Source organism: Paractinoplanes lichenicola (assembly GCF_016785085.1).
Taxonomy (GTDB): domain Bacteria; phylum Actinomycetota; class Actinomycetes; order Mycobacteriales; family Micromonosporaceae; genus Actinoplanes; species Actinoplanes lichenicola.
The window spans coordinates 168950-224887 of record NZ_JAENHO010000002.1 but is presented as its reverse complement, the minus strand read 5'-3'; the positions used below and the strand labels follow the sequence as shown (position 1 = coordinate 224887).

The window sequence follows — 55938 nt, the reverse complement described above, 5'->3', positions numbered from 1 at the left end:
TGCACGATCGACTTCATCGTCTCGGAGGGCGGCGGCCCCGACTCCGACTTGCGGGTGGCCCAGGCCGGGAACGGGAACTCCACGCAGAGCGGGACCGGGATGTCGGGCTGGTTGACGAACATCGTGCCGGGCCGGGCCAGCAGCGCGCGCTGCCGCATGGCCGGGGGCAGGAAGCCGTATTCGGGCCGGGCGGCCTCGGCCGGGTCGAGCCGGCCGACCACGCGGATGGCCGAGTTCGTCACGATCCGCCGCTCGACCTCGCTCGCCGTCTGCTGGGCGCCGATCAGGATGACCCCGAGCGAACGGCCGCGCTCGGCGATGTCGAGCAGCACCTCCTTGATCGGCGAGGTGCCCTCGCGCGGCGCGTACTTGTTGAGCTCGTCGAGCACCACGAAGAGCAGCGGGCGGCCGGTGCCGGCCTTCTCCTTCTCCTCGAACTCGGTCTTGAGCGTCACGCCGACCACGAACCGCTGCGCGCGGTCGGGCAGGTTGTGCAGGTCGACCACGGTGACCTGGGCCGAGTCGGCGGTCTTGATCTGGTGCGGGCGGCGCTGGGCGAGGTCGCCGCGGATCAGCCGGGCCAGGTCGCGCTTGCTGCCGATCAGGCGCCGGGCGAAGGCGTTGACCGTGCCCATGTTGACCGCGCTGCCGGCCCACGTCGAGCGGGTCTCGTCGTCGGTGAGCTGCTCGACGATGTGATCGACCAGATCCCCGTACGACCCCAGGCGCTTGCCGTCGATGCTGATGCCGCCCTCGGCCGGGACGGAGTGGCGGTGCAGGTGAGCCGTGACGGAGTGCACGACCATCGTGTATTGCTGGCGCTCGTCGTCGGCGTCGGCGAAGACGTAGGGCAGCAGGCGCAGCGAGGCGAACTCCTCGAGCGTCCAGTAGAACGTGTCGACACCGGTCAGGCGGCTGCTGACATCGGGGGCGCCCGACGAGTCACCGGCCCGGGGCGGCGCATAGACCCGTACGTCGGAGAAGGGCGTGGCCGGCAGCTCGAGCAGCTTGTAGGCCGCGCGGGTGCTCTCGTCGAGCTTGGTGTTCGGGTGGTCGAGGAAGAGCAGATCCTCGCCCTTGACGTTGAAGATCAGCGCGCGGGCGTTGGTGCCGTCGGCGCCGAGCGCACCCGAGCGGAACACCGAGTAGAGCAGGAACGTCGCGAAGCTGGTCTTGGTGGCCACGCCGGAGATGCCGGAGATCGAGACGTGGGCGCCGCGGGTGCCGTCGAGGAAGTCGGCGTTGAGGAACACGGGCACGCCGTCGCGGCCGGTGCCCATCGGGATCCGCCGTTCCATCCGGTCGAAGTGCAGCGCGGCGTCGCGGGCCTCGCCGGTCGCGCGGTGCACGATCGCGCCGGGCGCGGGCGGGACGTAGAGCTCGGGGTCGACGCGGGTGGTGGTGATCTCGGCGGCCTCCTGCACCAGGGCCGGCAGCGTGCCGTCGGCGATGGCGAAGACGTCCGAGTCGAACTGGGCGCCCTCGTGCCGCGCCCGCACCTGGGTCACCACCCCGGCGATCGTCACCGGTTCGCGGTCCGGAAGGTCACGCTTAGTCACCACTACGTCGTCGAGCTGGAGATAGCTGCCCGGGGTCACGGCCGTCCAGAACTGGAGCGGGGTCGCATCGGCCGTACCAAGCACCCGCCCGACGGGGGAAGAATCGTCAGACACGCCGCTCATCGTGCACCAGGGGTACGACAGAACGCGCACCAGGCGTGGGTTGGCACGAGTTGTCCACAAGAACTAGTGCTCATACACAGAGTTATCCACAAGATCTTGACGTACGGGTGGAGGCGCGCCCGGGAACGAACCGATGTGAGCCGATCGGTCAAAGACGGGGTGACGGAACTCCCACCGACCGGAAAGGGCGCGCATGAGACCGACGGCCACGCGGGCCGAGCTCACCGACGGCGACCTGATCCAGCTCTCCGCCAGCCGGCCCGAGGCGTTCGGATCGGTCTTCGACCGGCATGCCACCACCATCCACCGCTATCTGTCGCGCCGGGCCGGCACCACGCTCGCCGACGACCTGACCGCCGAGACCTTCCTCACCGCCTTCCGGAGCCGAGCCGGGTACGACACCGGCCGGCCGGACGCGCTGCCCTGGCTCTACGGCATCGCGGCCAACCTGCTGCGCGGCCACCAGCGGGCCGAGACCCGGCAGTATCACGCGCTGGCCCGTACGGGCATCGATCTGGCCCTGGCCGGTCACGACGACCGCGTGTCGGCCCGGGTCGACGCCTCCGAGCAGGTGCGCGCCCTGGCCGGAGCGCTCGCGCGGCTCAACGCGGGCGAGCGCGACGTGCTGACCCTGATCAGCCAGGCCCAGCTCAGCTATCCGGAGGTCGCCGAGGCGCTGGGCATCCCGCTCGGCACCGTCCGCTCCCGGCTGCACAGCGCCCGCAAACGCCTGCGCGCCGCCCTTCCTCACCTGAACGAAACGAACGGGATCGACGATGAATGACCTCGACCTGATGGAGAAGTTCCGCGCCGACGTGCCCCCGCCCGCGCCCGACGTCCTGGCCAGTGCCCGGGCCGCCATGTTCCGGGCCGAGCCACCCCGGCCCCGTACGAGATGGGTCTGGCGACTGGCGCCCGCGGCGGCGCTGGCCGTGGCCGTCGGAGTGGCCGGCGTGCTCACGCTCCCCTCCGAGCCGGCCGGACAACCCGGTCAAGGCCCGGCCCCGGCCACCGCCTCCGACGCCGTGCGAGTGCTGCGCCTGGCCGCCGCCGAGGCCCGCCGCGAACCGGTGCTGAAGGCCCGGCCCGACCAGTTCGTCTACGTCGAGTCGCGCTACGCCGGCACCGGGCGCCGGGCCGGGGTCGGGGCGGACGGGGAGACGGCACCGTCGGAGCGGCGCCGCCAGGTCTGGCAATCGGTCGACGGCACCCGGACCGGCCTGCTGCGCGAGAAGGACGGCGACACCCCGCTGGACGCGGGCTTCCCCGCCTATCGGGACAAGCTGCCGACCGACGCCAAGGCGATGCGCGCGTTCCTCTACCAGGACGCCAAGCCCAACCCGAAGGGCATCCCGGTCGACCAGATCGCGTTCACCAAGGTCAGCGAGACCCTGCGCGAGCAGTATCTGCCGCCGGCCGCGCTGGCCGCGCTCTTCGAGGCCGCGGCCACGATCCCGGGCACCAAGACGGTGCCGCGGACCGACTTCGCCGGGCGGCGCGGCGTCGCGGTCTCCCGGGCCGACGCCTTCTTCCGGCAGGACCTGATCTTCGACGAGAAGACGTACAAGTTCCTCGGCGAGCGCAGCGTGGTCGTGGGCGAGCTGCCCGACGTGAAGAAGGGCGCCGTCATCAACTTCACGGCCCAGCTGCGGATCGCGATCGTCGACCGGGCCGGTCAGCTGCCCTGACGGACGTACCGGAGAAAGAGCATGTCCTCGAGCGTCAGCACGTGACGCAGGGACATGCCGCGGGGGGTGGTGGTGGCGCCGGTCGAGATGCGGCCGGGGCCACCACCGACGAGCAGCGGCGACACCGTCAGGCAGAGCTCGTCGACCAGGTCCTCCGAGATCATCGACCCGAACAGGCTGGGGCCGCCCTCGCAGAGCAACTGCGTGGCGCCGCGCGCGTGCAATTCCCGTACGGCCTGGGCCAGGTCTGTCACGGCGACGACCTCGGCGGCGTCACCCAGGCTGCGGGCCGGCCCCGTGGTGATCACGATCGGGCGGATCGGGGCGTCGGAGAAGACGAGCTGGTCGAGGTCGAAGGTCAGCGAGCGCGAGACGATCACCATGAGCGGGAACTCGGGCAGGCCGTTAGCCACCCGCCAGGCCCGCGCGTCCTCGGTCAGCCGCAGCGCGTCGTAGTTCTCGGCCCGGACCGTGCCCGCGGCGACGATCAAGGCGTCGCAGACCATCCGGAGCGAGTCGAAGATCTCTTTGTCGCCGGGCCCGTGCAGCCCGCCCGAGAGCCCGTCGACGGTCACCGCCCCGTCGGCGCTGGCGATGAAGTTCATCCGCAGCGTCGGCCCCGGATTACGCGGATAGAGCTCGACCAGCCCGTCCCGGTTCGACGGCCACGCGGGGAACGTCGTCATGGGCCGGGCGGCCCGGTCACCGGCGGGATCGGCTCGGGCGCGCGGTGCTGGCAGTCGCACCACGAGCCGCCGCGGCAGTCGTCATGTCGCCTGTCCCGGCAGGCCTGACAGATCACGACCCGACCCTACCCCGGGATTTTTGTCGCCGGAGGACACGGCTCCGCAACCCGGGCGAAACGCCGAATTGGCAGGCTGGTCGCCTACGGGGATGGCATAACCGTGCCGTCTTGCCGACGGGAGGAGTCGCATGTTGCTGCGGGTTCGAGTCACACTGCCCGATCGCCCCGGCGCCCTCGGTCAGGTGGCTCGCACGCTGGGCGTCGCCGGGGCCGACATCGTGCAGGTGGTGGTGCTGGAACGCCTCGGCGGCCGGGCCGTCGACGACTTCACGGTCGTCTGGCCGGGCGCCTCCCGCGTGGAGCGGCTGCTGGCCGGTCTCGCCGCCATTCCCGGCGTGCAGGTCGACGGCGTGTGGAAGGCGATCGGCGCCCCCGTCTCGGGCGGTCACGACGCCGAGCTGCTGGCCCAGGTGGCCGCGAACCCGGCCGACGGGCTGGCCACGCTGGTCGACGCCGTGCCCGGCCTGCTGGCCGCCGACTGGGCCGCCGCGGCGTTCGTGCCGGCCGACTGGGCCGCCCGCTCCGGCGCGCCCCGGCCGCTGCCCGCCGAGCCCGGCCTCAGCTTCGGCGCCGAGCCGACGATCGCGTACGCGAGCTGGCGCGCCCCGGCCCCGCTGCAGCTGCCCGAGATCACCCCGCTGCGGGCCCGGCCGCTCACCGCGCCCGACAACACGCGGTACGCGATCGCCCCGTTCGGCCGGGCCGGGCTGGTGCTCGTCGTGGCCCGTACGGACGAGGAGGACCTGCCCGCCGCCGCCTTCCACATCACCGAGGTGGACCGGGTGGCCCAGCTGGTGCGCGCGGCCGCGGTCATCCTGGGCGACCGGCTCGACGCCGCCGTGCCGTCGGCCCTGTGACCGGACTCTCCCCGAATTCCCAGCTCAAGCAATGTCCGGTTAACAGCCGCGGAGGAGAATTGACCCCGGAACAGAGCTGAACGTGACTCGCCGAAAGGGGTGCCGGACATGGCGCTGTGGCGGATCCGGGCAACGGTTGACGACCGGCCGGGCTATCTCTCCGTCCTGACCGCGAGCCTCGCGCTGCGGTCGGTCAACATCCTCGCCGTCCAGGTGCACACCACCGAGGCCGGCGCGGTCGACGACTTCCTGGTCGACGCGCCCGACTCGATGAGCGAGGCCGAACTGCTCGCCGCGATCGCCAAGGGCCGCGGCCGGGATGCCTATGTGTCCCGGGCCGAGGCCCAGGGCCTGGTCGACCAGCCCACACGGGCGCTGGCGCTGGCCGGGCGGCTCGTGCACGAGTCCGACGCGCTGGGCGAGGCGCTGGTCGCCCTGCTCGACGCGACCGAGGTGCGCTGGCGGCCGGAGCCGCTCGCCGGCCGCCCCGGCTACGAAGCGGCCCGGATGACCCTGGCCGACCCGGCCGGCGGCTCGTTCGAGGTGCTGCGGCGGCTGCCGGCGTTCACCCCGGCGGAATACGCACGGGCCCAGGCCCTGGTCGAGCTGTCCGGCTCGATGCTGCGCCGGCAGGACGAGCAGATCACGCTGCTGCTGCCCGACGGCGCCGAGCTGGTGATCCGGGCCGCCACGAGTCACGACCTGGACGCCGTACGGGGTCTGCACGAGCGCTGCTCCGCGGCCTCCCTGCAGCGCCGTTACCTGGGTGGGGGCGCCCCGGGCGAGGCCCGGCTGGCCCGCCTGCTCGAGCCGACCGGCACCGGGCGCACGCTGATCGCGCTGGCCGGCGAGCGAGTGGTGGCGATGGGCAACCTGCTCGCCGAGGGTGACCTGGCCGAGGTCGCGATGCTGGTCGAGGACGACTGGCAGCGCCGCGGCATCGGCACGGCCCTGCTGCGCCGGCTGCTCGCGCACGCCGAGCGGGCCCAGATCGCGGCCCTGCTCGCGCACACGGCGGCCGACAACGTGGCGATGCTGCGCACGCTGCGGCGGCTGGGCGCGGGCACGGCCGACCGCGACGGCGCGATGGCCACCGTGACGCTGCCCGTGCCCGGCGCGCGACCGGTGGGCGAGGAGACTCCGGCGACCTTCTAGGCCGTACGGGTGCCGTGCTCGACACACGACGCGGTCCAGCCGGTCGGCACGACCTGCACCTTCATGCGCCGGCGGCACTCGGGGCAGAAGCGCGGCGGCTCCAGCTCACGAGCCGCCGCGCACGCCGTGTGATCCCCCTCGGCGGCCTGGTTGCCGCAGCGGTCACAAAACATCTCAGATCGTCGCCGAGAGTGCCTTGACCGGCATTTTCAGATCCTGCAGCAGCTCCAGGTCGCTGGTGGCGGGGCGGCCCAGCGTCGTCAGGTAGTTGCCGACGATCACCGCGTTGATGCCGCCCAGCAGCCCGTCGCGCGTGCCCAGGTCGCCCAGGGTGATCTCGCGGCCGCCGGCGAAGCGCAGGATCGTGCGCGGCATGGCCAGCCGGAAGGCCGCGATGGCCCGCAACGCGTCCTTGCCCTCGACCACCGGCTGGTCGCCCAGCGGCGTGCCCGGGCGCGGGTTGAGGAAATTCATCGGGACCTCGTGCGGGTCGAGCTCGGCCAGCTGGGCCGCGAACTCGGCCCGCTGCTCCAGCGTCTCGCCCAGGCCCAGGATGCCGCCGCAGCAGACCTCCATGCCCGAGTCGCGCACCATCTTGAGCGTGCCCCAGCGCTCCTCCCATGTGTGCGTGGTCACCACGTGGGGGAAGTGCGACTGGCAGGTCTCGAGGTTGTGGTTGTAGCGATGCACGCCCATGTCGACCAGGTCGTCGACCTGCTCCTGGGTGAGCATGCCGAGGCTGGCCGCGACCTGGATGTCGACCTCGGCCTTGATCGCCTTGACGCCCTCGCGCATCTGCGTCATCAGGCGCTGGTCGGGCCCGCGCACGGCGGCCACGATGCAGAACTCCGTGGCGCCGGTGGCCGCGGTCTGCTTGGCCGCCTCGACCAGCGACGGGATGTCGAGCCAGACCGAGCGTACGGGCGAGGCGAACAGACCCGACTGCGAGCAGAAGTGGCAGTCCTCCGGGCAGCCGCCGGTCTTGAGCGAGACGATGCCCTCGACCTCGACCTCGGGGCCGCACCACTTCATGCGGACGTCGTGGGCGAGCTGCAGCAGCTCGGGCAGCGCGTCGTCGGGGAGCCGCAGCACTTCGAGAATCTGCGCCTCGTCGAGGCCGACACCGTCGTTGAGCACTTGAGAGCGGGCCCGGTCGAGGATCTCTGACATGTCCGCACCATAACAACAAGCACTTGGGTCCAGCCGGACTGTCGGAGGCGGGTGGTAGTTTCCCCTTCTCGTGATCCGTGGAGGTGTTTTGGCGGGCTGGTTGGACGCCCTGGAGAGCCTGGCCTCGAGCAGGGCCAAGGCAGGGCTGACCCGTCGGCTGCGGCCGCGACCGGCCGGCGACCCCGTCGTCGATCTGGCCGGCAACGACTATCTCGGCCTGGCCACCCATCCGGCGGTGATCGAGGCCTCGGCTCAGAGCCTCCAGGCGTACGGGTTGGGGGCCACCGGTTCCCGCCTGGTCCGCGGCTCGTCGGTGGCGCACGCCGAGCTCGAGTCCGACCTGGCCGCCTGGCTGGGCGCGGAGTCGGCGCTGGTGTTCTCGTCGGGCTATCTGGCCAACCTGGCCGCCGTGCGCAGCCTCACATCCGTGTGTGACCTGATCGTCTCCGACGCGTACAACCACGCCTCGCTGATCGACGGCTGCAAGATCTCAGGCACCCGTACGGTCGTCGCCCCCCACAACTCGCCGGCCGCGGTCGCCGCCCTGCTCGATGAGCATCCTGGCCGCGCCCTGGTGGTGACCGAGTCGGTGTTCTCGGTCGACGGCGACCTCGCGCCCCTGGCCGAGCTGCACGAGGTGACCTCGGCCCGCGGCGCCCTGCTGCTGATCGACGACGCCCACGCGCTCGGTCTGCTGGGCCCGGCCGGCGCCGGCGGCGTGGTCGCGGCCGGGCTGGCGGGCCGCTCCGATGTGGTCGTCACCGCGACGCTGTCCAAGTCGCTGGGCGGCGCCGGCGGCGTGGTCGCCGGGCCCGCGGCGTTCACCCGCCACCTGATCGACACCGGCCGCACGTTCATCTACGACACCGCGCTGCCGCCCGCCGTGGCCGCCGGGGTGCACGAGGCGCTGCGCCTCGCCCGGGCCGCCGACGACCGGCGCGCGCTGCTCACTTCCCGAGCGGCCCAGACGGTCGCCCGGCTGAGCGCGGCCGGCTTCGAGGTGTCCCCGCCCGCCGCCGGCGTGCTCTCGGTGCTTGCTCCCGGCCCCGAGGCCGCCCTGGGCTGGGCCGACGACTGCCGCGACCGCGGCGTGGCCGTCGGCTGCTTCCGCCCGCCGTCCACCCCCGACGGCTCCTCCCGGCTGCGCCTGACCCTCAACGCCGGGGTCTCCGACGCCGATTTCGCCCGTGCCCTCGACGTCATCGTGGAGTGCTCGCCGTGACCCCCACCTCGATCAGCCTGACCGCCCTGCTGACCCGCCTGCCGGCCGCCACCGTGGTCTGGACAGCGCGGGGCGGCGGCTTCACACCCCCGACCCGGGCCGTCGATCCCGAGCGTGTGCTCGCACCGGTCGAACTGGACGCGCTGACCGTCCCGGCCTCGGTCGCCACCCCGCTGCCCGCCCAGCGCGCCGCCGAGACCACCCCGCCGGCCGGCACCGCCCCGGCGGTCGAGCCCGAGCCGGTCGTGCCCGTCTCGCCCGCGCCCGGCGTGCCGTCCACACCGGAGCCCCCGCTCCCCACGCCGATCTCACCGGCCCCCTCACCCGGCCATCCGCTGCCCGACGTGCCGCTGCCCGACGTGCCGGTGCCGGTCTCGCCGGCGCCCGCCGCCCCCGGGCTCGACGACCTGCCCAGTGCCGAGGCGATCGGTGCCGAGGTCTCGGCCGAGCTGGCCGCCCAGGCTCAGCCCTCCCCCCGCCGCTCCGCGAAGGGCGAGTGGCGCGGCATCGTGCTGGTCACCGGCACCGACACCGAGGTCGGCAAGACCATAGTCACGGCCGCCGTGGCCGCCGCCGCCCAGGCCTCGGGCCTCACGGTGGCCGTCATCAAGCCCGGCCAGACCGGCATCAACACCGGCGCGCCGACCGACATCGACGTGATCACCCGCCTGGCCGCGCCCGACACCACCCGCACCCTGGCCGAATATCCCGAGCCCATGGCCCCCCTGGCTGCCGCCACGGTGGCCGAGATGCCCCCGCTCGAGCTCTACGAGGTGGTCGACGCCATCCGCGCCGAGGCCGACAAGCACGACCTGGTGCTCGTCGAGGGCGCCGGCGGCCTGCTCGTCCCGATGGGCGTGCGCCCCTCCGGCGAGTCCTGGACGGTCGCCGACCTGGCCACCACGCTGGGCCTGAGCACGATCGTGGTGGCCCGGGCCGGCCTGGGCACGCTCAACCACACCGCCCTGACCCTCGAGGCCCTGGCCCGCCGGGGCGTTCCCGCGGGCGTGGTCATCGGCGCCTGGCCCGCCCACCCCGACCTGGTGCACTGGGCCAACCTGAGCGAGCTGGTCCCCCACCTGGTCGGCGCGCTGCCCGAGGGCGCGGGCTCGATGGATCCCGGCGTCTTCCGCCGCTCGGCCCCCGGCTGGCTCACCCCCGGTCTCTACGGCGACCTGGAGAACTGGCGAGTCTGGGCCGAGGAGTCAGGCGACGGCCACCACTAAGGCCGCTGAGCGCGGCGGTCACTCGGCTCGGCCGGGCGGGCGCGGCGTCGGTGGCGCCGGCCGGTCGTCGATCGGGTCGAGCTTGAAGGTCACCTCTTCGCCCTCGTTGAGCGAGACGACGTCGCCGTAGTGGCGGAATTCGATCCCGCCCGACGAGACCTGATAGGTCACCTTCTCGGGCGTCACCGTCACGCTGAGGCCGGCTCCCCGCCAGCGCAGCCGGAACCGCAGCCGGTTCAGCCGCGGCGGGATGCGGGGCGAGAGCGACAACCGCCCGCCCGTGTCCCGCAGCCCGCCGAAGCCCATCACCACCGCGATCCACGCCCCGGCGCAGGCCGCGATGTGCAGCCCGTCGCCGCCGGACTCGCCCCCCGCGCGCAGATCCAGCAGGGCGGCCTCGGCCAGATAGTCGTGGGCGAGCGACAGATGGCCCAGCTCGGCCGCGAGCACCGCCTGCACGGGCGCCGAGAGCGACGAGTCCCGCACCGTACGGGCCTCGTAGTACTCGAAGTTGCGCCGCTTCTCGTCCAGGGTGAACTCGTCGCCGCACAGCACCATCGCGAGCACGAGGTCGGCCTGCTTGACCACCTGCTTGCGATACAGGTTGAGGTAGTGGTGGTGCAGCATCAGCGGATAGTCCTCGTCCGCGAAGGACTTCCACTCGTCGAGCCGCGTGAAGCCCGCCGACTGCTCGTGCACCTGCCGCCGCTCGTCGTACGGGACGGCCAGCCGCTCGGCGATGTGCCCGGACACCTCGTCGAGGGCCGCCGCGCGCAGGTTGCGCCGGGCCATCAGGTTGGTGAAGACGTTGTCGTCCATCAGCGCCGTGTATTCGTCCGGCCCGGTCACCCCGGCGATGTGCGCGACGCCCTCCTCGTCCAGGTAGGCCACCTTGCGCCACAGTTTCGCGGTCTCGGCGATCAGCTCGTCGCCGGCCTCGCGCATGAACACGTCGTCGCCGGAGGCCGCGTGGTAGCGCAGCACCGCGTCCGCGATGTCGGCGTTGATGTGCAGCGCCGCCGTCCCGGCCGGCCAATAGCCGGAGCACTCGGGCCCGCTGATCGTCCGCCACGGGAACGCCGCGCCGTCGAGCTTGAGCTCCCGGGCGCGCTCGCGGGCCTGGTCGAGCGTGCTGTGCCGCCAGCGCAGGGCCTGGCCGACGCAGGCCGGATGCGTGTAGGTGAGCACCGGCAGCACGTACGACTCGTTGTCCCAGAGCGTGTGCCCGTCGTACCCGTTGCCGGTCAGCCCCTTCGACGGGATCGGGTGCGGCCCGGCCTGCGCGCCCGCCTGCAGCACGTGGAACAGCCCGAAGCGCGCACCCTGCTGCACCAGTTCGTCGCCGTCCAGCTCGATGTCCGCGTACGCCCAGAAGTCGTCCAGATAGCGGCGCTGCTCGGCCAGCAGCTCGTCGAAACCGGCGCGGGCGGCGGCGTCCCGGTCGGCGCGCGCCTTGTCGCGCTGGTCGAGCCCGTCCCACCCGTACGCGAAGATCTTGTCGAACGCGATCGAGCCGTGCGCGGTGGTCGTCCAGCGCAGCCGGTCGGGACCGGTGACGATCTCGCCCTCGGGCCCGAGGTGCGTCACGGCCACGGCGACCGTGATGCCGCTGCGGCGGGTGCGATGCACGAGCAGGTCACGGTCGTGGAAGACGGGCACGAAGGCGTCCTCGATCACGGCGCTGGCCCGGGGGTCGTCGCGCGGCGGGGGCTGCGCCTCGTCGACGGCCACGTCGGAGTCGACGCGCAGCTCGGCGTCGGCCTCGACGGAGTAGCGGATCGCGGCCACCGACGGACGCTCGAACGACACCACCCGTACGCTGCGCAACCGCACCTCGACCCCGCCGGGTGACACCCATTCGACCTCGCGGGTGAGCGTGCCCGCGCGCAGATCGAGCACTCGCTCATGCCGGCGCACTTCCCCGGTGCGCAGATCGAACGTCTCGCCGCCGACGGTCAGGTTGATCGGCTTGCCGTTGGGGGCGTTCACCACGGTTTCCGTACGCTCGGGGAACGCGAACCCGGCTTCCGGATAGGTCAGGTCGCGCACCTCGTAGAGCGAGTTCAGAAACGTGCCCGGCATCCCGCTCGGCTGCGGCTCGTCCAGGTTGCCGCGCAGCCCGATGTGCCCGTTGGCCAGCGCGAACAACGATTCCGCCTGCCTGTGCCCGGCGTCGTCCGAGGGCAGACCGATTTCCCGTACGACCCACGGCTCGGCCGGTCCGATCCGGCTCATCGGCCCAGCTCCGGACGGCCGCCGACATGCTGCACGGTGGACCCGGAGGCGGCCGTGGCCCGCTGCGCCGCCTCCTCGTAGGACTCGCCGGCCAGCAGCGCGGCGGTCAGCGCGGCCACGAACGAGTCCCCGCCGCCGGTGGTGTCGACCGCCGCCACGTCCCCCAGCGGGATCTTCAACCGGCCGCCCTTCCACAGGAACAGGTTGCCGTCGGACTGCGCGATCGCGAGCAGTTTCGGGCCGTGGTCGAGCAGGTCCTCCCCCAGGTCGCCGGACTCCTCCTCGTCGGCGCGCACCACATCGGCGTACGGGAGCAGGGTCTTGTCCTTGATCTCGCCGTCGAGGACGACCAGCCGCCCGGCCTCGTGACCGATGCGGGCCGCGGCCAGCGCCGCCGCGGCGGGTTGCTGAAGTTGCACGAGCACGGCGTCGGACTGCGCGATCGTGTCGCGGGCGCGCAGGATGTCGGCCTCGGCGAGCAGCACGGGCGGCGGCAGGTGCTCGATGTAGCGGTAGTCGCCACCGGACTCGAGGATCTCGACGATCACCCCGGTCGCCTCGCCGCGGCGGCGCACGACCGCGCGTACGTCGATGCCGTCCGCGACCGCCTGGGCGAGCAGGGCGTCGCCGGTCGCGTCGTCGCCCGCCACCGCGATCAACGACGGACGCACGCCGAGTTGAGCGAGGGCGACCGCCTGGTTCGCGCCCTTGCCGCCGAGTTGCTCGCGGCGCTCACCCGCGGCGGCCGAACTGCCGGGATCGGGCAGCCGGTCTACGGTGAGAACCAGGTCGCGGGCGAGTTGACCGATCACGGCGGCGGTGGGTGCTGTCACGTGCAGATGAGTACCCAGCAACCGACTGGTTGTGCGACATCCGCGGCTGAGGCTTGCCTGAGAACTCAATTCGCCCATCGAGAGCATTGCGGGACACGGATGCCCTTTCTAGGCTTCCATGCACCGTTGCCACTGTGAGGGGGATCACCGGCCATGACCAACAGCAACCCCGTGTCGTCGAACGCGTACGAATATCTGGACACCGTCGGTCCGGAGGAGCAGGCGCGCCTCGAGGCCGTCCGGCGTTACCGGCTGGTCGACCAGCCGGTCGAGGACGCGTACGACCGGATCGCGTACGTGGCGGGCGCCATCTTCGACACGCCGATCGCGACCGTGTCGCTCGTCGAGCAGGACAGGGTGTGGCTGGCCGCGTGTCAGGGCCTGTCCGGCGTACGGGAGGTGGGCAAGGAGCCGGGGCTGTGCGCGTCGGTCATCGCCCAGGACGACGTCTACGTGATCAACAACGCGGCCGTCGACCCCCGTACGCTCGAGCACCCGCTCGTCCGCGGCGACCTGGGCCTGCGCTTCTACGCCGCCGCACCGATCCGCACCCACGACGGGTATCGCCTCGGCACCGTCAACGTGATCGACAACCGCCCCCGCGAGGCGTCGAAACGGCAGCTCCAGGCCCTGGAACACCTCGCCTCCATGGTGTCCGACGAGCTCGAGCTGCGGCTCATGGTGATCCGCAGCGCGGCGGCCGAGCAGCGCATGCGCGAGACGGTCAGCTGATTACGAATCCGGCGCTTCGGGTAGTTCGCACCGCATGCGAACCCCCCGCACGATCGCTGTAGTAGCGCACCAGAAGAAGACGTTGGGCGGCGGCCTGGACGAGTTGCGCCGCCGCCTGACCGACGCCGGCATCGACGACCTGCTCTGGCACGAGGTGCCGAAGAGCAAGAAGGCCCCGGCGGCGGTGAAGAAGGCGCTCGAGTCCAAAGTCGACCGCCTGATCGTGTGGGGCGGCGACGGCATGGTGCAGCGGTCGCTCGACGTCGTCGGCCGGCTGGGCGCCAAGACCCCGGTCGGCATCATCCCGGCCGGCACCGGCAACCTGCTGGCGACCAACCTGGGCATCCCGGCCGACCTGCCCGAGGCCGTCGAGATCGCCCTGCACGGCACGCCGCACCGCATCGACCTAGGCCGCTTCGAGGGCGAATACTTCGGCGTGATGGCAGGCGTCGGCTTCGACGGCGCGATGATCAGCGACGCCGACCGCAACCTCAAGGACCGCCTGGGCAAGCTCGCCTACGTCTGGGCCGGCGTCCGCCACGTCAACGAGGCCCCCGCCACGGCAACCATCAAAATCGACGGCACGAAGTGGTTCGACGACGAGGCCAGCTGCGTCCTGATCGGCAACGTCGGCACGATCACCGGCGGCATCCGCGCCTTCGACGACGCCAAGCCCGACGACGGCTGGCTCGACGTCGGCGTGGCCACGGCCCAGGGCGCCCTGCAGTGGGCCCGAGCCCTGGGCACGATGGCCGTCGGCCGCAGCGACAGCTCCCCCTTCGTCCGCACCACCCGCGCTCGCCGCGTCGACGTCAAACTCCAATCCAAAATGGAATACGAACTCGACGGCGGCGCCCGCACCAAGACAAAGTCGTTCTCCGCCAAGGTCGCCCCCGGCGCCGCCAAAATCTGCGTCCCCCGCAAGCCCTCCCCCCTCTCCTAACCCCCACTCGCCGCCGCCCGCCCTCTCCTGACCCCGCTTGCCGCTACCCCTTCCTCGCCCACCGCCGCCGCGTTGTGCCCGGCTTCTTGCTCGCCACCTGCCTGGCTCGCCCCTCGCCCGCCCTCACCCGCACTTCAACCCCCTCATTGCCAGGGTTGCAAAGATTACTTTGCAAAGATAGCTTTGCATGTATGAAGAGTGATGAGGGCAGCCGCCTGGACCCGAGAACGCTGCGCGGCCTGGCGCACCCGCTCCGCGTCCGAATGCTCAACCTGCTGCGCGAGCACGGCCCCTCGACGGCCAGCAAACTCGCCGGCCAGCTGGGCCAGTCGAGCGGCGCCACCAGCTACCACCTGCGCCAACTGGCCGCCTACGGCTTCGTCGAGGACGCCGGCGACCGCACCGGCCGTGAGCGCTGGTGGCAGGCGACCCACGCCCGTACGGACCTCGACCCGGCCACCAGCCGCGAGGCTTTCGACCAGGCCGAGGGCTATCTGCGGGCCGTCGCCGCGGCCGACTTCCAGCGGGTCGAGGCCACCATCGGCGACCTCCCCAGCCTGCCGGAACCGTGGCAGGACGCGTTTTTCCTGGCCACCGAGCAGCCCCGCCTCTCCGCCGCCCAGGCCGTCGAGCTGCGGGCCCGCGTCAAAGCCTTGGTCGACGAATACGCCGCCGCGGCCCCCGCCGACGCCACCCGCGTCAGCGTCCAGTGGCAGATCCTCCCCATGCTCGACCGGCCCGCCGAATGAAACGCCCCTTGGCCGGCCTGCTCGCGGCCGAGGCGGTCTCACTGGCCGGCAGTCACATCGCGACCGTCGCCGTCCCCTGGCTGGTGCTGGTCACGACCGGCTCGGCCACCCGGGTCGGCATAGTCGCCCTGGCCCAGACGCTGCCGTTCGTGCTGGCCGGCATCGTCGGCGGCGCCTTGGTCGACCACATCGGACCACGCCGCGTCGCCATCACCGCCGACGTCGCCAGCGCGTTCGTGGTCGGCCTGATCCCGCTGCTCCACCTGACCGGCCAGCTGACCTTCGCCCGCCTGGTCACCACGGTCGCGCTGGCCGGCACGATCGGCGGCTGCGGCAACGTAGCCAAACGCGCCCTCCTGCCCCAGGTGATCGAGGCTTCCCGTACGCCCATGGCCCGCGCCACGGCCCTCGTCGAGGGCTTCGCCCGCGCCGCCCTGCTGGTCGGCCTCCCCCTCGGCGGCATCCTCGTCACCACCCTCGGCCCCGCCCTGGTCCTGACCATCGACGCGGCGTCGTTCGCCTTCTGCGCCCTCATCGTGGCCGCCACAGTCCGTGTCCCCACCGCCCCCGCCGCGTCAGAAGCCGCCACTCCGCCAGAAGCCGCCACCCCATCCGGACCCGTCACCCCGCCCGAAGCCGCCACCCCGCCCGCGCCCGCGACCGTCGCCCCGCCGGCAACCGTCGCCCCGCCCAGAGCCGCCACCCCGCCCAGCAACGCCGGACAGACCGGTCTGGCCGCCGGATTCGCCTTCCTCCGCCGAGACCGCCTGGTCATAGCCGTGACCGCGATGCTCTTCGTCACCAACCTCGTCGACCAGGCCTACATGACCGTCTTCCTCCCCGTCTGGGTCCGCGACACCGGCGCCGGCCCCGCCGCGCTCGGCTGGATCGGCGGCGTCTTCGGCCTGGGCGCCGTACTCGGCGCGGCCACCTACTCGGTCCTGGCCTTACGCCTCCCCCGCGTCGCCACGTTCGCGATCTGCTCCCTGCTCGCCGGCTCCCCCAAGCTCTTCGCCCTCGCCCTCACCGACCACCAGTGGCTCGTCCTGGCCGTAGCGTTCGGGGCCGGCCTGGCCGCTTCCACCCTCAACCCGATCCTGATGGCGGTCGGCTACGAACGCATCCCCGCCCACCTGCGCGGCCGCGTCCTCGGCGCGATCGGCGCCCTCTCCTTCGCCGGCATCCCCCTCGGCGGCCTGCTGGGCGGCCTCTCGATCGACGCCGCCGGCCTGCGCACCGCCCTGCTCGCGGCGGGCGCTCTCTACCTGGCCGTCACGCTCGCCCCGTTCCTCGCCCTACCCTGCCTGCACCGAGCCCTCGGCCAGCCACCGACACTCACGGCCCCACCGGAACCGACACTCATCGCCCCACGAGAACCAGCACTCATCGCCCCACCGGAACCGGCACTCATCGCCCCGCCTTCTCGGGGAAGGCGGGATCGCCGGTGACGTCGAACGCCAAAGGCGTGCCCGGGAAGCCACCGACGAGAGCGGCCGAGCCAGTCGGATAGCCGACAGCCGCCTTCGTCCCCGCCAGGACCGGCGACCGCCCCTTAGGCCCGTATCTGCCCGCATATCCCCTGGATTGCACCGCCGGACCGCCACCACACTGGCCTTTCCATCCGGCACCGCTACGCATCTCCAGGGGGTTCGCCATGACGTTCCACCAGGGCTCCGCAGTAGGCGTCGTATCCGTTCTGACTGCGGCCACCGTCATCGTCGTCGGCTACCGCCACGGTCACAATCCGTCCGCCTGGCGGGCCACCCGGCGGCAGAGGCGGGCCGCCCGTCACACCCAGCCCCACGCCTGGGTCCCCACCGCGCAATTCATGACCGTCCTCCTCGTGATCCTGGCTGTCATGTTCGCGGCAGCCTACGACGCCGGAAACTGACCCCGGCGGTTATCCACAATCCGGGGTTATCCACAGGCCACGAAGCGATCATCGGCGATCTGCGCCATCATTCGCCGATGCCGCCAACCCGGGGCAGACCGCGACGAGGGTGGGGGCCCCCTTGGAAGGGTGGGCCCTGTTCAGGAACAGTGATCAACTAGGGCGGGAAACTGCGGTCGGACAACGGCGTTCGGCCGCAGCCCCTCACCGATCGAGCACGACGAACCGCAGCAACGACCGATAAACCCGCACAGCGTCCCGCACCGACCCGAAGTGTGAGGACGCGTTCCCGTCCAGATAGGTCGTCTCCACCGGCACCTGCTCGATCGGATGCCCGTCCCGAGCCGCCCGCAGCAGCACGTTCATCTCGTATTCGAACCGCTCCCCCGGCACCTCGCCGAGCCACTCCAGCAACCCGCCCGGCACCCCGCGCAGCCCCGTCTGCGTGTCCCGCACCCACCGCCCGGTCGCCGCCCGGAACACCGACCGGGTCACCGCGTTCCCGATCCGGCTGCGGGCCGGCATCCGCCGCACCCGGCGCACGCCCAGCACCAGCCGGTCGGTCGCTTCCACGGCCGCCAGCACCCGCCGGATGTCCGCCGCCGAGTGCTGCCCGTCGGCGTCGGCGCAGATCACCGGCTCGCCCGGGTACGCCTGGGCCACGTACGCGAAACCGGTTTTCAAGGCGGCCCCTTTGCCGCGGTTGACGGGATGCCGCAGCACCACGCACCCGGGCACGGAGACGGGCTCGGAACTCCCGTCGTCCACCACGACGACCTGCTCGAACTCGGCGGCCAGGGCCCGGAGCCGGTCGGGCGACGGTTGATAAACCGGCAGCAGCAGCACCATGCGCGCAGCTATACCCCGCGTCGCAGCATCGTTACCATCCGGCGCTCGCGCCGCAGCAGCACAGCCGGATCTTTCACGCCGAAGAACCAAAGCCGCGACGCCGTGAACAATCCCTGCTCCACGAGGGACCCACGGCCGGGCACCGGCACGTCGACCAGCGCCCGCGGCGGCAACCCCAGCACCTTGAGCGCCAGATAACGCGCCCGGGGGAGGTGCCAGGCGTGCGTGACCAGACCCAACGGCCGCGACGGGCCCAGCGACAGCCCGTCCAGCAGCCCGTCCGCCACCACGTTGAGCAGATTTTCCAGCGTGCTGCGCGACCGGCACTCCATCCGCAGCAGCCCCGCGTCGACCCCCGCGTCGAGGGCGACCTGACGCATCAGATCACCCTCACGGCACCCTTCCGGCGGCTCGGGAGCGCCGGATCGGGCCTGCTCCCAGCCGCCGGCCAGGATGATCCGCTCGACCGGCGGGTGGGCGACGGCCGCGCGCACCCGGGCCAGCGAACCGGGGGACAGCTCACCTGCGGCGAGCCCGTTGCCGAGGACCAGGAGCGCGGCCGCTACGCGATCTGCTGCCACCAGCCGTCCACCGCGGGCGGGTTGTCGACGTCGACGCGCTCGCCGGGCCGCGGCACGGCCAGCCGTACGCCTCGGGCCTTGGCCTCGCTCCAGGTGCGCTCGACCGGCTCGGCCCAGTCGTGCAGGGCCAGGTTGAACGTCGCCCAGTGGACCGGGATCATCAGCCCGGCGCCGACGTCGACGGTGGTGGCCACGCCGTCCTCGGGGAACATGTGGATGTCGGGCCACGACTCGCTGTACGCGCCCACCTGCACCAGCGAGACGTCGAACGGGCCGTGCTGCTCGCCGATCTCGGCGAACCCGGGGAAGTAGCCCGTGTCGCCCGAGTAGAAGACCTTGCGGGTGGGCCCGTTGATGACCCAGCTCGTCCAGAGCGTGCCGTCACGGCCGAGCCCGCGACCGCTGAAGTGCCGGGCGGCGGTCGAGATGAACTCGATGCCGGCCACCTTGTGCTTGTCGTTCCAGTCCATCTCGACGATGCGGGTGGCCGGCACGCCCCAGCGCTCGAGGTGCGCGCCCACGCCCAGCGGCACCAGGAACGGCGCGGCCTGCAGGTCGACCAGGTTTTGAATGGTCTCCATGTCGAGGTGGTCGTAGTGGTCGTGCGAGATCAGCACGGCGTCGAGCGGGGGCAGGTCGCGCAGCGCGACCGGCGGCTCGTGCAGGCGGCGGGGGCCGGAGAGCCGCGACGGTGAGCACCGCTCGCTCCACACCGGGTCGAGCAGCACCCGCTTGCCCTCGATCTCGACCAGCGCCGACGAGTGCCCGTACCACGTGACGTGCAAGCCGTCGGCCGTGGCGCCGGGGGCCGGAGTGACCAGCGGGATCGGCAGGCGCGGGTGGCGGCGCTCCCGGTCGCGCAGGGTGGCGGCGAAGATCTTGGGCATCGACGAGGCGGCCAGCATCGTGGCGGGCACGGTGTTGTGGAACTTGCCCTCCGCGAACTGGGGCGAGGCCTGCATGCGGGCCAGCCGCTCGCCGCGGGCCTTGGCACCCATCTGGCGCGGGATGTCACGCGCCACCCACACCGCCGCCGCACCCAGGGCCAGCGCAATCAATGATCCCGTACGTCCTCGCTTCGCCATTCGACCAGTCTGACGGGCCGGGCAACGGTCCCGCCACCGGATGCCTTTTGTGACACACTCCTCGACCGTGAACGTCGACATCCTTCAGAGCCAGCAGCAGCTCATCGTGCGGCAGCGCATCCGCATGATGGTCAACCAATACGAGATCCACGCCGCCGCCCCCGACGGCAGCGAGGCCGGCATCCTCGCCTTCGCGCAGCAGAAGCGCATGGCGTTCAAGGAGCAGGTCACGCTCTACACCGACGACACAAAGAGCACCCCCGTGCTCGGCTTCAAGGCCCGTCAGGTGATGGACCTGGGCGCCACGTACGACATCACCGACGCCCAGGGCACGCCGATCGGGCTGTTCCGCAAGAACTTCAAGGAGTCGCTGCTCCGCTCCACGTGGCACCTCGAGCAGCCCGGCTTCGGCGAGATGATCGGCCGCGAGACCAACGTGTGGGTCGCTGTGCTGCGCCGCTTCGTCGAGGCGCTCTCGTGGCTGCCCTACCACTTCGACTTCGTGCTGGGCGACCGCCCGGTGTTCTCGGTGGTCAAGAAGTGGGGCCTGCGCGACCGCTACGTCGTGACGATCCACGACCCGCGGGTCGACCGTCGCCTGGTCGCGGCCATGTCCGTCGCGTTGGACGCGCTGCAGTCCCGGTAGCGTAGGGCGGATGGACGATCCTCGGGCTCAGCGCCTCTTCGGCGACAAACTGGTCGCCCCCGGCGACCTCGCCGCCAGCCCGTTCCGCGTCGACCGTGACCGGATCGTCGCGTCCCCCTTCTTCGCCCGGCTCGCCGGCGTCACCCAGGTGATCAGTCCCGGGGGCGCCGGCCTGCTGGTGCACAACCGGATGACCCACAGCCTCAAGGTCGCGCAGGTGGCCCGGGCCATCGCCGAGCGGGTCGACCAGGGCCTGGCCGACAAGCTGGGCGGCTGCGACCCCGACGTGGTCGAGGCGGCCGCCCTGGCCCACGACCTCGGCCACCCGCCCTTCGGTCACCTCGGCGAGCGCGTGCTCGACCGGGTCGCCCGGCAGCGGCTCAAGCTGCGCGACGGCTTCGAGGGCAACGCCCAGTCGTACCGGATCGTCACCAGCACCGAGATCCGCGGGCAGGCCACGATCGGGCTCAACCTGACCAACGCCGTACGGGCCGCGATTCTGAAATATCCGTGGACCCGCCGCGGCGAGGCCCGCCTGCTCGACCCGGCGCCGCGTGGGGCCGCCCCGCCGCCCGACGACCCCGACGGCGGCTCGATCAAGTTCGGCGCCTACTCGACCGAGGCCGCCGACATGCGGGCCGCCCGGTCACCCTTCGCAGGCCGGGTCGCCGACTGGCAGCAGACCGTCGAGGCCTCGGTCATGGACACCGCCGACGACATCGCGTACGCGATCCACGACCTGGAGGACGTGCACCGGGTCGGCGTGCTGCAGCAGGGCGCGGTGGCCACCGAGCTGATGGCCTGGCAGCGCTGGGGCACCGGGACGGATCTCAACCGGGCCGGCGGCGCCATCGAGTCGCTGCGCCGCCAGCTGCACCGCAAGGACGGCTGGATGGCCGACGACGAGGCCTTCGCGGCCGCCGTCGAGCTCGTGCGGGCCGAGCTGGTCGACGGCCTGCTGGCCCGCCCGTTCGACGGCTCGCTGGAGGCGGAGGCCCAGGTCGCGGCGTTCTCGGCCACGTGGACGCGGCGCCTGGTGGAGTCGGTCGAGACGATCGCCGACCCGGCCATCCGCTCCGGCCATGTGCAACTCGCCACAGCCCAGTGGCACGAGGTGCAGATCCTCAAGTTCGTGCAGAACAGGTTCGTGCTGGCCCGCCCCGACCTCGCGCTGCATCAGCGGGGCCAGGGGCGCCTGGTCGCGTCGCTGGTCGAGGCCCTGATGGCCTGGCTGATCGACCCCGACGAGGAGGAGCGCATCCCCAGCCGGCTTCGTGACCTGGTCGAACTGGCCGAGGCCGAGCTGCCCGACGGCACTCCCGAGCGCATGGACCGGGCGCGTGGCCGGGCGGTGGTCGACTTCGTGGCCGGCCTCACCGACAACCAGGCGGTGGGCTTGATGCAGGCGCTGTCCGGCAAGTCACGACAATTATGGACCGATGCGTTCGTGCTTTAAAGAGATCAAGAGGTCCCGGCGGGGTGGTGGGTACGGACCGTCGCTCCCGCGGGGACCCGCGCGTCTTTCGCTGGCCGCTGGCGCGTCCAGAACGCGAAAGCCACCCGGGCGACCTGAGTGAGTGGTCACGCCCAAAAGCCCAAAGACACAAAAACGAAGGCCGCCCGGTGACCGGGCGGCCTTTCGTTAATGCAGTGCTACGTCAGGCGGTGCGCCGGCGACGCGTGTACCAGACCGACGCGATGCCGGCCGCGACCAGCAGGCCACCCATGGAGACGATGGCGGCCATCGGCGTGCCGGTCACCGGGAGCGCACCGGCCGGGCTGACGCCGCCGCCGGGGGTCGTGGTGGCCGGGGCCACGCCCGGGCTGCTGGTGGTCGGGCTGACGCCCGGCGGAACCGTGTCGACGCTGGCGGTCGGCGTCGGGCCGTAACCGGTGTTGCCCCGGGTCGGGGTGTCGGTGTCGGGCGTGTCCGGGGTGTCCGGGGTGTCGGTGTCCGGGGTGTCCGGCGTCTCGGCCGCGTTCCCGGTCGGGCTCGTGGCGCCCGGCGTGCCGTACCCACCCTGCCCGCGGGTCGGCGCCTCGTCGGTGGCGTCCGGGGTGCCGTAGCCGGTGGCGGCGACGACCGGCATGGCGGCCGGGTCGACGGTGGCCGCGGTGGCCAGGGCCGGGGCAACACCCAGCGCGAGAGCGGCGGTCAGGCCGACGGCGGGCAGGCCGACGGCGATGATCCGGCGAATTGTGCTCATGAGGAGTTATCCATTCCTGTTCCGGTGTTTCCAGGTCCGAGGGGAGCTTAGCGGCAAATGCCCGATTTACCCGTTAAGGCCCCCCGGCGGGTCATCATCCCGGAAGACCACCGAAACGGTGACTCCGCCACAGATGGGACAAAGCGTACATTTTTCCCTCGAAGCGCGGGTCGGCCGCGAACAGCTCGCCGCTGTACGGGGCCTGGAGCTGCACACTCGCGCCGGAGTCGAGATAGACCGACACCACGGTCCGCGCCCCGCGCCGCTCCGCGCGCACGTCGACGACCTCGTCCCAGGGCGCGACGCCGTCGGTGAAGACGGAGAGCGTACGGATGCCGCGAGCGCTGATCTGGGTGCCCGTCACCCGGCCCACCAGCACGCCGACCAGCGCCCCGCCCGACGGCGGCACCACGGTCAGCCCGAACCAGGTCGTGGCCTCGGGCGGCTCGACGAACCCGGTCAGGGTCAGCATGGCGGCGAGGAGCATGAGCCCGGCCGCGGAGATCGAGCCGAGGTAGAGCCCCCGCCCGAGGGCCTGGTGCCAGGTGGGCCTGAAGGTGGCCGGCGACGCATCGTCCATGCCCTGGTTCAACGGTGACGTCGACCACTCCGGCCGCACCCCCAGTGCGTCGTACCTTTGAGGCATGGCAACAAACGAGTCCACCCTGCCCACAACCGAAGAGGAGTGGCGCGTCCGCCTCTCCCCCGACGAGTTCCGCGTCCTTCGTCAGGCCGGCACGGAGGCCCCGTGGTCCGGCGAATACGTCAGCACCAAGACCGAGGGCATGTACGACTGCCGGGCCTGCGGCGCCGCCCTCTACCCCAGCAGCGACAAGTTCGACTCCAACTGCGGCTGGCCGTCCTTCGACGACGCCATCCCGGGTGCGATCAAGGAGATCGACGACTACAGCCACGGCATGGTCCGCACCGAGATCCGCTGCGCCAACTGCGACTCCCACCTGGGCCACGTCTTCCGCGGCGAGCACCTGACGGCCAAGAACACCCGCCACTGCGTCAACAGCCTGAGCATCAAGCTCGACCCCAAGCAGTCCTGACGCCGCACAGGGCCGACCGGAACCCCGATCGGCCCTGTGGACAACGCGAAACGCCGGGAACGGGCACACTGGGCGGCATGGAGCTGCCGATCAATCCGCCGGTCAAGCCGATGCTGGCCAAGCCCGTCGCCGAGATCCCGCCCGGCCAGGTCTACGAGCCCAAGTGGGACGGGTTCCGGTCGATCATCTTTCGCGACGGCGACGAGATCGAGATCGGCAGCCGCAACGAGAAGCCGATGACCCGCTACTTCCCCGAGGTCGTGGAGGCCATCCGGGCCAACTTCCCGGAGCGGGCGGTGATCGACGGCGAGATCATCGTGGCCGACACCGAGCGCAACACGCTCGACTTCGAGGCCCTGCAGCAGCGCATCCACCCCGCCGCGAGCCGGGTCAAGCTGCTCAGCGAGCAGACCCCGGCCAGCTTCGTGGCGTTCGACCTGCTCGCGATCGGCGACGAGGATCTGACCGAGCAGCCGTTCAGCGTGCGCCGCGACCGGCTGGCCGAGGCTCTCAAGGACGCCAAGCCCCCGGTCTACGTCACCCCGGCCACCGACGATCTCGAGACGGCCACCCGCTGGTTCGCCGAGTTCGAGGGGGCCGGCCTCGACGGGCTGATCGCCAAGCAGCGCGACCTGACCTATCAGCCCGACAAGCGGGTGATGACCAAGATCAAGCACAAGCGCACCGCCGACTGCGTGGTCGCCGGCTATCGGGTGCACAAGTCGGCCGACAACCGGATCGGCTCGCTGCTGCTGGGGCTCTACGACGAGCGCGACGTGCTGGTCAGCGTCGGGGTGATCGGCTCGTTCCCGATGAAGGTGCGCGAGGAGCTCTTCGCGGAGCTGCAGCCGCTGGTCACCGAGTTCGAGGGCCACCCGTGGAACTGGGCCGCCCACATGGAGGGCGAGCGCACCCCGCGCAAGAACGAGGTGAGCCGCTGGAACGCCGGCAAGGACCTGTCGTTCACGCCGCTGCGGCCCGAGCGGGTCGTCGAGGTCCGCTACGACTACATGGAGGGCATCCGGTTCCGGCACACCGCCCAATTCGAACGGTGGCGGCCCGACCGTGACCCGCACACATGCACCTACGAGCAGCTGGAACGGCCGGTTCAGTTCAACCTGGCCGAGGTGCTGACGAGCCGCTGACCCACGAACTGTCAGACACACCGGATAGCCTCGTGGCAGCAACCCGCCGTCGAAAGGTCAGCATCGTGCAGCGCCGCTCCCGCCTGGTAGTCGCCGTCCTAGCCACGATTCTGGCCGTTTCCGCAGGGTGCACAGTCCCTTCGTATGCGCCGAACGGCTCCGGCGAGGCGCGCCCGGCCCCGGCGTCCACACAGAATCCGAGCGGCCGCACAGGCACCGCCGACTGGCGCCCCTGCCCCGACGTGCCCGAGGGTCTCGTCGGCCAGGGCGCCCCCGGCATGACCTATGACTGCGCCGACGTCGACGTCCCGCGCGACTGGAACGACGCGAGCAGCGGCGAGACCTATGCCATCTCGATGATCCGCATCCGGTCGTCGAAGCAGTCCGGCCGCACCGGCTCGCTGCTGATCAACCCGGGCGGCCCCGGCGGCTCCGGCATCGACACCGCGGTCTACCTGTCGTTCGGCGAGGCGTTCGGCGGCCTGCCGGCCAAGGTCACCGAGAAGTTCGACATCATCGGCTTCGACCCGCGCGGCGTCGGCCGGTCCGCCCCGGTCAAGTGCATCAGCCCTACCGATCAGGACGCGAGCTTCGCCGCCCCGCCCGACCCGGTCGGCCTCGAGCAGTTCAACCAGCTGGTCGAGCTCAACAAGCGGATCGCCACCAGCTGCGCCTCGAAATACAGCGACCAGCTGCCGCTCTTCTCGACCGAGCAGGCCGCCCGCGACATGGATTCGCTGCGCCAGGCCGTCGGCGACGACAAGCTGACCTACCTCGGTTTCTCGTACGGCACGCTCCTCGGCGCCACCTACGCCCAGCTCTTCCCGCAGAACGTGCGGGCCATGGTGCTCGACGGCGCGGTCGACCCGAAACAGAACTTCGTCGAGGGCTCCGAGACCCAGGCCAAGGGCTTCGAGCGCGCGTTCACCAACTTCACCAACTGGTGCAAGGCGACCCCCGACAAGTGCCCGATCGCGCCCGACGCGCGCAAGGCGGTCACCGACGCGATCACCGCCGCGGCCACCAAGCCGGTCGCCGCGGCCGACGGGCGGCAGGCCACCAGCGGCTGGATCTTCGTCGCGGTGATCTCGTCGCTCTACACGGAGTCGGGCTGGGCCAAGCTGGCCGGCGCGATCTCCCAGCTCAAGGGGGGCAACCCGCGGAGCGTGCTCGCGCTGGCCGACCAATACGCCGAGCGCAAGCCCGACGGGACGTACAGCAATCTGTTCGACGCCAACCTCGCGGTGAACTGCGCCGACACCGAGGACGCGCCCAGCCTCGACGAGGTGCGCCGGCTGCAGGGCGAGTGGCGCACGAAATATCCGCTGTTCGGCGCCCCCCTCGCGGTCGGCATGCTGCCCTGCGCGGTGTGGGAGGGCAAGCGCGACCCCTATCCGGTCGGCGCGGCCACCAACGCCCCGCCGATCGTCGTCGTCGGCACGACCGGCGACCCCGCCACGCCGTACGAGAACACTGCCGACCTGGCCTCGATGCTGGGCGTGGGGCACGTGCTGACGTGGGAGGGCGAGGGCCACACGGCCTACCCGAGCACGCCGTGCATCGTCAACGCCGTGGACGCCTACCTCATCGATCTGAAGGTGCCGCAGGAGGGCCTGCGCTGTCCGGCAAAGTGATGTTCTCGCGCTCGGCGATCGCCTCCAGCAAAGCCCGTACGCGGCGCAGGTTGTTTTTGAGTTCCTCCTGCTCCTCGTGGTGAAACGCGTCGGAGTCGACGATCAGCTTGCTGGCGAAGTGCGCCGTGATCAGCGGGATCACCACCAGCACCATGATCGAGATGAGCAGCCCGGCCAGCACCCGCGCCTCCCACGACTTCGGCGAGATGTCGCCGTAGCCGACGGTCGACGCGGTGACGACGGCCCACCAGATCGAGTCGCCGATCGACTGGCCGGTCTCGAAGAAGTGGTAGAGCACGCCGCAGACGACGATCAGGATGGTGTACGCGAGGATCAGCGTGCCCGGCGAGTTGGCCAGCCACACGATCCCGCGGTAGATCCGCTTCAGCGGCGTGAGCAGCACATGCATGGCGTCATCGTGCCCGAGCGGCCCGCCTCGGCGTAGGTCCGCTCGGACATTAATAGACTGCCGCGATAGAGTTCCGCACCGCCGTCCGAGCCGATGTCCCGGCCATCCTCGCGCTGCTGGCCGACGACGACATCAGCCGCGCCCGCGGTTTCGGTGACGCGCCGGTCGCCGAGGAGGTCGACGCCGCGATCTGGGCCGCCTTCGACGAGATCGACGCCGACCCGAACAACGAGCTGCTGGTGGCCGACGACGACGGCGAGGTCGTCGCGACGTGCCAGCTCACGTTCACCCCCGGGCTGAGCCGCAACGGCACCCGCCGCATGACGATCGAGGCCGTACGGGTGCGCACCGACCGCCGCGGCGACGGCCTCGGCCGTACGTTCATGGTCTTCGCCCTCGACCGGGGCCGCGAGCGCGGCTGCCGCGTCGCCCAGCTCACCACCGACAAGCGCCGCGGCGACGCGCACCGCTTCTACGAGCGGCTCGGCTTCGAGGCCAGCCACGAGGGCATGAAGCTAGCCCTCTGACTTCCAGTTGGCGTGGTTCATCTTGCTCGGCTGCACGCGCGGCGGCTCCCCCGGCATCTTCGGGTGGTCGGGCGGATAGGGCATGTCGCCCAGTCCGTTCTTCTCGTCGCGCTCCACCCACTCCAGCAGCGGCGTCAGGTCGTGCGTCACGTCGTCGATCGCCGCGTGCGGATCCCCGATCTCGGCGAACCGCTTCGGCAACGTCCGCAGGTCGAAGTCGTCCGGCTCCACATCCGGCAGCTCGTCCCAGGTCACCGGGGCCGACGCCGTGGCCCGCTCGTTGGCCCGCAGCGAATACGCGCACGTGATCGTCCGGTCCCGCGCCATCTGGTTGAAGTCGAGGAACACCCGCTCGCCGCGCTCCTCCTTCCACCAGGCCGTGGTGATCAGCTCGGGCCGCCGCCGCTCGGCCTCCCGGGCCAGCGCGATGGCGGCCCGCCGCACGTCGACGAACGACCACCGCGGCGCGATCCGCACATAGACGTGCGCGCCCCGCCCGCCCGACGTCTTCGGGAACCCCACCCACCCCAGGTCGTCGAGCACCTCGCGCAGCACCCCGGCCGTGCTCACCACGTCCGCGAACGACGTGCCCGGCTGCGGGTCGAGGTCGATGCGCAGCTCATCCGGGTTGTCCGGGGCGTCCCCGCGCACCGGCCACGGGTGGAAGACGACGGTGCCCATCTGCGCGGCCCAGGCCACATGCGCCAGGTCGGCCGGGCACAGCTCCACCGCCGTACGCATGCTCGGGAACTTGATCTGAGCCGTCTGGATCCACTCCGGCACACCCCGCTGCGGGATGCGCTTCTGGAAGAAGGCCTCGCCCCCGATGCCGTCCGGAAACCGCTGCAACGTGGTCGGGCGATTGTGCAGAGCGCGCACAATCCCGTCGCCGACCGCCCGGTAATACTCGAAGACGTCCCGCTTGGTGTAACCCCGCCCCGGGAACATGATCTTGTCAGGGCTGGTCAGCCGCACCTGATGGCCGGCAATCTCGATCTCTTCCGCAGCGGCTTTCGGCATGCACCGACCATAAGCCAATCGACGAACGCGAAGTCGTCGTAGGCCACTGCCGAAACACCAAAATCAGATGTCCCGGCGGGGTGATGGGGAGTCGCTCCCGCGGAAAAGCATTGAGAAGCCGATGTCCTAGCCGGGTGATAGGGCGTCGCTCCCGCGGAAAAGCGTTCAGAAGCCGATGTCCTAGCCGGGTGATAGGGCGTCGCTCCCGCGGAAAAGCGTTCAGAAGCCGATGTCCTAGCCAGGTGGTGGGTACGGGCCGTCGCTCCCGCGGGGACCGCGGCGGCTTTCGCTGGCCGCTGACGCGTCCATAACGCGAAACCCACCACGGCGACGTGCGTGAGTGGTCGCGCTCAAAACCCAAAATCAAACCCAGCTGCTCGCCCAACCCGGCCGTGGAGGGCCCCTAGTTGCGTACTCGGTTGTCCAGGGGTTGGGGCTGGGTGACCCACCACTCGGTGGGCACCGCCTCGCGGATCTCGTCGGCGATCGCCTTCAGGTGGTCGCCGGTCGCGTGGCCGTGGTGGGCGTCGGCCAGGCCTTTGACCCGCATGAACCACTCGGCAAGTTGTTCGCATTTAACCGAAACCTGATAGTCCATGCACCGACGCTAGGCCCGCCCCGGCCCGCTCGTCAGGGAAACCGCCCGCCTCCACCCGGAAGAGCCCCGGATAGCGCCGCCGACCTGCAAGCCGGGGACGGCCCCAAGATCAGCCGGCCCACCAGCCCTACCCACCCGACCTTGGGGGACCCCCACCCTAAGGCCGGGGAGGCAAACCGACAGGTCCAGTTTTCCACAGCGGGCGTTGCGGGGTTTTCGGTTGTCCACAGGCGCCACCGCGCTATCCACAGGGTGGTCGTTGCTCGCGCAACGGTGTAATCATGTAATTAGCGTTGCACCATGCACAGGGGGAGGACTGACATGCGATTCCGCACCGCACCGCCCGGACGAAGCGAGCCGCCGAACGCCGAGGATGCGCCGGGCTGGGTCACCGGGGCCATTCCGGACGGCTGGTTCGTCGAGCGGCCCGAGATCGTCATCGACCGGGACGAGATCATCATTTGGGGGCGGCTGGCCGAGCCCGAGCTGGGGCCCGAGGCCACCGACGCCGACAAGGCCGCCGCGCAGGCCGGGCGGATCAACCAGTTCCGGGAGGACACGCGCGAGGGCCGGATGCGGGTCGCCAGGCAGATCGAATACCGCTATCAGCGCAAGGTCGCCTGGGGTGTGCGGGCCGGCGACACCAACGAGTTGTTCACCCACCTGGCCGCGCCGGTCATGACGCGGCTCCGGCAGCCCGAGCGCCAGATCCTCGACACGCTGGTCGACGCGGGCGTGGCCCGGTCGCGGTCCGAGGCGCTGGCCTGGTGCGTCAAGCTGGTCGGGCAGCACTCCGACCAGTGGCTCACCGACCTGCGCCAGGCGATGACCAAGGTCGACGAGCTGCGCAAGCAAGGCCCCACCGGCTGACATAACTCAAGGGCTAGGGTGGCGGAGTGCTACGTCAGGTAACTGCCATCCGCTACGTCACCCCACTCCGTGAGGGCGGTTCCCTGCCCGGCGTGGTCGAGGCCGACGACCTCGGCACGTACGTGGTGAAATTCCGCGGCGCCGGTCAGGGCCCCCGGGCCCTGGTGGCCGAGGTGATCTCGGGGCAGCTGGCCCGGCGGCTCGGCCTGCCCGTCCCCGAGCTGACCGTCGTCCACCTCGACCCGATCGTAGCCCGGGCCGAGCCCGACGAGGAGGTCCAGGAGCTGATCAAGGCCAGCGCCGGGGCCAACCTGGGCATGGACTTCCTGCCCGGCGCCCTCGGGTACGACCCGGTCGTGCACCCCGTCGACCCGGTGCTGGCCTCGCGGGTGGTGGCCTTCGACGCGTTCGTCGAGAACGTCGACCGCAGCTGGCGCAACCCGAACCTGCTCATGTGGCACGGCGCCCTCTGGCTGATCGACCACGGGGCGACGCTCTATTTCCATCACAACTGGCCCCGCGCCGACGCCGTGGTTCACCGTCCGTACAAGTGGGACGACCACGTTCTGAAGCCGTACGCGACCGAACTCGCCACTGAAGGCCCGGCGCTGGCCGCCCGTCTCACGCCGGAACTGCTCGAAGCGGTCATCGCCGAGGTCCCGGACGAGTGGCTGGACGACGAGGGCAGCCGGGAGAAATACCTGGCCCATCTCACCGCCCGCGCCGAGCGCCCGGAGGCGTGGCTGCCGTGAGAATCCCGTACGAGTACGCCGTGATCCAGGCCGTCCCGCGCATCGAACGCGGCGAGCTGATCAACGTGGGCGTGATCCTCTACTGCCAGCGCCGCGACTTCCTGTCCGCCCGCACCGAGCTGCGCGAGGATCGGCTGCGCGCCCTCGATCCGAGGGCCGACGTGCCGGCCATCCGGGCCGCGCTCGCCTCGTGGGACGCCACCTGCGGCGGGTCGGGCGCCGCGGGCGACATCAGCCTGGGTGAGCGGTTCCGCTGGCTGGTCGCCCCGCGCAGCACGATTTTGCGGGCCGGCCCGGTGCACATGGGCCTGGCCGCCGACCCCGGCGAGGAGCTGGACCGTCTGGTCGAGCTCCTCGTGAAGATCTAAGCGGCCGACCGCGTACCGGCGACGACGGTGACCGAAGATCTAAGCGGCCGACCGCGTACCGGCGACCACGGTGACCGAAGATCTAAGCGGCCGGCCGAGTATCGGCGACCACGGTGACCGCGTCGAGGGACTCCACCGAGTCGGGCGCCGTCGTGGCCGTGTCGAAGGAGACCAGGAACGGCGGCCGGCTCTGGGTCGCCATGTAGATGCGCCCGACGTATTCGCCGAGCAGCCCCAGGCAGATCAGCTGGATGCCGCCGAGCAGCAGCACCGCGATGTAGAGCGACGTCCAGCCCGGCACCACGCCGCCCGCGCCCCAGGCGACCAGCCCGGTCACGATCAGCACCACGCACAGCAGGAAGCTGAGCAGGCCGAGCCAGGTCGCGATCTTGAGCGGGGCCGCCGAGAACCCGGTGACGCTGTCGAACGTCAGCCGGATCATGCGGGACAGCGGGTATTTCGTGTTGCCGGCGACCCGCTCCTCCCGCACGTACGGCACTTCGGCGCTGGAGAAGCCGAGCGACGGCACCACGAGGCGGTAGACCGGGCGGGGCTCGGCCAGCTCGTTGAGCACGTCGACGACCGCGCGGCTCATCAGGCGGAAGTCGCCGGCCTGGTCACTGACCCAGGGGCCGACCATCCGCCGCATCATCCAGTAGTAGAGCCCGGCCGTGTTGCGCTTGAACACCGTGTCGGTGCTGCGGTCGCTGCGAACGCCGTAGACGACGTCGACCTTCTCGGTGAGCGCCTTGGCCAGCATCTCGCCGATCACCTCGGGCGGGTCCTGCAGGTCGGCGTCGATGCTGATCACGTAGTCGCCGCGGGCGGCCCGCAGCCCGGCGCGCAGGGCCGTCTGGTGGCCGACGTTGCGGCGCAGCGAGACGATGCGCAGCTCGGCCCAGTCGGCCCGCAGCTGCAGCAGGCGGGAGACGGTGGCGTCCGTGCTTCCGTCGTCGACGGCGACAACCTCGTACGGTACGCCGAGCGTGTCGAGAACCGGCCGCAGCCGGCCGACGAAGTGGTCGACCGCCTCGCGCTCGTTGTACATCGGCGTGACCACCGACAGCGTCACCGGCGGCACGAGGCTTTGCGGCATGGGTAGCTCTTCTCCCTGTCAGCTCTGGCGTTAAAGCCGATTCGCCCCATAAATCATGAACGCGATTCGGCCCTCTCGTCGGCCGAAGAGACTAGCCCGTCCTTGTTGCACCGACCTTACGAGGTGGGGTCGTTTGCTCGGCGCGAACCAATTCCTCGACGACGAAGCGGAGCCCGCCCCCCGAAGTTTGCCAGCCCGTCGACTCCCTGACGACCCATCCTTCGCCCGGATCCGGTGCGAAGGTGTCGCCCGCGACGTCCAGGTCGAGGCGAGTGCGCAGGATGTGATCGGCCAGCGGCAGGAACGCGCGATAGACCGCCTCGCCCCCCATGACCCAGATCTCCCCGTACGCGAGAGCCTCGTCGACCGAGTGCACCACCTCGGCGCCCGGGGCCGTCCACTGCGGGTCGCGCGTCAGCACCACGTTGCGCCGGCCGGGCAACGGCCGGAACCGCTCGGGCAGCGAATCCCACGTGGCGCGGCCCATGACCATCGTCGCGCCCGCCGTACGCTGCCGGAACATCGCCGAATCCTCGGGCAGCCGCCACGGGATCGCACCGTCCGCGCCGACGACCCGGTGGTGCGCCTCGGCCCAGATCATGTGGATCGTCACACGGCCACCGGGGCCCGCAGCGCCGGGTGGTGCTTGTAGTCGGCGACCGTGAAGTCCTCGAACTTGTAGTCGAAGAGCGAGGACGCCGGCGCGATCTCGAGCCGCGGGAACTCGTACGCCTCCCGGGAGAGCTGCTCGGTCACCTGCTCCACGTGGTTGTTGTAGATGTGACAATCGCCACCCACCCAGATGAAGTCGCCAGGCGCCAGGCCGACCTGCTCGGCGATCATGTGGGTCAGGAGCGCGTAGCTCGCGATGTTGAACGGCACGCCGAGGAAGAGGTCGGCACTGCGCTGGTAGAGCTGGCACGACAGCTTGCCGTCGGCCACGTAGAACTGGAACATCGCGTGGCACGGCGACAGCGCCATTTCGGGCAGGTCGGCCACGTTCCACGCCGAGACGATCATGCGGCGGGAGTCGGGGTCGCGCCGCAGCGTCTCGAGCACGCCGCTGATCTGGTCGACGTGGCCGCCGTCGGGCGTGGGCCAGGAGCGCCACTGCACGCCGTAGACCGGGCCGAGTTCGCCCGACTCCGACGCCCACTCGTCCCAGATCGTCACGCCCTGCTCGCGCAGCCACGCGACGTTGCTCTCGCCGCGCAGGAACCACAGCAGCTCGACGGCCACCGACTTGAAGTGCACGCGCTTCGTGGTGATCAGCGGGAAGCCGGCCGACAGGTCGTAACGCAGGCGCTCACCGAACAGGCTCACCGTGCCGGTGCCGGTGCGGTCGCTCTTGGGTGTGCCGGTGGTCAGGACCCGCTGCAACAGGTCCTCGTACTGGGTGTCGACGGGCATGGCAGCCAACCTACCCGCCGCGCGGCCCGGCCCGGCACAACGTGTGGGCCGAGTCGCGCGGCGTGCCCCGGTGCGGCCGGCACCGGGCCTCGTCGGCGCCCTCAGCTGGCCCAGGACTCCGACATCTGAGGAATCTGCTGGTTGAGCGCCGACAGGTCGTGCTGCTGGACGCTCGCGCTGCCGATGAACCCGAGCTCGGTCCCGATCTGCTGCCAGCGCTCGTAGAGCACCTGGTCCTGCAGCACGGCCCGGACGTCGTGGTGGGCCGTGCGCAGCTCCTCGAGAGCCGTCTCGTACCGGGCGACCCGCGATTGCAGGTCCAAAGTCTCGTACGTGGTCATGCAGTCAGATTAGCGAAAGATGAGTAGTTTTATTCGCTTTTCAGCTTCGACGCGACGCGAACGATGCGCTGCGCCAGATGGTCCAGTGCGGCGTACTCTGCGTCGCCCAACGGGTTGTCGTTGTTCCCGCCCGTCACATGCGAGACGCCGTACGGGTTCCCGTCGGCGAACTTGAGCGGGTCGGTGTATCCGGGCGCCACGACGATGCCGCCGAAGTGGTGGATCGTGTTGTAGAGGGCGAGCAGCGTCGACTCCTGGCCGCCGTGCGCGGTCATGGTCGCGGTGAAGCCCGCGTACGCCTTGTCGGCGAGCAGCCCCTGCGACCACTGCGGGCCGAGGGTGTCGAGGAACTGCTTGAGCTGGCTGGCCACGTTGCCGTAGCGCGTGGGCGACCCGAAGAGCACGGCGTCGGCCCAGGTCACGTCGTCGGCGGTGGCCTTGGGCTCGTTCTTGGTGCGGTCGAAGTGCTGGCTCCAGGCCGCGTTGGCGGCGATCGCCTCGGCCGGGGCGAGCTCGGCCACCTGGCGCAGGCGCACCTCGGCCCCGGCCTTCTCGCCCGCCTCGCGGAGCCGCTCGGCCATCTTGTGGAGCGTCCCGGTGGACGAGTAGTAAATGATCGAAAGTCGCACGTCAGGCACGGTGAAGTCCTCTCTCGGAGAATGCTTGCCAAGTCAAGCAAGTCCCCGAGGAGGGCGCGCCGAAACGACTAAACGCGGATTTCGCCGCCGTGCGGGCCGAGCGCGTCCGCGTTCTCGTCGTCGAACCAGTGGCCGTCGGTGGCCAGATAACGGAAGTGGTAGCTGCCCGGCGGCACGGTCACGCTGACCGTACGGGTGCCGTCGCGGCGCGGCTTGAGCTCGTGCGCGCCCGGCTGCCAGCCGTTGAACGTGCCGACCACGCTCACCGGCCCGGCCGGCTGGTTGACGGGCAGGCAGAAGGTCACCCGCGTCTTGTTGCCGAAGAGTTTGTTCCTCTTGATCATCAAGACCTCCACAGCTCGGGCTTCCATCCCTATAACGGCACGCCACGATACGGGTGACGGCGCGCCGCATACTCTTTCGGCATGCATCCGCAACCGACTGACGATCTCCGTACGGCCAGCTTCCGCGATCTCGACACCACCACCCTGTACGCGATCCTCAAGCTCCGCGCGGACGTCTTCGTGGTCGAACAAGACTGCGTCTACGGCGACCTGGACGGCCGCGACACCGAGCCCGGCACCCGCCACGTGTGGTTCGAGCGCGACGCCGAGATCCGCGCCTACCTGCGCATCCTCAACGACGGCGACGTCGAGCGGATCGGCCGGGTCGTCACCGCCGCGACCGCCCGCGGAGCCGGCCTGGCGGGCCGCCTGATGGACGAGGCCTTGACCGTCATCGGCCACCGCCCGAGCGTGCTCGACGCCCAGGCCCATTTGGTGAAGTTCTACGCCAAGTACGGATACGAGCAAACCGGCCCCGAATACATCGAAGACGGCATCCCGCACATCCCGATGCGCCGGCCCGCCGATCAGTGAGGCCTGGCCGGGCTCACGGCAGGGCGGCGACCAGCTCGCTCATCGAGCGCCGGCGGCCCGTGTAGAACGGGACCTCCTCGCGCACGTGCCGGCGGGCGGTCGAGGCGCGCAGGTCGCGCATCAGGTCGACGATGCGGTGCAGTTCGTCGGCCTCGAAGGCCAGCATCCACTCGTAGTCGCCGAGCGCGAACGACGCCACCGTGTTGGCCCGCACGTCGGGATACCCCCGGGCCATCCGGCCGTGCTCGGCGAGCATGTGGCGGCGCTCCTCGTCGGGCAGCAGATACCACTCGTACGACCGGACGAACGGGTAGACGCAGATGTAGGGGCGGGCTTCCTCGCCGGCCAGGAACGCGGGCAGGTGGCTCTTGTTGAACTCGGCCGGCCGGTGCAGGGCCATCTGCGACCACACGGGGGCCAGGTGCCGGCCCAATCCCGTACGCCGGAACAGCGAATACGCCTCCTGCAACGCGTCGGGCGAGGCCGAGTGCCACCAGATCATCACGTCGGCGTCGGCGCGCAGGCCGGCCACGTCGTACGTGCCCCGGATCGTCACGTCCTTGGCCGCGAGCTGCTCGAACAGGCTGTCGACCTCGCTCGCCAGCTCCTCGCGCAACGCCGGCAACGGGGTCTCGGCCCGGAACACCGACCACATCGTGTAGCGGATCGTCGCGTTCAGCTCGTTGATCCGCGCCGCGTTCGACTGCGTCTGCTCGCTCATGCTGCGTCCTCCATCGCCTTGCACACGTCTTCGGCGGCCCGCTCGCCGCTGGCGACGCAGGCCGGGATCCCGACCCCGTCGAACGCCGCGCCGGCCAGCGCCAGCCCCGGCGGCAGCCCGGCCCGCGCCGCGGCCAGCCGCTCCCGATGCCCGGGGGCGTATTGCGGCAGGCCGCCGCCCCAGCGCTGCACCCACGTGGCGACCGGGGCCGGCAGGGCCGCGCCGATCAGCTCGCCCAGCTCGTGCCGGGCCCGCTCGGCCAGCACCGCGTCGTCGAACTGAAGTCTTTCCTCCTCGCCGGCCCGGCCCAGCGACACCCGCACGATCACCGGGCCGCCCGCGGGGCGCTCCCACTTGCGGGTGACGAAGGTGGCCGCCTTGACCAGCGTGCCCTCGCTCGGCGGAACCAGGAACCCGCTCAAGTCGGGCAGCGAGGTGCCGGGTGGCAGCGCGAGGGCGACCAGCGCCACGCTCGCGTAGCCCAGCCCGCCGATCGCCTCGGCCACGCCGGGGGCGACCGGGGCCAGCAGCCGCGCGGACGGCTTGGCCTGCACCGCGAGCACGATCGCGTCGACGTCGTCGGTCTGCGGCGCCGGCACCGGGCCCAGCAGCAGGCGCCAGCCGTGCGCCGTGCGGGCGAGCTCACGGACCGGCAGGCCGAGGCTGATCCGGGCGCCGCTGGCCGTGGCGGCCGCACCCACGAGGCGGCTCAGCCCGCCCTCGAGCGCGCCGAACACCGGTTGACCGGGCACGCGCTTGCTCGCCGCCTGCGCCGCCCGCACGGCCCCGCTCAGCGTGTGCTCGACCCGGGCCGCCGCCGCGAGCTGCGGCATCGTCACCTCGAGGGAGAGCCGGTCGGCGCGGCCCGCGTAGACGCCGCCGAGCATCGGGTCGACCAGCCGGTCGACGACCTCGGCGCCGTAACGCTCGCGGACCAGCTCGCCGACCGCGACGTCGTCACCCTCGCCGAGCAGCGGCCGCCCGCCGTCGGCGTCGTGGCCGGGCTCGGCGTGGGCCAGATCGCCCAGCGCGGCCGGGTCGCTCGGCACACCCACGAGCGTGCCGGCCGGCATCGGGGCGAGCCGGCCACCGAACGCCAGCGCCGCGGGCACCCGGCGCGGATGCACCAGTGCTTCCTGCAGGCCCAGCCGCTTGACCAGGCCCACGGCGGCCGACTCGGCGCCGTCGGAGCCGGTCATCAGGAACGACTCGGCGCCGCGCTCGACGGTCACGCCGGCCAGCTCGCCGGTGCGCAGCTTGCCGCCGAGGGCGCCGCTCTGCTCGTACACGATGATCTCGGAGTCGGGCGCCAGGTCGCGCAGTCGCACGGCGGCCGCCAGACCGGCGATGCCGCCCCCGATGACCGCCACCCGCTTTCGCACGAGAACAAGCCTTCCACCACTCGCCCCGACCCGTACGGCTGGGGTCTGCGGGTGTGAATTGGATCCGCCAGTACTTTTGGCCCTAGCGCGCGCTCGCCTCATGCACATGAGCGACCAGCCGGGTGAGCATGTCGGGGTCGGTCTCGGGCATCACGCCGTGCCCGAGGTTGAAGACGTGCCCCGGCGCGGCCCGGCCCTGCTCGAGCACGCGGTCGGCCTCGCGCCGCACCACGTCCCAGCCCGCGAAGAGCAGCGCAGGATCAAGATTTCCCTGTACGGCGTGATCGGGCCCGACGATGCGGGTCGCCTGGTCGAGCGGGGTGCGCCAGTCGACTCCCACGACGTCGGCCCCGGCCTCGCCCATGGCCCGCAGCAGCACGGCCGTGCCCACGCCGAAGTGGATGCGCGGCACGCCGGCGCCGGCCAGGCCGCCCAGCACGCGGGCCGAATGCGGCAGCACGTGCTCGCGATAGTCGGCCTCGCTGAGCGCCCCGGCCCACGAGTCGAACAGCTGGACCGCGCTGACCCCGGCGTCGATCTGCGTACGCAGGAAGGTCAGCGTGATGTCGGCCAGGCGGGACAGCAGCGCGTCCCAGAGCTTCGGGGCGCCGTACATCATCGCCTTGGTCTTGAGGTAGGTGCGCGACGGGCCGCCCTCGATGAGATAGCTGGCCAGCGTGAACGGCGCCCCGGCGAACCCGATCAGCGGTGTCGCGCCGAGCTCCTGCACGAGCAGCTTGACCGACTGCGCCACGAAATCGACGTCACCCGAGGTGATCGCGCGCAGCCGGGCCAGGTCGGACTCGGCGCGGATCGGCTCGGCCACCACCGGCCCGGTGCCGGCGACGATGTCGAGATCGATGCCGGCCGCCGCGATCGGCACCACGATGTCGCTGAACAGGATGGCCGCGTCGACCTGATGCCGCCGTACGGGCTGGAGGGTGATCTCGGTGACCAGCTCGGGCCGCCGGCAGGACTCCAGCATCCCGACGCCCGCCCGGATCTTGCGATATTCGGGCAGCGACCGGCCCGCCTGCCGCATGAACCAGACCGGGGTGTGCGGCACGGCCTCGCCGCGGCACGCCCGCACAAAAGGCGAATCGTTCAAGACTGAAGTCACCGCGCCATCGTCCCACGACACGCTCGGCGCGCCGATCGGCGACTGACACCGCGGGGCGGCATAGTCTTCCCCCATGGCGTCCCCCTCCGCTGTCCCTCCGGCGTTCGCCCGCGCGGTCGACGCTCTGCGGGCACCGGCGCCTCGGCCCGAGATCCTGCTCGAGGAGATCGCCGCGCCGCAGCGGCTCGCGCCGTTCGCCTTCGCGATCAGCGCGACCGTCCTGCGCTCCGGCGACGAGGTGGCCGGCGGCCGGCTGATCCTGCTGCACGACCCGGCCGGGCACGAGGCCTGGCACGGCGACATCCGCCTGGTCACGCTGGTCACGGCCGAGCTCGAGGACGACCTGGCGGGCGATCCGATGCTCTCCGCCGTCGCCTGGACGTGGCTGACCGACGCCCTCGACCAGCACGCGGCGGCGTACACGGCGATCGGCGGCACGATCACCCAGACGACGTCCACCCGCTTCGGCGAGCTGGCCGGCCCGGCCCCGACGGCCGACCTCGAGGTCCGCGCCTCCTGGACCCCCACCGGCACCGACTTCGGCGCCCACCTGCAGGGCTGGTGCTCCATGCTCGCCTCAACCGCAGGCCTCCCCCCACCCGGCGTAACCGCCCTCGGCGACCGCGCCCAACGCGTGGGTTAACCGCAACCACCACGGTTTGACCCCCACCACCGTTGGTTAACCGCACCCACCCCGAATTTCGCCCGTCGATGACTTGGGCGCCGAAAACGGCTAGCGAAGCGAGGCTGTTTTCGGTGTCCAAGTCATCGGCCCCCAGGGGCGAAATTCTCGCCGAGCGGGCAGCGAAGGCCAGCAAGCTCAGCCAGGTCTTTCTCTTAACAAACAGCTAGCGTCTGGCAGGCGGTTTTGATCGGGATGGCCAGGCCGATGCCCTCGGCGTCCTTGGCCTTGGCCGTGGCCACGCCGACCACCTGCTTGCTCGAGTTGACCACCGGGCCGCCCGAGTTGCCGGGGTTGATCGGGGCGTCGAACTGGATCGTCGGGCCGTCGGCGTCGTTCGGCCGGTAGGCGCTGATCACGCCGGTGGTGACCGAGTCGTCGAGCCCGAGCGGCGCGCCCACGACCACGACCTGCTGACCCGGCTTGACCTGCGCCGGCGCCGCGCCGAGCGGGGCGATCGTCTGGGCCGCGCGCAGCAGCGCCAGGTCCTTGCCCTTGTCGACCTTGACGATCGTCGCGTTGATGCGGGTGCTGCCGCGCTCGAGCGACACCCGGCGGCCGCCGTCGGTCCAGGTCTCGGCGACCACGTGATAATTCGTGATCAGGTTGGCCTGGTTGGCGCCGGCCTTCTTGCCGACCGAGAACGCCGTGCCGGTGAAGCTGCCCGCGCGCACCCGGAACACGCTCGGCAGCACGCCCGACGAGACCCCCTCGGGGTCGAACACGCCGGCCAGCTCCTTCTCGAGCCGGTCGGTGCGGTCCTGCTCGGCCGAGAGCACGGTGGCCAGATCCTGGTTGTGCCGGCTCATTCCTTCGATCCGGTACGCCTGCCAGCCCGCCACCAGGAGCAGCAGGACCACGGCGCCGATCACGAGCGGCTTGATCCGGTTGCCGGTCGAGGCCGAGCGCTGCGAGATCGACTCAGGTTCCCCCGTACGGCCGGGGGCCGCGGGCCAGGCCTGCTGCTCCCCCGCGTAGCGCTGCTGCTCCCCGGTGAAGCGCTGCTGCTCTCCCGTGTGCTGCTGCTGCTCTCCGGTGAAGCGCTGCTGCTCTCCCGTGTGGCGTTGCTGCGGGATCGGCGCCGGGGTGTCCCAGCGCTGCTCCTCGACGCGGGCCCGCTGCTGGCGCGGCGCCGGCTCGGTCCACTGGCCGGGCTGACCCTGACCCGGCTGGCCCCACGGGTCGGCCGGAGCGCCCCACGGATCGGCCGGGCGCGTCTGCGGCGCCGCCGCCCACTGCTCCTCGGGCTCCGCCCACTGATCCTCCGGCGCGCCGGCCCACTGCCCCTCGGGCGCCGTCCACTGCTCCTGCGGGTCGTCGGCGCGGCGCCGTCCGTCGTATCGGCGCTGCTCACCAGAGCCCGCGGGGGTGAACGGTTCGTAGGTCATGGTCATCCGGCGCGGCCTCCCGGGTATCGGCGCTGCGGGAAGTAGTACGGAGGAAACCGCCCTTCGGATCAGCCGGATCCGGTCTTTCGAACGGCCCGATGTCGATCGAGAAACGGCGCGCCGGGACCCGGCTGCAAGCAGGCGGGGTGGGGTCCCCGTACGGTTACGGATGTGACCGACGAAGCACCCCTGCGCCGTCGGGACACGCCGGAGCCCGAAAGGGACGGACGACCGCACGCCGACTCGCCCGACCCGACGTCTGGCGGTCCCGAGCCCGTGCCCTTGACCGCGCCCCGTGAGGGCACCCCCCGACCGGTCGAGTCCGACGACGAGCTCGCCGAGGTCGTGGCCCGCATGGCCGCGGGTTCCGGCCCGGTCGCCGTCGACGCCGAGCGCGCCTCCGGGTATCGCTACACCCAGCGGGCGTATCTCGTGCAGCTGCGCCGGGCCGGGGCCGGAACGGTGCTGATCGACCCGCTGCCGCTCGACGACCTGCGCACGCTCGACGCCGCGCTGGCCGAGAGCGAGTGGGTGCTGCACGCGGCCAGCCAGGACCTCGCGTGTCTCGCCGAGATCGGGATGAAGCCGCGCCGCCTGTTCGACACCGAGCTCGCGGCCCGGCTGGCCGGATTCGAGCGGGTCGGCCTGGCCGCCCTCACCGAGCAACTGCTGGGCTTCTCGCTCGAGAAGCACCATTCGGCCGCCGACTGGTCGACCCGGCCGCTGCCCGAGTCGTGGCTGACCTACGCCGCGCTCGACGTCGAGCTGCTGACCGACCTGCGCGACCACCTGGCCGCCGAGCTCGACCGGCAGGGCAAGACGGCGTGGGCCGCCGAGGAGTTCGCGGCCCTGGTCGCGAGCGCCGACCGGCCGCCGCGGGTGCGTCCCGACCCGTGGCGCCGCACGTCGGGAATACACCGCGTACGCGGGGCTCGCGCGCAGTCGCGGGTTCGCGCGCTCTGGTACGCCCGCGACGGCGTGGCCGCCCGCCGGGATTCCGCGCCCGGCCGGGTGCTGCCCGACTCCGCGATCGTCGCCGCCGCCGAGGCCGACCCGAAGGACGAGCGCACCCTGCTCGCCATCGCCGGTTTCGGCGGCCGCTCGGTGCGCCGCCTGGCCCGGGTCTGGCTCGACGCGCTCGACGAGGCCCGCGCCCTGCCCGACGACGCGCTGCCGGTCAACCAGCCGGTCGAGGGTCCGCCCCCGCCGCACCGCTGGGCCGAGCGCGACCCCGTGGCGGCCGCCCGCCTGGCCCGCTGCCGGGCGATCGTGGTGGCCACCGCCGAGTCGCACAACCTGCCGCCGGAAAACCTGATCAGCCCCGACTTCGTCCGCCGCCTGGCCTGGTCCCCGCCCGACGAGGTGACGCCCCAAACGGTCGGCGACACGCTGCGCGGCTTCGGCGCCCGCAACTGGCAGGTAACCCTGCTGGCCGACCAACTGGCCGAGGCCCTGCCCGCCCCGGCCCCCACCACCTGACCCACCCACCACCACAAAGCGGGCCGCGCGCCACCAGCGCCGGCCCGCTTTCCCACGCCAAGCGCCCCGCCTGACTCCCCTGACGGGCACGACAGGTGCGCGGAGCCGCGATCACATGCCGCCGGCGCTCCAGTGGATTTTGGCCGGGGCGCCGTCCGACCCGCAGCGGGCGCACTGCAAGTAGTGAGCCCCTTCGGGATTGGTCCGTTGTACCCACTTGTGCCACCTCAGGCGGCACCTGATCGGCTTCTTCATGGCGTGAACGTACGCCCGCATCGAGATCACTTGATTCACCCGTTCCACCGACCCCAACGCCGGATGATCGGCCCCTGAGCAGCAACGACGAGCGCGGCGCGCACCGGCTGGACGAGCGCACCCAGCATCAACGCGCCGCCGAACGCGCAACAAGTCGGATCCGGTTGTTGGGCGCAACCACTCGCGCACGTCGCCGTGGTGGGTTTCGCGTTCTGGACGCGTCAGCGGCCAGCGAAACCCGCCGCGGTCCCCGCGGGAGCGACGGTCCGCACCCACCACCCCGCCGGGACATAAAGCTCTTGATCTTGGTTGAAGAGGGGCCGCAGAGCCACCAGGGCAGGCGATCGTGGACATCTTTGTGAAGTTTGTCGAAGCCGCTGGCACCCCCTAGTTACTGACGAGTAGCATTCCCCCCACCGCCATTGGAGGTCCTTGTGCCCCGTGAAGTACGCGAGGTCGTCTTCGTCGACGGCGTCCGCACCCCGTTCGGCAAGGCGGGCGGCATGTACGCCGAGACCCGCGCCGACGACCTGGTCATCCGCTGCATCCGTGAGCTGATGCGCCGCAATCCCCAGCTCCCGCCGGAGAGGGTCGACGAGGTCGCCATCGCGGCCACCACCCAGATCGGCGATCAGGGCCTGACCATCGGCCGCACCGCCGCCCTGTTGTCGGGGCTGCCCAAGACCGTCCCGGGTTACGCGATCGACCGCATGTGCGCGGGCGCGATGACCGCGGTGACCAACGTGGCCGGCGGCATCGCGATGGGCGCCTACGACGTGGCGATCGCCGGCGGCGTCGAGCACATGGGCCGCCACCCGATGGGCGAGGGCGTCGACCCCAACCCGCGGATCATCGCTGAGAAGCTGGTCGACCCGTCGGCGCTGGTGATGGGTTCGACGGCGGAGAATCTGCACGACCGCCTGCCGGGCATCACCAAGGAGCGCACCGACCGTTACGGGCTCAATTCGCAGCTCAAGACGGCCAAGGCGTACGCCGACGGCAAGCTGCAGCCCGACATGGTGCCGGTGGCGCTGCGCAGCGCCGAGCAGGGCTGGGGCCTGGCCACGGCCGACGAGGCGCCGCGCGAGACGTCGATGGAGAAGCTGGCCACGCTCAAGACCCCGTTCCGCCCGCACGGCCGGGTGACCGCGGGCAACGCGGCCGGTCTCAACGACGGGGCCACGGCGGCGCTGCTCGCGAGCGAGGAGACGGCGCGCGAGCTGGGGCTGCCGGTCGCGATGCGGATGGTCTCGTACGGCTTTGTGGGCGTCGAGCCCGAGATCATGGGCTACGGCCCGATCCCGTCGACCGAGAAGGCGCTCAAGAAGGCCGGCCTCACGATCGACGACATCGGCCTGTTCGAGCTGAACGAGGCGTTCGCCGTGCAGGTGCTGGCGTTCCTCGACCACTACGGCATCGCCGACGACGACCCGCGGGTCAACCCGTGGGGCGGCGCGATCGCCATCGGCCACCCGCTCGCCTCCTCCGGCGTGCGCCTGATGACGCAGCTCGCGCGGCATTTCGCCGAGCACCCCGAGGTCCGTTACGGCCTCACCGCCATGTGCATCGGCATCGGCATGGGCGGCACCGTGATCTGGGAGAACCCGAACTGGGACGGAGCGGCGAAGTGATCGAGCACCCGAACGAGGTCGTCACCAAGGCGCTCGTCCGTTTTGTCCAAGTGGGCGCCCACAAGGCGGCAGTCATCACGCTGGACAACGGCTTCGACCACAAGAAGCCGAACAGCTTCGGGCCCGCGGGGTTGAGAAGCCTTGACGAGGCGATCACGGCGGCGACCGAGGCCGGGCCGGCGTTCATCGCGATCACCGGCAAGCCGTACATCTTCTGCGTCGGCGCGGACATCACCGGCATTCCGTTCCTGACCTCCCGCGAGCAGGCCGTCGAGCTGGGCGAGCTGGGCCACCGGGTCTTCGCGCGGCTCAAGAACTCCGACATTCCGACCTTCGCGTTCATCAACGGCGCCGCCCTCGGTGGCGGCCTCGAGGTGGCGCTGCACTGTCACTACCGCACGGTCTCGGGCGGCGCCGCGGCCCTCGGCCTGCCCGAGGTCGCGATCGGCCTGGTGCCCGGCTGGGGCGGCAGCCAGCTGCTGCCCAACCTGATCGGCGTGCCCGGTGCGGCCCAGGTCATCCTGCAGAACCCGCTCACCCAGAAGGTGCTGCGGCCCCAGCAGGCCCGCGAGCTCGGCCTGGCCGACGAGCTGTTCGAGCCGGCCGACTTCCTGGAGCGCTCGCTCGAGTGGGCGGCCGGCGTGGTCGCGGGCGACGTGACCGTCGAGCGGCCCGAGGTCGACAAGGACATGTGGGAGGGCGTGCTCTTCTTCGCCAAGCAGCAGCTCGACGAGAAGCTGCACGGCGCGGTCCCGTCGGCCAACAAGGCCCTCGAGCTGCTGGCCCTGGCCAAGGACGCGACGTTCGAGGACGGCACGGCGGCCGAGACGCAGGTCCTGGCCGACCTGATCATGGGTGACGAGTCAAGGGCCAGCCTGTACGCGTTCGACCTGGTGCAGCGGCGGGCCAAGCGCCCGGTCGGCGTGCCCGACAAGTCGCTCGCCCGCAAGGTCACCAAGGTCGGCGTCGTCGGCGCCGGCCTGATGGCGTCCCAGCTGGCCCTGCTGTTCGCGCGCCGCCTGCAGGTGCCGGTCGTGCTGACCGACATCGACCAGGCCCGCGTCGACAAGGGCGTGGGCTACGTGCACGACCAGATCGACAAGCTGGTCGGCAAGCGCCGCCTCGACGAGGGCACCGCGGCCAAGCTGCGCGGCCTGGTCAGCGGCGCGGTCGACAAGTCGGTGTTCGCCGACGCCGACTTCGTGATCGAGGCCGTCTTCGAGAACCTCGAGCTCAAGAAGCAGATCTGGGCCGAGATCGAGAAGATCGTCTCGCCCGAGGCCGTGCTGGCCACGAACACCAGCTCGCTGTCGGTGTCGGCGATGGCGGCCGACCTCGAGCATCCCGAGCGGGTCGTCGGCTTCCACTTCTTCAACCCGGTCGCCGTGCTGCCGCTCCTCGAGATCATCAAGGGTGAGCGGACCGACGACGCCACGCTGGCCACGGCGTTCGCGGTCGGCAAGGAGCTGAAGAAGTCGTCGGTGCTGGTCAAGGACGCCCCGGCGTTCGTGGTCAACCGGCTGCTGACCCGGGTCACCAGCGAGATCTTCCAGGCCATCGACGCCGGCACCCCGCTCGACGTGGTGAACGAGGCGATGGACCCGCTGGGCCTGCCGATGCGCCCGATCGCGCTGCTGCAGCTCGTCGGGCCGGCCGTGGCCTTCCACGTGGGCGAGACGCTGCACGGGGCGTTCCCCGACCGGTTCGCCGAGTCCGAGAACCTCAAGAAGATCGTCGACGCCGGCCTGCCGGTCATGGTCGACGACGAGATCAACCCCGAGGTGGCCAAGCTGGTGGCCGGCGGGTCGGCCCCGCTGAGCGCGGACGAGGTGCGCCAGAAGGCCCTGGACGCGCTGGCCGAGGAGATCCGGATCATGCTCGACGAGGGCGTGGTGGCGGAGGCGCAGGACATCGACCTGTGCATGATCCTCGGCGCCGGCTACCCGTTCCACCTGGGTGGTGTGACGCCGTATCTGGACCGCAGCGGCACCTCGGAGCGGGTGACCGGCAAGCGGTTCCTGCCCCAGGGTGTGGCGAGCCTGCCGGCCTGACAAAGAACGACGCCCCGCACCGGGAAAGGTGCGGGGCGTCTCTTTTGCCCACATGGATCGTCCCGCCACCCAGAACGGTTGACGTGCGGATTCGCCCGGTGACGCTAGGCTCGCGCGGTACCCGAATGATGGAGCGCTTGATGTCGCAGCCCCCGTACCCCGGCCAGCCGTACCCCAACGACCCCTCGTCAGGGCAGCCGAACCAGGGTCAGCCGCCGTATCCGGGACAGCCGCAGTACGGCCAGCCGAACTACCCGCCGACGACGCCCTACCCGTCGTCGGGTCAGCCCGACTACGGCCAGCCTTCGTACGGGCAGCAGCCGCAGTACGGCCAGCAGCAGCAACCCCAGTACGGGCAACAGCCGCAGTACGGGCAGCAGCCGGAGTACGGCCAGCAGCCCCCGCAGTACGGCCAGCAGCCGCCGTACGGTCAGCCCGCCGGTGGCTTCCCGCCGCCGCAGCCGCCGCAGAAGAAGTCCCGCACGCTGCCGATCATCCTGGTCTCGGTCGCGATCGTGCTGGTGCTCTGCGTCGGTGGCATCACCGCGATCGTCATGGCCACCCGCGACAAGGCCGAGGACCTCGACAACGCGATCGGCAACCTCAGCACGACCGCGCCGACGACGGCCCCGACCACCGAGCCGACCGAGGAGCCGACGCCCGAGCCGCCGTCGGCCACCGTCTCGATCTCGGAGCCGGCCACGCTGGGCGGCCGCAAGAAGCTGACCTCGGCCCAGTTCAAGGCGATCGCCGACCAGCTCAAGAACGGCCTGGCCTCGGTGCCGGGCGCGACGAACTCGGTGGGCGCGCTCTACGGCGACGTCGCCGACCAGAACATCGTCATCGTGGCCGCGGCCGAGGCGCCCATCGCGAACCCGAAGGTCGAGCTCGAGCAGACCTTCTACGGCGCCGGCATCGGCGGCCTGAAGATCGAGAACATCACGAATGCGCCGACCGGGGCGCTGGGTGGCGCGGCCAAGTGCGGCAGCTCCGAGACCTCGGGCATCGACATGGCCATCTGCACCTGGGCCGACGAGGGCAGCGTGGGCATGGTCATCTGGTACTACGAGTCGGTGAGCGGGGCCAAGGCCGAGTTCCCCAAGCTCCGGGCCCAGATCGAAAAGAAGAACTAGACGCGTCAAGGCGACACGCCGCACGCCACGATCACATAGTCGCAACGCCTCCGGAACGGACCGATCACGGTTCCCGTCCGGAGGCGTTCGCGTAACCACCAGCGTTCAGGATGGTTGGCCGAACCTGTCCGAAGGCTGAGGAGACTTCCGGTGGTCCTGGAGCAACTGCGTCGCGTCCGATGGGCCGTGCGAGCCACGCTGCTGCTCGGCGTGGCCGCCTCCGTGGTCGCCAACGTCCTGCACGCCCTGGACAATCCGATCAGCCAGGCCATCGCCGCCTGGCCGCCGCTGGCCCTGCTGCTCACGGTCGAGCTGATCTCCCGCGTGCCGGTGCACCGGCGCTATCTGGCCGTGCTGCGGCTGGTGGCCACGGCGATCATCGCGGGCATCGCGGCCTGGGTCTCGTACTGGCACATGGTGGGCGTCGCGGCCCGGTACGGCGAGACGGGGGCCTCGCCCTATCTGCTGCCGCTCTCGGTCGACGGGCTGATCGTGGTGGCCAGCATCTGCCTGGTCGAGCTGGGCGGGCGCATCTCGACGCTGGAGAAGGCCGCAGCCGAACCGGCGGCGGCGCCACAGCCGCTCCCGCAGCCGGCGCCACAGCCGCAACCGCAGCCGCAGCCGCAGCCGCAGCCGTTGAGCCAGCCACTGCCCGACCCGGTTTCCCTCGAGTTCCCAGGCGACCCCGTTCCGGGCCTCATCCCCAGTCCGCTCGCGGCGGCGCAGGCTCGGGTCAACGGCCCGGGACGTTCGTCGGGCCCGCTCGGACCGGCCACCGCTGCCGCTCTGGCCGAGGTCGCGGCCGCCTTGCCACAGCCCGCACCCCGTACCCCGAGCCGGGTCACCGCTCCGGCCCGGCCGAGCGGTCCGCCGCGTGAAAATCGGCCGAGCGCACCTGCGGCAGCCAACGGCCGAGCCGTCCCCGCGCAACGCTCAACCCCCAGCGGCCGCGCGGTCACCGCCCCCGCCGACCCGACGGCCAAGGCCCGCCGCACCCCGGCCGAGACGATCGCCCTGGCCGCCCAGATCAAGGCCGCCCGCCCCGACCTCAACGAGGCCGAGATCGCCGCCGAGCTGGGCATCAGCGAGTCCCGCTGGCGCACGATCCGCCGCGAGGCCGCGTAGCGCGGCTCAGGCGAGCTTGGCCCGGGGCACCGAGGCCGACGCGGCGACCACCGGGGTCGCGTCGGCCGTGGGCAGCGACACCGTCACTTCCAGCCCACCCCCCGCCTGGGCCACCGCCGAGACCGTCCCGCCGTGCGCGTCACACACCGCCCGCACGATCGACAATCCCAGACCAGACCCCCGAGACCCCGTACGCTCCCAGCCCCCTCGCCGGAACGGCTCGAACAGCCCCGGCACGTCCCCCGGCTCCACCTCGTAACCGGTGTTGCCGACCACCAGCCGGGCCTGGCCGTTGACTGTCTCGGTGCGCAGCCAGAGCCGGCCCAGCAGGTGGTTGTAGCGGATGGCATTCTCGATCAGGTTGCCCGCGAGCCGGTCGAGCAGCGACGGGTCGCCCACCACCGGGGCCGGCTGCAAGTCGGTCGTCACGTCGAGCTTGAGCCGTTCGGCCTCGGCCTTCACCGCCGACAACGCGTTCGTCACGCTCATCGCCATGTCGGCCGGCACCTTGCGCACCAGCCGCCGCCCCGACTGGGCCTCGGAGCGGGCCAGCACGAGCAGCGCGTCGACCAGCCCGTTGGCCCGCTCGGAGGCGTTGCGCACGACCTTGGCCATCCGCCGGTATTCGGCCACGTCGGCCTCGTCGTCGGTCAGCGTCACGTCGATCTCGGTGCGCATCACCGCCAGCGGCGTGCGCAGCTCGTGGGAGGCGTTCGCGACGAACCGCTTCTGCGACTCGAACGCGCCGGCCAGCCGGTCGAGCATCGCGTCGAACGTGCGGGCCAGCTCGGCCACCTCGTCGTCCGCCCCGGAGTAGCGGATGCGCTGGTCGAGCGTCTCCTCGCCGAGGCGGCGGGCGGTCTGGGTGACCGTGTGCAGGGGGCGCAGGGCCCGGCCGGCCACCGCGTACGCCCCGGCGATGCCGATGATGCCGATCGCGAACAGGGCCACCAGGCCCTTGACCAGCATCTCGCGCGCGGCCTGGTCGACCAGCGCCTCCTGCCACTGGGCGGCGTCGACCGTACGCCCGTCGGCCAGCGTCACCGTCGAGCCCGCCTGCAGCCCCACGGCGGGGTGCATCACGTCGCCGACCAGCAGCCACGCCAGCAGCACGAGGATCGCCCCCGCGCCGACCAGCAGGATGCCGTTGAGCAGGGTCAGCCGCAGCCGCAGGGTGGGCCGCGGGAGGCCGGGCGGGCGCTTGTTGCGGCCGAGGTAGACCGTCATGACAGGACGACCGGTTCGGGCACCCGATAGCCCGCGCCGACGACGGTCTCGATCAGCGGCGGATCGCCGACCTTCTTGCGCAGCGTCATGACCGTCACCCGGACGGTCGTGGTGAACGGGTCGGTGTTGGCATCCCACACCCGTTCCAGCAGCTCCTCGCTCGACACCACGCCGCCGCGCGCCTTGAGCAGCTCCTCGAGCACGCCGAACTCCTTGTTGGTGAGCTCGATCGGGGTGCCGCCGCGGGTGACGACCCGGCGGGTCTGGTCGAGCACCAGGTTGCCCACCGTGAGCACGGGCGGGGCGGCCGGGGTGGCCCGCCGGCCCAGCGCCTGCACCCGGGCCACCAGCTCCTCGAAGGCGAACGGCTTGGCCAGGTAGTCGTCGGCGCCAAGCTGCAGGCCCTCGACCCGGTCGGCGACCGTGCCGCTGGCGGTGAGCATCAGCACCCGGGTCAGCGCGCCCGACTCGACCAGGGCCGCGCAGATCTCGTCGCCGTGCATGCCGGGCAGGTCACGATCGAGCACGACGACGTCGTAGCGGGTCACGTAGGCCATCTCGTGGCCCTGCAGGCCGTCGTAGGCGACGTCGACCGCCATCCCCTTGCGCCGGAGGCCCCGGGCGATCGCATCGCAGAGATTCCGCTCGTCTTCCACAACCAGCACGCGCACCGCAGACCTCCGTCGAACCGCCGGGCCCAGCCTCGCCGACCGGGTGTGAAGAGGCTGTAAGCAGAAGGCTACCGAAGTGGCCAGAGGGCGACCGAGGCGTCGACCAGCCGGCAGATGAGCTGGCCGGCCACGGCCTGGCAACTGTTGGAGACGTCGGCCGCCGTGCCCAGCAGGCGCACCGAGAGCGTCCGCGGGTCGAGGATGCCGTAGTGCACCAGGTACGCCCCCGGCACGTCGAGCTTGCCGTAGAAGCGCCCGTCCCCGGTCGCGGCCAGGAACTCCCACCGGCCGAAGTCGCCCCGGGGCCGCCCGGTGGCCGGGTCGATCACCCACAGCCCGGGGTCGTCGACGCCGCGCTCGGCCCGGGTGGCCAGCAGATAGGGCCCGACCGGCTCGGCGTACGCCCAGTCGGGGTTCTCCCACAGCTCACGCCCGTCGGCCGGGTCGATCGCCGTGAGGCCCCGCTGCTGCCGGAACGTGCAGATCAGCTTTCCGCAGGCGGCCTGCATCCAGATGCCCGACAGGTCGGCGCCGGTGTGCCAGAGCGGGATCAGGCCGGGCAGCCGATAGGCGGCGAACCCGGGACTGCCGTCGTCGGCCATGACCAGGTCGTCGACCGGCCAGACGTTGGCGCGGCCCGGCCCCGGCGCGACGGTGCGGCTCGCCAGCAGCGCCCCGGTGTGCGGGTCGCGGCTCTCCAGCCGGCCCGAGTCGGTCAGCACCAGCCAGCGCGGATAGTTCTCGCTGTCCCAGCCGGTCTCGGCGATGTAGCCGGCCGGTGGCCGCGGCAGCTTCCACCGGGTGGCGCCGCTGCGCAGGTCGATGGCGTAGACCGCCTCGTCGGTGCCCAGCAGCGCCTGGCCGTCGGCCTCGGAGACGGCGATCAGCCGGGCCGTACGCCGCCAGCGGGTCATCTCGGTGCCCTCGGCCACCGCCACCGTGGCCCAGGTGCCGCTCGCGTCCACCTGGTACGACACCACCATCGTGTCGCCGGCCGCCACGACCTGGTTGATGCCGCCGGAGACGGTGACCGTGGTGGTGCTGAGCAGCCGGGTGCCGGGCAGGTCGTAGGCGCGCACGACCCGGTGGCTGACCTGCGAGACGAGCGCCGCCGAGCCGCTGACCAGCAGCATCCGCCGGCCGTCGAGAAACATCGTGTCGCCGAGCCGGGCCGGCACGATGACCGGCCGGACCAGGGTGGGCAGCGGGGCCGCGGCGGCGGTGGTCGCGACGAGGACGATCGACAGCAACACCAGCAGGGCCCGGCGCGGCACCAGCCGGTCGGTCATGACGACGACGGGCGTCTCGCGGGTCACCTCGCCGAGCTCGATCACTCCGTTGGCCACGGCGCACCCCCGCTCATTGTGCGCCGCCGATGACCCTCGGTGATAGATCAGGCCCGATAGGCCCAGATTCGTAACCCGCCGTCGGTGCGGCAGACCACGTGCCGCGCGTCGGAGCTGCAGTCGCTGACCGGGCCGCCGGTCACGCCGAGCGGCTGGATCTCGTCGCGCCGGGCCACCACCACGCCGAACGCGCTGGCCCCGGCGTCGAGGCTGCGGCGCAGCACGATCGGCTGCCCGGACTCGCCCACCACCTCGGCCCGCCAGCCGGTCAGGTCGACGCGGGTGGCGCCGGTGGCCGGGTCGACCAGCCGCACCGGCATGCCCGACTCGATGCCGACCTCGACCACGTACCCGCCGTACTTGGCCAGGTCGACGTCGTCCGGCGCCCGCCAGCGGGCCTCGCCCGTCTGCGGGTCGAGCACGTCGAGGGTCTGCCGGCCGCCCGAGCAGTGCATGCCGGTGCAGTTGGCCGGGTCGCGCATCATCGACGGCACCCGCCGCTGCCAGCGCTGCTCGAGGGTGTCGGGGGCGTACGCGACCTCCCGCGAGACGACACCCCGGCGGCCGTAGTAGACCATCATCAGCCCGTCGACCAGCTCGCCGCTGGCCGGGGCGATCCCGCCCACCCGGGGCAGCTCCCGGCTCCGCACGACCGCGCCGGTGGTGCCGTCGATGCGGCGCAACCGGTCGGAGGAGAGCAGCAGCGCGGCCGCCTCGTCGCCGGGCGGCACCGCCACGTTGACCGAGCCGGCCACGGTCAGCGTCCACAGCTCCCGCCCGTCGGCCAGGTCGACCCCGCTGACGTGGGTGCGCAGCGGCGGCTCGGTGTGCGGCTCGCCGGTGGCCGAGAAATACAGCATGCCGGGCTCGCCCGAGGCCTGGTCGTAGACGGTGTCGGGCCGGAAGTCGTGCCGCTGGGTGATGCCGACCCGGCTGCCCGGCAGCGGCGTCACGGCGACCGGCGAGGTCCACCGGGTCGCCCCGGTCTCCGCGTCCACGATCGTCGTCTCCGGGCCGTCGCCGAACAGCACCACGTCACCGGCCTGCTCGGCGTCGACCGTGCCCCAGCTGATCTCGTCGGGGCCGGAGACCCGGGCCGGGAAGCTCACCTGCCACAGCTCACGGGGCTTGCTCTCCAGGCTCCAGGCCGTGGTGACGCGCTCCGTGCCCGACGCGGCGACCGTGTAGACGCGGCCCCCGGCGAGCTGGAACGGCGCCTCCGGGCCACCCGGCGAGGGCACGGCACCGAGATAGCGCCAGAGCACCGGCAGGGCGGGCGCGGCGCCACCGGTGGCGAGGGCCAGCACGACCACCAGCAGCAGGCCGGGCAGGCGATAGCGGTGGGCGGGCGGTGGCGGGGTGAGCGTCGGCTCGGGCTGGGCGGTGAGGTCCAGCTCGATCAGTGCCAACGGTTACCCCTTCAGGCCGTACGCCCAGACCACGAGCTGGCCGTACATCGTGCGGCAGACCAGGCGCTCGTCGGCCGCCTGGCAGTCGCCCGTGCCGGCCGGCAGCGCGCCGAGCAGTCGAGGAGTGTGCCGGCCCGGCTGGGCAACGGCGACCATCGTACGGCCTCCGGGTTCGGTCGCCCTGGTGACGAGCAGGTGGTGTTCGGTGGCCGTTCCGCTGACCGGGCGCCATCCGGTGAGGTCGACCTCGAGGGTCCCGGTGTCCGGGTCGATCAGGCCGAGCGGCCGGGTGGTCTCCGCCGACCCGTACGCGACCAGCTGGGTGCCGAACTGCTGGAGCCCGCGCCACTCGGGCCGCTCCCAGACGGTGTCGCCGGTCGCGGGGTCGATCGCCCGCATCCCGCTGGGCCCGGTCAGGCAGGCCAGCACCCCACAGGTCTCGATCTCGTACGACCCGTCGGCCGACTTGGTCCACAGGTTGCGCAACGTGATCGGGTCGTACGCCGAGAACTCCATGCTCGGCATCCCGGGGTGCCGCAGCAGGATCGTCCCGTTGACCACCACCGGGTTGTCCTGGTCGTAGTCGGCGGCCGGCACGTTCGCCGCCATCAGCCGCTCGCCGGTCACGAGGTCGTGCACGGCCATGGTGCGGTCGTCGTGCACGAGCAGCATGCGGGTGCCGGAGTCGCCCGCCCCGGGCAGCGCGACCAGGGTGGCGCTCGACGGCACGTTGACCGTCCAGAGGGTGCGTCCCGTCTCCGGGTCGATGGCGTCGACCGGGCCGTTGATCCGCCGGTTGGCGCTGCTGCCGAAGCCGCGCACGGGGACCACCGAGAGCAGGGTCGACGATCCGGCCAGGGTCATGACCTGGCCGGTCCGGCTCCACCGGGCATCGCCGTCGGCGACCGAGACGGCAGTGGTGCCGGGGTCACGCGTGCCCATGTTCCACGGGCGCATCAGGATCAGGCCCGAGCCCAGGCGCAGCCGATAGACGGGGATCTCCTGCCCGGCCGCCCACTGCGTCTCGCCGTCGCTCAGGTCGTACGCCCCGAGGGTGCCGTACGACTGGGCCAGCAGGCGGCCGTCCTCGGTCAGCGCGTACGGGTCGGCCGGGCCCATCCTGAGGCTGAACACCTCGGTGAACGGCGGCTTCGCGGGCGCGGCCGACGCCCCGGCGGTGAGCAGGACGAGCACGGCGAGAACGGCGGCCGGGAACCAGCCCGGGAACGTCGAGCGCTGCGGCGAGTCGTACGAATCGGGTTCACCCCGTTCCAGGCCCAGATCGATGATCACCGTGTTGCCCTGAACCGTCATGCTCCAAAAATAACGAGCAGATAACGGAAATGCCCAACCGCCGTCCGTTTCGCGACCCTATCGGCGAATTTCCGCGTCGGCGGGCTGCGCGTCGAGCTTGGCCACCCACTCGGTGACGTCGCGGGCCACGTCCTGCGCCGTGAGGCCGAGCTCGGCCAGCAGCTCGGCGCGGGTGCCGTGCGGGTGGAACCCGGCCGGCACGCCGAAGTCGCGCAGCGGCACCTCGACCGACGCGTCGCGCAGGGCGCTGGCCACCGCGTCGCCCACGCCACCGGCGCGCATGCCGTCCTCCAGGGTGACCACCAGGCGGTGCTGGGCGGCCAGGCCGGTCAGCTCGATCGGCACCGGGCGCACCCAGCGCGGGTCGGCCACGGTGACCCCGAAGCCCTGCTCGGCCAGCCGCTCGGCGACGTCGAGGCCGAGCCCGGCGAACGAGCCGATCGCGACCACCAGCACGTCCTTGCGCTCGTCCTCGCGCAGCACGTCGACCTGGCCGACCCGGCGCAGGGCGGGCAGCGCGGCCGGCACGGCGCCGGTCGGGAAGCGCACCAGCGTCGGGCCGTCGTCGACGGCCAGGGCCTCGCGCAGCTCCTCGCGCAGGGTCGCCTCGTCGCGCGGGGCGGCGATCCGCAGGCCGGGCACGACGCCGAAGACGCTCATGTCCCAGATGCCGTAGTGGCTCGGGCCGTCGGGACCGGTGACACCGGCCCGGTCGAGCACGAACGTGACCGGCAGCTCGTGCATCGCCACGTCGAGCAGCACCTGGTCGAACGCGCGGTTGAGGAACGTGGCGTAGACGGCCACGACCGGGTGCAGGCCGCCCATCGCGAGGCCGGCCGCGCTCGTCACCGCGTGCTGCTCGGCGATGCCCACGTCGTACGAGCGCTCGGGGTATTTCTTGGCCAGCGCGGCGATGCCGGTCGGCTCGGCCATGGCGGCGGTGATGCCCACCACGTCGGGGCGCTCGTCGGCGATCTTGACCAGCTCGTCGGCGAAGACGCTGGTCCACTTGAGCTTGGCCGCGGCGAGCGACTTGCCGGTCTCGACGTCGAAGCTGCTCGGGCTGTGCAGGCAGTCGGCCTCGTCCTGCTCGGCCGGGCGATAGCCGTAGCCCTTGCGGGTGACCGCGTGCACGATGACCGGCGCGTTGAAGCCCTTGGCCCGGCGCAGCGCCGACTCCATGGCCTGCACGTCGTGGCCGTCGACCGGGCCCAGGTATTTGATGCCGAGATCCTCGAACATGGGCTGCGGGCTGACCGCGTCCTTGATGCCGCGCTTGACCGCGTGCAGCACCTCGTAGACCGGCTTGCCGACCACCGGGGTCGAGCCCAGCGCGTCCTTGACCAGGTCGAGCACCTTCTCGTAGCCGGGGTTGAGCCGCAGCGTGGAGAGGTGGTCGGCCAGGCCGCCGATCGTCGGCGCGTACGACCGGCCGTTGTCGTTGACGACGATGACCAGGCGGTTCTTCGCCGCGGCGATGTTGTTGAGCGCCTCCCAGCACATGCCGCCGGTGAGCGCGCCGTCGCCGACCACGGCCACGACGTGCCGGTCCTCGCCGCGCAGGGCGAACGCCTTGGACATGCCGTCCGCGTACGACAGGGCGGTCGAGGCGTGCGAGTTCTCGATGAAGTCGTGCTCGCTCTCGGCCCGGCTCGGATAGCCGGTCAGGCCGCCACGCTGGCGGAGCAGGTCGAAGCCGTCCTGCCG

General features: G+C 71.6%; 57 protein-coding genes (2 of these 57 only partly in view). 27 read left to right on the top strand and 30 right to left on the bottom strand.

Annotated elements, in window-relative coordinates:
• Window positions 1-1682 carry the 5' portion of an ATP-binding protein gene (locus JKJ07_RS05630; RefSeq protein ID WP_202990174.1) on the bottom strand. It extends 67 nt beyond the left edge of the window, so only the first 1682 of its 1749 coding nucleotides appear in the window; it begins with the start codon at window positions 1680-1682; the stop codon falls past the left edge of the window.
• Between the two features lie 193 nt (window positions 1683-1875).
• On the opposite strand from JKJ07_RS05630, the gene JKJ07_RS05625 reads away from it, so the two are divergent.
• The gene (locus JKJ07_RS05625) at window positions 1876-2466 is read left to right on the top strand and encodes an RNA polymerase sigma factor (RefSeq protein ID WP_202990173.1); all 591 of its coding nucleotides are present in this window, start codon (window positions 1876-1878) and stop codon (window positions 2464-2466) included.
• On the top strand, window positions 2459-3370 hold the full coding sequence (locus JKJ07_RS05620) for a CU044_5270 family protein (protein WP_202990172.1): 912 nt from the start codon (window positions 2459-2461) through the stop codon (window positions 3368-3370). Before JKJ07_RS05625 ends, JKJ07_RS05620 begins: the two co-directional genes overlap by 8 nt.
• Here the strand turns inward: JKJ07_RS05620 and JKJ07_RS05615 are convergent.
• Complete coding sequence (locus JKJ07_RS05615) at window positions 3358-4056, bottom strand: pyrimidine reductase family protein (RefSeq protein ID WP_202990171.1); 699 nt, start codon at window positions 4054-4056, stop codon at window positions 3358-3360. The genes JKJ07_RS05620 and JKJ07_RS05615 overlap by 13 nt on opposite strands.
• A 247-nt stretch (window positions 4057-4303) precedes the next feature.
• Here JKJ07_RS05615 and JKJ07_RS05610 point away from each other — a divergent pair, with 247 nt between their 5' ends.
• Window positions 4304-5032: an ACT domain-containing protein gene (locus tag JKJ07_RS05610; protein ID WP_202990170.1), complete on the top strand. Its 729-nt coding sequence runs from the start codon at window positions 4304-4306 to the stop codon at window positions 5030-5032.
• 108 nt (window positions 5033-5140) lie between these two features.
• Complete coding sequence (locus JKJ07_RS05605) at window positions 5141-6187, top strand: GNAT family N-acetyltransferase (protein WP_202990169.1); 1047 nt, start codon at window positions 5141-5143, stop codon at window positions 6185-6187.
• Here JKJ07_RS05605 and bsaP read toward each other — a convergent pair.
• Both bsaP and bioB read right to left on the bottom strand, forming a co-directional pair.
• Entirely contained in the window at window positions 6184-6360 is a 177-nt protein-coding gene (bsaP, locus tag JKJ07_RS05600; protein ID WP_202990168.1) for a biotin synthase auxiliary protein BsaP, read from the bottom strand. The two genes, JKJ07_RS05605 and bsaP, sit on opposite strands and share 4 nt — an antisense overlap.
• A gap of 1 nt (window position 6361) precedes the next feature.
• Window positions 6362-7357: a biotin synthase BioB gene (bioB, locus tag JKJ07_RS05595; RefSeq protein ID WP_202990167.1), complete on the bottom strand. Its 996-nt coding sequence runs from the start codon at window positions 7355-7357 to the stop codon at window positions 6362-6364.
• Window positions 7358-7445: 88 nt separating this feature from the next.
• Here bioB and JKJ07_RS05590 point away from each other — a divergent pair, with 88 nt between their 5' ends.
• Both JKJ07_RS05590 and bioD read left to right on the top strand, forming a co-directional pair.
• Window positions 7446-8579 (top strand): 8-amino-7-oxononanoate synthase, encoded by a 1134-nt coding sequence (locus JKJ07_RS05590; RefSeq protein WP_202990166.1) that lies wholly within the window; start codon window positions 7446-7448, stop codon window positions 8577-8579.
• A gap of 449 nt (window positions 8580-9028) precedes the next feature.
• Window positions 9029-9805 (top strand): dethiobiotin synthase, encoded by a 777-nt coding sequence (bioD, locus tag JKJ07_RS05585; protein ID WP_202990769.1) that lies wholly within the window; start codon window positions 9029-9031, stop codon window positions 9803-9805.
• Window positions 9806-9823: 18 nt separating this feature from the next.
• Here the strand turns inward: bioD and JKJ07_RS05580 are convergent, their stop codons facing one another.
• The gene (locus JKJ07_RS05580) at window positions 9824-12040 is read right to left on the bottom strand and encodes a glycoside hydrolase family 65 protein (protein ID WP_202990165.1); all 2217 of its coding nucleotides are present in this window, start codon (window positions 12038-12040) and stop codon (window positions 9824-9826) included.
• Window positions 12037-12873 (bottom strand): PfkB family carbohydrate kinase, encoded by an 837-nt coding sequence (locus tag JKJ07_RS05575; protein ID WP_307834131.1) that lies wholly within the window; start codon window positions 12871-12873, stop codon window positions 12037-12039. The genes JKJ07_RS05580 and JKJ07_RS05575 overlap by 4 nt, the downstream gene beginning before the upstream one ends.
• 153 nt (window positions 12874-13026) lie before the next feature.
• Here JKJ07_RS05575 and JKJ07_RS05570 point away from each other — a divergent pair, with 153 nt between their 5' ends.
• The 5 genes from JKJ07_RS05570 to JKJ07_RS05550 all read left to right on the top strand — a co-directional run bounded on the left by JKJ07_RS05570 (window position 13027) and on the right by JKJ07_RS05550 (window position 17188).
• The gene (locus JKJ07_RS05570; RefSeq protein WP_202990163.1) at window positions 13027-13605 is read left to right on the top strand and encodes a GAF domain-containing protein; all 579 of its coding nucleotides are present in this window, start codon (window positions 13027-13029) and stop codon (window positions 13603-13605) included.
• Window positions 13606-13639: 34 nt separating this feature from the next.
• Window positions 13640-14548: a diacylglycerol/lipid kinase family protein gene (locus tag JKJ07_RS05565; protein WP_202990162.1), complete on the top strand. Its 909-nt coding sequence runs from the start codon at window positions 13640-13642 to the stop codon at window positions 14546-14548.
• 191 nt (window positions 14549-14739) lie between these two features.
• Window positions 14740-15297, top strand: a complete 558-nt coding sequence (locus JKJ07_RS05560) for an ArsR/SmtB family transcription factor (RefSeq protein WP_202990161.1) — start codon at window positions 14740-14742, stop codon at window positions 15295-15297.
• Window positions 15294-16745, top strand: coding sequence for an MFS transporter (locus JKJ07_RS05555; protein WP_202990160.1), 1452 nt, complete (start codon window positions 15294-15296; stop codon window positions 16743-16745). Before JKJ07_RS05560 ends, JKJ07_RS05555 begins: the two co-directional genes overlap by 4 nt.
• A 206-nt stretch (window positions 16746-16951) precedes the next feature.
• On the top strand, window positions 16952-17188 hold the full coding sequence (locus JKJ07_RS05550) for a hypothetical protein (protein WP_202990159.1): 237 nt from the start codon (window positions 16952-16954) through the stop codon (window positions 17186-17188).
• A 204-nt stretch (window positions 17189-17392) separates the two neighbouring features.
• Here JKJ07_RS05550 and JKJ07_RS05545 read toward each other — a convergent pair whose 3' ends face one another.
• Genes JKJ07_RS05545 through JKJ07_RS05535 form a run of 3 tightly spaced genes read right to left on the bottom strand, consistent with a single transcriptional unit; the run spans window position 17393 to window position 19703 of the window.
• Complete coding sequence (locus JKJ07_RS05545; RefSeq protein ID WP_202990158.1) at window positions 17393-18037, bottom strand: glycosyltransferase family 2 protein; 645 nt, start codon at window positions 18035-18037, stop codon at window positions 17393-17395.
• Between the two features lie 8 nt (window positions 18038-18045).
• Window positions 18046-18618, bottom strand: coding sequence for a YdcF family protein (locus JKJ07_RS05540; RefSeq protein ID WP_202990157.1), 573 nt, complete (start codon window positions 18616-18618; stop codon window positions 18046-18048).
• Window positions 18600-19703, bottom strand: coding sequence for an MBL fold metallo-hydrolase (locus JKJ07_RS05535; RefSeq protein ID WP_202990156.1), 1104 nt, complete (start codon window positions 19701-19703; stop codon window positions 18600-18602). Before JKJ07_RS05535 ends, JKJ07_RS05540 begins: the two co-directional genes overlap by 19 nt.
• 67 nt (window positions 19704-19770) lie before the next feature.
• Here JKJ07_RS05535 and JKJ07_RS05530 point away from each other — a divergent pair, with 67 nt between their 5' ends.
• Window positions 19771-20349 (top strand): LURP-one-related family protein, encoded by a 579-nt coding sequence (locus tag JKJ07_RS05530; protein WP_202990155.1) that lies wholly within the window; start codon window positions 19771-19773, stop codon window positions 20347-20349.
• Window positions 20350-20359: 10 nt separating this feature from the next.
• Entirely contained in the window at window positions 20360-21805 is a 1446-nt protein-coding gene (locus tag JKJ07_RS05525; protein ID WP_202990154.1) for a deoxyguanosinetriphosphate triphosphohydrolase family protein, read from the top strand.
• A 202-nt stretch (window positions 21806-22007) separates the two neighbouring features.
• Here the strand turns inward: JKJ07_RS05525 and JKJ07_RS05520 are convergent, their stop codons facing one another.
• Window positions 22008-22556, bottom strand: a complete 549-nt coding sequence (locus tag JKJ07_RS05520) for an LPXTG cell wall anchor domain-containing protein (protein WP_202990153.1) — start codon at window positions 22554-22556, stop codon at window positions 22008-22010.
• A gap of 94 nt (window positions 22557-22650) precedes the next feature.
• Window positions 22651-23136 (bottom strand): hypothetical protein, encoded by a 486-nt coding sequence (locus JKJ07_RS05515; RefSeq protein WP_202990152.1) that lies wholly within the window; start codon window positions 23134-23136, stop codon window positions 22651-22653.
• Between the two features lie 64 nt (window positions 23137-23200).
• Here JKJ07_RS05515 and msrB point away from each other — a divergent pair, with 64 nt between their 5' ends.
• From msrB to JKJ07_RS05500, 3 genes are all read left to right on the top strand, one after another.
• Window positions 23201-23611, top strand: coding sequence for a peptide-methionine (R)-S-oxide reductase MsrB (msrB, locus tag JKJ07_RS05510; RefSeq protein ID WP_202990151.1), 411 nt, complete (start codon window positions 23201-23203; stop codon window positions 23609-23611).
• A gap of 77 nt (window positions 23612-23688) precedes the next feature.
• Window positions 23689-24756 carry an ATP-dependent DNA ligase gene (locus tag JKJ07_RS05505; RefSeq protein ID WP_202990150.1) on the top strand — a complete coding sequence of 356 codons (1068 nt, stop codon included), beginning with the start codon at window positions 23689-23691 and terminating at the stop codon, window positions 24754-24756.
• A 65-nt stretch (window positions 24757-24821) separates the two neighbouring features.
• Window positions 24822-26390 (top strand): alpha/beta hydrolase, encoded by a 1569-nt coding sequence (locus JKJ07_RS05500; protein ID WP_307834130.1) that lies wholly within the window; start codon window positions 24822-24824, stop codon window positions 26388-26390.
• On the opposite strand, the gene JKJ07_RS05495 is transcribed toward JKJ07_RS05500, so the two are convergent.
• A complete protein-coding gene (locus JKJ07_RS05495) occupies window positions 26341-26799 on the bottom strand; it encodes a potassium channel family protein (RefSeq protein ID WP_202990148.1) in 459 nt (152 codons plus the stop codon). The genes JKJ07_RS05500 and JKJ07_RS05495 overlap by 50 nt on opposite strands.
• A 65-nt stretch (window positions 26800-26864) precedes the next feature.
• Here JKJ07_RS05495 and JKJ07_RS05490 point away from each other — a divergent pair, with 65 nt between their 5' ends.
• Window positions 26865-27326, top strand: coding sequence for a GNAT family N-acetyltransferase (locus JKJ07_RS05490; protein WP_202990768.1), 462 nt, complete (start codon window positions 26865-26867; stop codon window positions 27324-27326).
• Here JKJ07_RS05490 and ligD read toward each other — a convergent pair.
• Window positions 27315-28346, bottom strand: coding sequence for a non-homologous end-joining DNA ligase (gene ligD / locus JKJ07_RS05485; protein WP_202990147.1), 1032 nt, complete (start codon window positions 28344-28346; stop codon window positions 27315-27317). The two genes, JKJ07_RS05490 and ligD, sit on opposite strands and share 12 nt — an antisense overlap.
• A 403-nt stretch (window positions 28347-28749) precedes the next feature.
• Window positions 28750-28944 (bottom strand): hypothetical protein, encoded by a 195-nt coding sequence (locus tag JKJ07_RS05480; RefSeq protein ID WP_202990146.1) that lies wholly within the window; start codon window positions 28942-28944, stop codon window positions 28750-28752.
• A 321-nt stretch (window positions 28945-29265) separates the two neighbouring features.
• Between JKJ07_RS05480 and abmR the strand changes: the two genes are divergently transcribed.
• The 3 genes from abmR to JKJ07_RS05465 are packed head-to-tail and all read left to right on the top strand — an operon-like array spanning window position 29266 to window position 30934.
• Window positions 29266-29814, top strand: coding sequence for an ATP-binding transcription factor AbmR (gene abmR, locus JKJ07_RS05475; protein ID WP_202990145.1), 549 nt, complete (start codon window positions 29266-29268; stop codon window positions 29812-29814).
• 26 nt (window positions 29815-29840) lie between these two features.
• Window positions 29841-30566 (top strand): HipA family kinase, encoded by a 726-nt coding sequence (locus JKJ07_RS05470; protein ID WP_202990144.1) that lies wholly within the window; start codon window positions 29841-29843, stop codon window positions 30564-30566.
• Complete coding sequence (locus tag JKJ07_RS05465) at window positions 30563-30934, top strand: DUF3037 domain-containing protein (RefSeq protein WP_202990143.1); 372 nt, start codon at window positions 30563-30565, stop codon at window positions 30932-30934. Before JKJ07_RS05470 ends, JKJ07_RS05465 begins: the two co-directional genes overlap by 4 nt.
• A gap of 82 nt (window positions 30935-31016) precedes the next feature.
• On the opposite strand, the gene JKJ07_RS05460 is transcribed toward JKJ07_RS05465, so the two are convergent.
• From JKJ07_RS05460 to JKJ07_RS05435, 6 genes are all read right to left on the bottom strand, one after another.
• Window positions 31017-32030: a glycosyltransferase family 2 protein gene (locus tag JKJ07_RS05460; RefSeq protein WP_236028430.1), complete on the bottom strand. Its 1014-nt coding sequence runs from the start codon at window positions 32028-32030 to the stop codon at window positions 31017-31019.
• A 91-nt stretch (window positions 32031-32121) separates the two neighbouring features.
• Window positions 32122-32643, bottom strand: a complete 522-nt coding sequence (locus JKJ07_RS05455; RefSeq protein ID WP_307834129.1) for a dihydrofolate reductase — start codon at window positions 32641-32643, stop codon at window positions 32122-32124.
• Entirely contained in the window at window positions 32640-33440 is an 801-nt protein-coding gene (locus JKJ07_RS05450; protein ID WP_202990142.1) for a thymidylate synthase, read from the bottom strand. The genes JKJ07_RS05455 and JKJ07_RS05450 overlap by 4 nt, the downstream gene beginning before the upstream one ends.
• Window positions 33441-33541: 101 nt before the next feature.
• On the bottom strand, window positions 33542-33781 hold the full coding sequence (locus tag JKJ07_RS05445; protein WP_202990141.1) for a hypothetical protein: 240 nt from the start codon (window positions 33779-33781) through the stop codon (window positions 33542-33544).
• Between the two features lie 29 nt (window positions 33782-33810).
• On the bottom strand, window positions 33811-34419 hold the full coding sequence (gene wrbA, locus JKJ07_RS05440) for an NAD(P)H:quinone oxidoreductase (RefSeq protein WP_202990140.1): 609 nt from the start codon (window positions 34417-34419) through the stop codon (window positions 33811-33813).
• Window positions 34420-34487: 68 nt separating this feature from the next.
• Window positions 34488-34763 (bottom strand): isoamylase early set domain-containing protein, encoded by a 276-nt coding sequence (locus JKJ07_RS05435; RefSeq protein WP_202990139.1) that lies wholly within the window; start codon window positions 34761-34763, stop codon window positions 34488-34490.
• Window positions 34764-34844: 81 nt separating this feature from the next.
• Between JKJ07_RS05435 and JKJ07_RS05430 the strand changes: the two genes are divergently transcribed.
• Window positions 34845-35297: a GNAT family N-acetyltransferase gene (locus JKJ07_RS05430; RefSeq protein ID WP_202990138.1), complete on the top strand. Its 453-nt coding sequence runs from the start codon at window positions 34845-34847 to the stop codon at window positions 35295-35297.
• A gap of 13 nt (window positions 35298-35310) precedes the next feature.
• Here JKJ07_RS05430 and hemQ read toward each other — a convergent pair whose 3' ends face one another.
• From hemQ to hemE, 3 genes are all read right to left on the bottom strand, one after another.
• Window positions 35311-36018 (bottom strand): hydrogen peroxide-dependent heme synthase, encoded by a 708-nt coding sequence (hemQ, locus tag JKJ07_RS05425; protein ID WP_202990137.1) that lies wholly within the window; start codon window positions 36016-36018, stop codon window positions 35311-35313.
• Window positions 36015-37400, bottom strand: coding sequence for a protoporphyrinogen oxidase (hemG, locus tag JKJ07_RS05420; RefSeq protein WP_307834127.1), 1386 nt, complete (start codon window positions 37398-37400; stop codon window positions 36015-36017). Before hemG ends, hemQ begins: the two co-directional genes overlap by 4 nt.
• Before the next feature lie 82 nt (window positions 37401-37482).
• Complete coding sequence (hemE, locus tag JKJ07_RS05415; RefSeq protein ID WP_307834126.1) at window positions 37483-38520, bottom strand: uroporphyrinogen decarboxylase; 1038 nt, start codon at window positions 38518-38520, stop codon at window positions 37483-37485.
• 73 nt (window positions 38521-38593) lie between these two features.
• Between hemE and JKJ07_RS05410 the strand changes: the two genes are divergently transcribed.
• Entirely contained in the window at window positions 38594-39163 is a 570-nt protein-coding gene (locus JKJ07_RS05410) for a DUF3000 domain-containing protein (protein WP_202990134.1), read from the top strand.
• Window positions 39164-39357: 194 nt separating this feature from the next.
• Here JKJ07_RS05410 and JKJ07_RS05405 read toward each other — a convergent pair whose 3' ends face one another.
• A complete protein-coding gene (locus JKJ07_RS05405) occupies window positions 39358-40590 on the bottom strand; it encodes a trypsin-like peptidase domain-containing protein (RefSeq protein WP_202990133.1) in 1233 nt (410 codons plus the stop codon).
• A 171-nt stretch (window positions 40591-40761) separates the two neighbouring features.
• Here JKJ07_RS05405 and JKJ07_RS05400 point away from each other — a divergent pair, with 171 nt between their 5' ends.
• The 5 genes from JKJ07_RS05400 (at window position 40762) to JKJ07_RS49620 (ending at window position 48264) form a co-directional block, all read left to right on the top strand.
• Window positions 40762-42069 carry a ribonuclease D gene (locus tag JKJ07_RS05400; protein ID WP_202990132.1) on the top strand — a complete coding sequence of 436 codons (1308 nt, stop codon included), beginning with the start codon at window positions 40762-40764 and terminating at the stop codon, window positions 42067-42069.
• A gap of 689 nt (window positions 42070-42758) precedes the next feature.
• Window positions 42759-43955: a thiolase family protein gene (locus JKJ07_RS05395; RefSeq protein ID WP_202990131.1), complete on the top strand. Its 1197-nt coding sequence runs from the start codon at window positions 42759-42761 to the stop codon at window positions 43953-43955.
• Window positions 43952-46006: a 3-hydroxyacyl-CoA dehydrogenase NAD-binding domain-containing protein gene (locus JKJ07_RS05390; RefSeq protein WP_202990130.1), complete on the top strand. Its 2055-nt coding sequence runs from the start codon at window positions 43952-43954 to the stop codon at window positions 46004-46006. The genes JKJ07_RS05395 and JKJ07_RS05390 overlap by 4 nt, the downstream gene beginning before the upstream one ends.
• A gap of 140 nt (window positions 46007-46146) precedes the next feature.
• On the top strand, window positions 46147-47139 hold the full coding sequence (locus JKJ07_RS05385; protein ID WP_202990129.1) for a hypothetical protein: 993 nt from the start codon (window positions 46147-46149) through the stop codon (window positions 47137-47139).
• Between the two features lie 150 nt (window positions 47140-47289).
• On the top strand, window positions 47290-48264 hold the full coding sequence (locus JKJ07_RS49620; RefSeq protein WP_307834125.1) for a DUF2637 domain-containing protein: 975 nt from the start codon (window positions 47290-47292) through the stop codon (window positions 48262-48264).
• Window positions 48265-48270: 6 nt separating this feature from the next.
• Here JKJ07_RS49620 and JKJ07_RS05375 read toward each other — a convergent pair whose 3' ends face one another.
• The 6 genes from JKJ07_RS05375 to dxs form a co-directional block, all read right to left on the bottom strand.
• Window positions 48271-49491, bottom strand: coding sequence for a sensor histidine kinase (locus JKJ07_RS05375; protein WP_202990128.1), 1221 nt, complete (start codon window positions 49489-49491; stop codon window positions 48271-48273).
• The gene (locus tag JKJ07_RS05370) at window positions 49488-50162 is read right to left on the bottom strand and encodes a response regulator transcription factor (protein ID WP_133874990.1); all 675 of its coding nucleotides are present in this window, start codon (window positions 50160-50162) and stop codon (window positions 49488-49490) included. Before JKJ07_RS05370 ends, JKJ07_RS05375 begins: the two co-directional genes overlap by 4 nt.
• Before the next feature lie 68 nt (window positions 50163-50230).
• Window positions 50231-51508, bottom strand: coding sequence for an outer membrane protein assembly factor BamB family protein (locus JKJ07_RS05365; protein WP_202990127.1), 1278 nt, complete (start codon window positions 51506-51508; stop codon window positions 50231-50233).
• A gap of 47 nt (window positions 51509-51555) precedes the next feature.
• On the bottom strand, window positions 51556-52917 hold the full coding sequence (locus tag JKJ07_RS05360; protein WP_202990126.1) for an outer membrane protein assembly factor BamB family protein: 1362 nt from the start codon (window positions 52915-52917) through the stop codon (window positions 51556-51558).
• Between the two features lie 3 nt (window positions 52918-52920).
• On the bottom strand, window positions 52921-54231 hold the full coding sequence (locus JKJ07_RS05355; RefSeq protein WP_202990125.1) for an outer membrane protein assembly factor BamB family protein: 1311 nt from the start codon (window positions 54229-54231) through the stop codon (window positions 52921-52923).
• Window positions 54232-54288: 57 nt separating this feature from the next.
• Window positions 54289-55938, bottom strand: partial view of a 1-deoxy-D-xylulose-5-phosphate synthase gene (gene dxs, locus JKJ07_RS05350; protein WP_202990124.1) — the 3' portion only. The gene runs 273 nt beyond the window's last position; the window shows 1650 of its 1923 coding nt (coding positions 274-1923); its start codon lies off the right edge, out of view — the gene reads right to left on this strand; its stop codon occupies window positions 54289-54291.

Coding starts and splice junctions, on each gene's coding strand:
- JKJ07_RS05580 (WP_202990165.1), bottom strand. CDS start 12,040: ATGAGCCGGATCGGACCGGCCGAGCCGTGGGTCGTACGGGAAATCGGT.
- JKJ07_RS05565 (WP_202990162.1), top strand. CDS start 13,640: ATGCGAACCCCCCGCACGATCGCTGTAGTAGCGCACCAGAAGAAGACG.
- JKJ07_RS05410 (WP_202990134.1), top strand. CDS start 38,594: ATGGCGTCCCCCTCCGCTGTCCCTCCGGCGTTCGCCCGCGCGGTCGAC.
- JKJ07_RS05625 (WP_202990173.1), top strand. CDS start 1,876: ATGAGACCGACGGCCACGCGGGCCGAGCTCACCGACGGCGACCTGATC.
- JKJ07_RS05355 (WP_202990125.1), bottom strand. CDS start 54,231: ATGACGGTTCAGGGCAACACGGTGATCATCGATCTGGGCCTGGAACGG.
- JKJ07_RS05385 (WP_202990129.1), top strand. CDS start 46,147: ATGTCGCAGCCCCCGTACCCCGGCCAGCCGTACCCCAACGACCCCTCG.
- JKJ07_RS05535 (WP_202990156.1), bottom strand. CDS start 19,703: ATGGCGAAGCGAGGACGTACGGGATCATTGATTGCGCTGGCCCTGGGT.
- JKJ07_RS05405 (WP_202990133.1), bottom strand. CDS start 40,590: ATGACCTACGAACCGTTCACCCCCGCGGGCTCTGGTGAGCAGCGCCGA.
- JKJ07_RS05460 (WP_236028430.1), bottom strand. CDS start 32,030: ATGCCGCAAAGCCTCGTGCCGCCGGTGACGCTGTCGGTGGTCACGCCG.
- JKJ07_RS05545 (WP_202990158.1), bottom strand. CDS start 18,037: ATGGTGCTGCTGCTGCCGGTTTATCAACCGTCGCCCGACCGGCTCCGG.
- JKJ07_RS05615 (WP_202990171.1), bottom strand. CDS start 4,056: ATGACGACGTTCCCCGCGTGGCCGTCGAACCGGGACGGGCTGGTCGAG.
- bioB (WP_202990167.1), bottom strand. CDS start 7,357: ATGTCAGAGATCCTCGACCGGGCCCGCTCTCAAGTGCTCAACGACGGT.
- JKJ07_RS05525 (WP_202990154.1), top strand. CDS start 20,360: ATGGACGATCCTCGGGCTCAGCGCCTCTTCGGCGACAAACTGGTCGCC.
- JKJ07_RS05605 (WP_202990169.1), top strand. CDS start 5,141: ATGGCGCTGTGGCGGATCCGGGCAACGGTTGACGACCGGCCGGGCTAT.
- abmR (WP_202990145.1), top strand. CDS start 29,266: ATGCGATTCCGCACCGCACCGCCCGGACGAAGCGAGCCGCCGAACGCC.
- hemQ (WP_202990137.1), bottom strand. CDS start 36,018: ATGAGCGAGCAGACGCAGTCGAACGCGGCGCGGATCAACGAGCTGAAC.
- JKJ07_RS05555 (WP_202990160.1), top strand. CDS start 15,294: ATGAAACGCCCCTTGGCCGGCCTGCTCGCGGCCGAGGCGGTCTCACTG.
- JKJ07_RS05480 (WP_202990146.1), bottom strand. CDS start 28,944: ATGGACTATCAGGTTTCGGTTAAATGCGAACAACTTGCCGAGTGGTTC.
- JKJ07_RS05505 (WP_202990150.1), top strand. CDS start 23,689: ATGGAGCTGCCGATCAATCCGCCGGTCAAGCCGATGCTGGCCAAGCCC.
- JKJ07_RS05435 (WP_202990139.1), bottom strand. CDS start 34,763: ATGATCAAGAGGAACAAACTCTTCGGCAACAAGACGCGGGTGACCTTC.
- JKJ07_RS05515 (WP_202990152.1), bottom strand. CDS start 23,136: ATGGACGATGCGTCGCCGGCCACCTTCAGGCCCACCTGGCACCAGGCC.
- JKJ07_RS05495 (WP_202990148.1), bottom strand. CDS start 26,799: ATGCATGTGCTGCTCACGCCGCTGAAGCGGATCTACCGCGGGATCGTG.
- bsaP (WP_202990168.1), bottom strand. CDS start 6,360: ATGTTTTGTGACCGCTGCGGCAACCAGGCCGCCGAGGGGGATCACACG.
- JKJ07_RS05550 (WP_202990159.1), top strand. CDS start 16,952: ATGACGTTCCACCAGGGCTCCGCAGTAGGCGTCGTATCCGTTCTGACT.
- JKJ07_RS05430 (WP_202990138.1), top strand. CDS start 34,845: ATGCATCCGCAACCGACTGACGATCTCCGTACGGCCAGCTTCCGCGAT.
- msrB (WP_202990151.1), top strand. CDS start 23,201: ATGGCAACAAACGAGTCCACCCTGCCCACAACCGAAGAGGAGTGGCGC.
- ligD (WP_202990147.1), bottom strand. CDS start 28,346: ATGCCGAAAGCCGCTGCGGAAGAGATCGAGATTGCCGGCCATCAGGTG.
- JKJ07_RS05560 (WP_202990161.1), top strand. CDS start 14,740: ATGAAGAGTGATGAGGGCAGCCGCCTGGACCCGAGAACGCTGCGCGGC.
- JKJ07_RS05375 (WP_202990128.1), bottom strand. CDS start 49,491: ATGACGGTCTACCTCGGCCGCAACAAGCGCCCGCCCGGCCTCCCGCGG.
- JKJ07_RS05450 (WP_202990142.1), bottom strand. CDS start 33,440: ATGCCCGTCGACACCCAGTACGAGGACCTGTTGCAGCGGGTCCTGACC.
- JKJ07_RS05610 (WP_202990170.1), top strand. CDS start 4,304: ATGTTGCTGCGGGTTCGAGTCACACTGCCCGATCGCCCCGGCGCCCTC.
- JKJ07_RS05445 (WP_202990141.1), bottom strand. CDS start 33,781: ATGACCACGTACGAGACTTTGGACCTGCAATCGCGGGTCGCCCGGTAC.
- JKJ07_RS05570 (WP_202990163.1), top strand. CDS start 13,027: ATGACCAACAGCAACCCCGTGTCGTCGAACGCGTACGAATATCTGGAC.
- JKJ07_RS05520 (WP_202990153.1), bottom strand. CDS start 22,556: ATGAGCACAATTCGCCGGATCATCGCCGTCGGCCTGCCCGCCGTCGGC.
- JKJ07_RS05620 (WP_202990172.1), top strand. CDS start 2,459: ATGAATGACCTCGACCTGATGGAGAAGTTCCGCGCCGACGTGCCCCCG.